Below are 57,671 nucleotides of genomic sequence, written 5' to 3' on the forward strand. Positions count from 1 at the left end.
GGAAATACGGCTGTCGCGCACGTTCTGCTCCATGCCCCACTCGGCGATGAAGCCGTGACCGCCGTAGATCTGTACGCCGTGGTTGGCCGCTTCGAAACCGACTTCGGTCATGAACGCCTTGGCGATCGGGGTCAGGAACGCCAGCAGGGCGTCGGCCTTCTTGCGCTCTTCTTCGTCCTGGCTGTACTTGACGATGTCCACCTGCTTGGCGGTGAAGTACACCATCGCGCGATTACCTTCGGCGAAGGCCTTCATGGTCAGCAGCATGCGACGCACGTCCGGATGGACGATGATCGGGTCAGCGGCCTTGTCCGGTGCTTTCGGGCCAGTCAGGGAGCGCATCTGCAGGCGCTCACGGGCGTACTTCAGGCCACCCTGGAAGGCGACTTCGGCGTGGGCCAAGCCCTGCAGCGCGGTACCCAGGCGAGCGGTGTTCATGAAGGTGAACATGCAGTTCAGGCCCTTGTTGGCCGGGCCGATCAGGTAGCCGGTGGCGCCGTCGAAGTTCATCACGCAGGTGGCGTTGCCGTGGATGCCCATCTTGTGTTCGATGGAGCCGCAGCTCACGCCGTTACGCTCGCCTACGCCGCCTTCGGCGTTGGGCAGGAACTTCGGCACGATGAACAGCGAGATACCCTTGGTGCCAGCCGGTGCATCCGGCAGGCGGGCCAGGACGATATGGACGATGTTGGCGGCCATGTCGTGCTCGCCGGCAGAAATGAAGATCTTGGTGCCCGACACTTTGTAGCTGCCGTCGGCCTGTGGCTCGGCCTTGGTGCGCAGCATGCCCAGATCGGTACCGCAATGCGGTTCGGTCAGGCACATGGTGCCGGTCCATTCGCCGGATACCAGCTTGGTCAGGTAGGTGTGCTGCTGCTCGGGCGTGCCGTGGGCCGAAATGGTGTTCATCGCGCCATGGGACAGGCCTGGGTACATGCCCCACGACCAGTTCGCTTCGCCGACCATTTCGCTCAGGGCCAAGCCCAGCGACTCCGGCAGGCCCTGGCCGCCGTGCTCGACATCATGGGCCAGGCTCGGCCAGCCACCTTCGACGAACTGCTCGTAGGCTTCCTTGAAACCGGTCGGGGTCTTCACGCCCGACTCGCTCCAGGTGCAGCCTTCCTGGTCGCCGACACGGTTCAGCGGGGCCAGTACCTGTTCACAGAACTTCGCGCCTTCCTCGAGGATCGCGTCGACCATGTCAGGCGTGGCGTCCTGGCAACCCGGCAGGCTCTGATAGTGCGCCTCGTAGCCGAGCAGCTCGTCGCGAACGAAGCGAATATCACGCAAGGGGGCTTTGTAATCAGGCATAGCGATGAACCTCTGTGATGAGTCCGGTGGAAAGACCGCGGGCACCGACCAGCTCTTGGCGGCTTTGCGTCAAACAGTTGTTTGAAACTTACGTTTAGCTCAGGCCAATGTCAAGGAGGGACTATGGTGTCATTTTTGCCGCGAAACATGGCATAACCGCCATTGGTGTCGTAGGGGTTGGGATGGGTGGTGCCTGTGAGATCGAGCGCCGCCCGCGCGGCGCATCGCGAGCTGCGCTCGCTACGTTTGTTTACGGCCAGTAACGCCTGTGACAGGCGCGCGCGACCGCCTGGTTCGTACGACACGAAATTGCGTCAGGCGCCAAAGCGTCCGCGCGAAAATCTCGCAGGATGGATTGGCTCGAAACAAACGTAGCGAGCGCAGCTCGCGATGCGCCGCGCGGGCGGCGCGCGATCTCACGAACACCGAAGCTCTTATGAAGGACGCCTTCACCCTACCGCAGAGATTTCAGGCGTAGGTATCGATGAACTGCCCGAGCATGTCGTCCGAAGCTTTGGCGACTTTCACGCCCAGCTCGACCTGATGCTTGCCTAGGGCCATCTCGACATTGCTGGTCGCCAGGTCCATCTGCTGACTGCGGTCGACTGCCCGCAGGCGCTCGGCCTGGTAGTCGCTGGACTGGCTGGTAGCGGCACGCTCGACGGTGCCGTTGGCGATTTGACTGGCGGCCTGGTCGACACGGTGCTGCCCGGCCTGGATGGCGCCAAGACCTGCGTGATAGGCAGTGCTACCGGTGATTTCCATGTCAGGACTCCAAAAAGTCAGGATGAAGAGCAGGCTTCATTAAAGCAGCCACTGCAGCAAAAGGCCCGTTTAAATCGCCAATGGCCTTATGCCACTCAATAGCTTGTGGCCATCGGCGCGTCATACGCCCATCGCAGAATGTAGCCCTAATCCAGCAAATCCAGCTGCAAGTGCTCCGCCACCGCCTCGGCCGTGGCCTGCTTGAGCCGCGGTACCCTACCCAGACAGGGCGCCGGCAGGCGCTCGGCCAGGCTGGCGAGGTTCTCCTCCAGGCGCGAGGTCCGCGGGTCGACGATATTGGCCACCCAACCGGCCAGCTGCAGCCCATCGCGGGCGATCGCCTCGGCGCTGAGCAGGGCATGGTTGATGCAACCCAGGCGTACGCCCACCACCAGAATCACCGGCAGCTTCAAGGCAATGGCCAGGTCCGACAGATTGGCATGGCCGGACAACGGCACCCGCCAGCCACCGGCGCCCTCCACCAAGGTGAAATCGGCGCCTTGGTCCAGCACATGACGCATGGCGCCCAGCAACGTCGAGACCTGCAGGCTCACGCCCGCCTCTCGGGCCGCCACATGGGGGGCGATGGCCGGCTCGAAGGCGAACGGGTTGACCTGCTCGTAGGGCAATTTCACCGAGCTCTGGTCGATCAGCGCCAGGGCATCGGCATTGCGCAGCCCCTTGGCCGTCATCGTGCAACCCGAGGCGACCGGCTTGGCCCCCAGCGTGCTCAGCCCCTGGGACAGCGCCGCGTGTAGCAACCCGGCGGCGATGGTGGTCTTGCCGACGTCGGTGTCGGTACCGGCGATGAAATAAGCCTGGCCCATGTCACACCTCGCCTGCGAGCGGTTTGCGCAAGATGCCATACACCACCTGGTAGGTGGCCGGCAGGCCCTGCGGCTGGCGGAAGCCTTCATAGGCCTGCAACAAGCCTTGCATGCGCGCGCGCCCGGTCAGCCCGGATGGCCGCCCTGGGTTGAGGTTGTGCGCGCCGAGGGCTTTGAGCTCATGGGTCAGGCTGCGCACATCGGGGTAATACAGCACATGGGGGCGCCGCTGCAGGCCAAGCACCTGCAACCTGCTCTCGCCGCACAGCCGCTGGTAGTCTTCGAAGCGCCGGAAGCGGTTGACGTGCACCAGCCCATCCACCGCCTGCCAACTGGCGCGCAACTCTTCGAGCGTGCCGACACACAGGCTGCTGAAAGCCAGCACACCGCCTGGCCGCAGCACGCGCCATGCCTCACCCAGCACGCTGGCGAACTGGCTGCACCATTGCACCGCCAGGCTGGAGAACACCAGGTCGACACTGTCATCGCGCAGCGGCAGCCGCTCGGCATCGCCGGCCACATGGTGGCGCGCGCCACCGTGTTCGCGGGCATGGCGCAGCATGCCTTCGGCGATGTCCACCGCTACGCCGGCGCTCCCCTTGAATCGCTCGGCCAGTGCCCGGCTGAAGTGCCCTGTGCCACTGCCCAGGTCAAGCCAGCGCTCAGCTTGCAGGCCTGTCGGCAACTGCTCGAACAGGGCCATGCCCACCGCACGCTGCAGGGCCGCCACGCTGTCATAGCTGGCCGCGGCGCGGGAAAACGAGGCCGCCACCTGGCGCTTGTCCGGCAACGTGCCGGGCAGGGTCGGACGGGAAAGGTCAGTCATCGCCACTCTCATGCAGGAAACTCTTGATGCCCGCCGCCAGCTCCTGCGGGTATTCCAGCAGGAACGCGTGGGAACTGTCTTCGACCAGGCCGACTTCCACGTCCGGCAGCAGTTCGCTCAGGGCCTTGGCTGCTTGCGCCGGTACCAGCGCGTCGCTGCCGGCGAACAGATGCAGCTGAGGCCCACCGTATTGCTCCAGGGCATTGCGAGTATCGAGCTTGGCCAGGACTTCGAGGCCTGTGGCCAGGTACAACGGGTCGGTGTCGGGCACGCCGACGCCCAGTTGCCGCAACAAGGTACGCGGCATTTGTGCGCCTTCGCTGCACAGGGTGCGAAAGCGCTTGAGGGTCACCTGGGGGTGGCTGCGACAACCGTCGAGAAAGGTGCCGAAGGTGTCCACTGCCATGCCATGGGGCCAATCCGGACGCTGCACGAAACTGGGGTTGCTGGCCAACGTCAGCAGGCCACAGCAATGGTCGCCGCGCTTGTGCGCCAGTGCGCTGGCAAGCATGCCGCCGAACGACCAGCCGCCCAGCCAGCTGTCGGTGGGCAGCGTGCGGTCGAGGCGCTCGAGCCAAGCCTGGACATCGCCGTCGGCGAGCTCCGGCAATGGCCTGAGTTCGACCTGCAGGCGCGGGTCCTGCGCGCGCAGGCTCGCGGCCAGTGGTTCCAGCGAAGCAGTTCCCAGGCCCCAGCCCGGCAGAAGGATCAATCGGTTACGCATCGGCGGACTCCAGCAAGGGGTAACACTCGGCCAATGCATTCAACAATAGCTGGACCTGGGCCTCGCTGTGCGCCGCGCTCAGGGTCACGCGCAAACGCGCGCTGCCGGCAGGCACGGTTGGTGGGCGGATGGCCGTGACCAGCAGGCCCCGCTCGCGCAGCATGCGTGACAGTTGCAGGGCGCGCGCGCTGTTGCCGATCAGGATCGGTTGGATCGCGGTCGGGCTGTCCATCAGTTCCAGGCCGATCTGCGCAGCGCCCCGACGGAACTGGCGGATCAGCGCCTCGAGGTGTTCGCGGCGCCAGCGCTCGCGGCGCAGCAGCTCCAGGCTCTTGAGCGTGGCGCAGGCCAGCGCTGGCGGCTGGCTGGTGGTATAGATGTAGGGCCTGGCGAATTGTACCAACGCCTCGATCAGCTCTTCGCTACCGGCGACGAAGGCACCTGCAGTGCCGCAGGCCTTGCCAAGGGTGCCGATCAATACGGGTACGTCTTCCACGCCCAGGCCGAAGTGCTCGACGATACCGCCGCCATTGGCTCCGAGCGTACCCAGGCCATGGGCGTCATCGACCATCAGCCAGGCATCGCGCGTGCGCGCAGCTTGCGCCAACGCCGGCAGGTCGGCCAGGTCACCATCCATGCTGAACACGCCATCGGTGACCACCAGCGTATTGCCGGTGGCCTTGGCCAGGCGGCTGGCCAGGCTGGCCGGGTCGTTGTGCAGGTAGCGACTGAAGCGCGCACCACTGAGCAAGCCGCCATCGAGCAGCGAGGCATGGTTGAGACGGTCTTGCAACACGGTATCGCCCTGCCCGACCAACGCCGTGATGGCGCCGAGGTTGGCCATATAGCCTGTGGAAAACAACAGCGCGCGCGGACGCCCGGTCAACTCGGCCAGGGCTTCTTCCACGGCATGGTGCGCAGTGCTGTGGCCGATCACCAGGTGCGAAGCGCCGCCGCCAACGCCCCAGCGTTCGGCGCCAGCGCGCCAGGCGGCGACCACCTCGGGGTGGTTGGCCAGGCCCAGGTAGTCGTTGCTGCAGAAGGCCAGCAGCGCCTGGCCGTCGACCACCACCTCCGGGCCCTGTGGGGTTTCCAGTAGCGGCCGCTGCCGGTACAGGTCCGCGGCGCGCCGTTCGGCCAGGCGGGCCGTCAGGTCAAAGGCCATGCTCAGGCCGAGGCAGCATCGTAGAACAGCTCGCTGCTGCGTTGCTCGACCAGCGCCTGCTCGATGGCCGCCTGGTGCACTTCGTCAGCGTGCTCTTCACGGGCCTCCGGCTGGATGCCAAGGCGGGCGAACAGCTGCATGTCCTTGTCAGCCTGGGGGTTGGCCGTGGTCAGCAGTTTCTCGCCGTAGAAGATCGAGTTGGCACCAGCCATGAAGGCCAGGGCCTGCATCTGTTCGTTCATCTGCTCGCGGCCGGCGGAGAGGCGCACGTGGGATTTGGGCATCAGGATACGTGCCACCGCCAGCATGCGGATGAAGTCGAACGGGTCGACATCTTCCTCGTCGGCCAACGGCGTGCCGGCGACCTTGACCAACATGTTGATCGGTACCGACTCTGGGTGCTCCGGCAGGTTGGCCAACTGGATCAACAGGCCTGCACGGTCATCGAGCGACTCGCCCATGCCGAGGATACCGCCGGAGCAGATCTTCATCCCGGCGTCGCGCACGTAGGCCAGGGTCTGCAGGCGCTCGCTATAGGTGCGGGTGGTGATGATGCTGCCGTAGAACTCCGGCGAGGTGTCGAGGTTGTGGTTGTAGTAGTCCAACCCGGCCTCTGCCAGGGCCTTGGTCTGCTCTTGGTCCAGCTTGCCGAGGGTCATGCAGGTTTCCAGGCCCATGGCCTTGACCCCTTTGACCATCTCCAGCACGTAGGGCATGTCCTTGGCCGACGGGTGTTTCCAGGCAGCGCCCATGCAGAAGCGAGTGGAACCGATGGCCTTGGCGCGGGCGGCTTCTTCCAGGACCTTCTGTACTTCCATCAGCTTCTGCTTTTCCAGCCCGGTGTTGTAGTGGCCGGACTGCGGACAATATTTGCAATCTTCCGGGCAGGCGCCGGTCTTGATCGACAGCAAGGTGGAAACCTGCACGCGGTTGGGGTCGAAATGCGCGCGATGCACCGTCTGCGCCTGGAACAGCAGGTCGTTGAAGGGCTGCTGGAACAGGGCCTTGACCTCGGCGAGGGTCCAGTCGTGACGTGTTGTTGCAGTTGTGCTGGCGCTCATCGGCGTTTCCTTGTTTAGGCTTTGACTGGCGCCGGGACAGGAAAGCCCGCTAGCGCATCACGGATACGCCGCATACTCAGGGAAGGGCCATGGACTGTCAACCACCCATAAAACATCTGGTTTACAAGTGTACGAATATTGACCAGCTCTGTCTGCTCTGCGATGAAACCAGCGCACAGCCCTACCCGTTGTGCATGCACTGCGAACAGGCCCTGCCCTGGCTGGACGAGCATTGCACCCGCTGCGCCCTGCCCCTGCCGATGAGCGGCTTGACCTGCGCCCAATGCAGCCGCGTATCGCCGGCCTTCGAGCAGGTCGTGGCGCCGTGGCACTTCGGCTTTCCGGTCGATGCTTTGGTCAGCCGGTTCAAGCATCGCAGCCAGTGGCCGCTGGGCCGGCTGATGGCCTTGCTGCTGGGGCAGGCCCTGCTGCATCGCTATGGGGAGGGCATGGCAAAACCTGACCAGTTGTTGCCCGTGCCCCTGACAGGGCGTCGACTGCGCCAGCGGGGCTTCAACCAGGCGCAGATGCTTGCCCGGTGGCTGTCCAAGCAGCTGACGATCCCGTGCAATGAAACGGTGCTGCAACGCACTCGCGATACACCGGCCCAGCAAACCCTCGGTGCCCGAGCGCGAAAGCGTAACTTGCGAATGGCCTTTGGCCTGGCGCCCGGGGCGCGGCTCGATGGGCTTCACCTGGCGATTGTCGATGACGTGCTGACCACCGGTGCAACCGCCCAGGCCATCGCGATATTGCTGCGCAAGGCCGGGGCACGGCGGGTCGATGTGTATTGCCTGGCGCGAACGCCCAAGCCGGGGCAGGTTTGAGTGTCGCCAACCGCAACTGCATGGCAAGGGCTTCGCCCTTGATCGCGGGACAAGCCCGCTCGTACAGGGGGCAGCACTGCCCAAAGGCCGGGGATCCCCACTGGAGACCTACCATGCTTGGTTGCGTAACCTTGACTTGCCCGCAAGCGAGCGGCACCGTCACTGCCTCTACACCACGACCGACACACCACCATGTCCCTACCCGCCCTGCTCACCCAGCACATCGCCCGTCGCCCGCAGCGCATCGCTTTGCTGCAGCACGTTGCCGAACAGGGCTCGATCACACGCGCCGCGAAGGCTGCCGGCATCAGCTATAAAGCTGCCTGGGATGCCATCGATGAGCTCAACAACCTGGCCAGCCGACCTCTGGTGGAGCGCAGCACCGGGGGGCGGGGTGGCGGTGGGGCGCGGTTGTCCGCGGAGGGCGAACGGGTATTGCGCCTGTACCAACGGTTGCAGGCCTTGCAAGCGCAGGTCTTCGAGGCGGCGGAAGAAAGCAGCGATCTCGACCTGCTCGGCCGCCTGATGCTGCGTACCAGCGCACGCAACCAACTGCATGGCCAGGTCAACGGGCTGCGCCGTGAAGGGCGGCATGATCGGGTCAGCCTCGACCTGGGCGGCGCCCTGGAAATCGAAGCGCTGATCACCCGCGACAGCACCGAGCGGCTGGAGCTGGCGCTGGGTACGCCTGTAGTGGCCTTGCTCAAGGCCGGCTGGGTGCAGGTGCTCGGTGAGACCGACCCGGCCACCGAGGGCAGCAACTGCCTACAGGCCACGGTCGAGGACGTGCTGGCCGACGACAACGGGCCCAGCGAGGTGCGGTTGGTGCTGGGCAATGGGCAGACGCTCTGCGCGTTCGCCGAGGTAGGTTGGCTGGAACAGGCCAAGGTAACCCCAGGCAGCCGGGTGCGGGCGCAGTTCCATCCTTCCTATGTATTGCTAGGAGTGCCGGTGTGATCCGAGCGGCTCGCCAACGGCGATCCCTGGAGCGGGCTCATCCGCAAAGATGCCTACGCCCAGCCCGTTCCAAACCTGCGTTACCATGGCACCCATCGCACCCTCGTGCCTGGAGCCTCCATGTCCCATCCCTTCGATACTCTCACTCCTGACCTGGTCCTGGACGCTGTGGAAAGCCTGGGCTTTCTCAGCGACGCCCGGGTGCTGGCGCTCAACAGCTACGAGAACCGCGTCTACCAGGTGGGCATCGAAGGATCGCAACCGCTGATCGCCAAGTTCTACCGCCCCGGCCGCTGGAGCGACGACGCCATCCTCGAGGAACACCGCTTCAGCGCCGAACTTGCTGAGTGCGAGGTCCCGGTCGTCGCCCCGCTGCAGCACGACGGCCGCAGCCTGTTCGAACACCAAGGCTTTCGTTTCACCCTGTTCCCACGGCGGGGCGGCCATGCGCCGGAACCCGGCAACCTCGACCAACTCTACCGCCTCGGCCAACTGCTCGGCCGCCTGCATGCGGTAGGCGCGGCGCGGCCATTCGAACACCGCGAGGCACTGGCGGTGGATAACTTCGGCCACGCCTCGCTGGAAACCCTGCTTAGCGGCAATTTCGTCCCCCGCGAGTTGCTGCCGGCCTTCGAATCCGTCGCCCGCGACATGCTCCAGCGGGTCGAAGCCCTCTATGCACGCACCCCGCACCAGGTGATCCGCCTACACGGCGATTGTCACCCCGGCAACCTGATGTACCGCGACGAGACGTTCCATGTCGTCGACCTGGACGACTGCCGCATGGGCCCGGCGGTGCAGGACCTATGGATGATGCTTGCCGGCAGCCGCGAAGAACGCATGGGCCAATTGGCCGAGTTGATCGACGGCTACAACGAATTCCATGACTTCGACCCGCGCGAGCTGGCACTGATCGAGCCCCTGCGCGCGCTGCGCCAGCTGCATTACAGCGCGTGGCTGGCCCGGCGCTGGGACGACCCGGCCTTCCCGCCGAGCTTCCCGTGGTTCGGCCAGCCACGTTATTGGGGCGACCAGATCCTCGCATTGCGCGAGCAGATCGCCGCATTGGATGAAGAACCGCTGAAATTGTTTTAGATGGGCCTGGCGCTCTGTCTACAATAGGCGTGCTGTATTTAGTTACCTAAGCAAGGAATTTGCATGCACGCCGCAAACCCGCGTCGCGGGTACATCCTGGGCCTGAGCGCCTACGTCATCTGGGGTTTGTTCCCCTTGTACTTCAAGGCCATCCAGAGCGTTCCGGCGGTGGAGATCATCGTCCACCGCGTGCTCTGGTCGGCGCTGTTCGGCTCACTCCTGCTGCTGGTCTGGAAGCACCCGGGCTGGTGGCGCGAACTGCGCGACAACCCGCGCCGCCTGGCTATCCTGGCCCTGAGCGGCGCGTTGATCGCCGGCAACTGGCTGACCTACGTGTGGTCGGTGAACAACGGACGCATGCTCGAGGCGAGCCTGGGCTACTACATCAACCCACTGGTCAACGTGCTGCTGGGCATGCTGCTGCTCGGCGAGCGCCTGCGCCGCCTGCAGTGGCTGGCAGTGGGGCTGGCGACCGTGGGCGTGGCCCAGCAGGTATGGCAGGTCGGCAGCCTGCCGTGGGTCTCGCTGGTACTGGCGCTGTCGTTCGGCTTCTATGGCCTGATTCGCAAGCAGGCGCCGGTGGCTGCGCTGCCAGGGCTGGTGGTGGAAACCTGGATGCTGGTGCCCCTGGCCCTCGGTTGGCTGTTGCTGAACCCTATGGCGACCAGCGCCCAGGCCGACTTCTACACCACCAGCGAAGCACTCTGGCTGATGGCCGCAGGGCCGGTCACCCTGGTGCCGTTGGTGTGCTTCAACGCTGCCGCCCGCCATCTGCCCTACACCACACTGGGCTTCCTGCAATACCTGGCGCCCACCCTGGTGTTGCTGCAGGCGGTGTTGCTGTTCGGTGAGCAGCTGTCGTCCAGCACCTTGCTGGCGTTCATGTTCATCTGGGCGGGGCTGGCCATCTACAGCGTCGATGCCTGGTTGAGCTTGCGCAAGCGAAGCTGATCAAAAAACGATCAAATCTCTGCAGGCTTTGTATCACGGGGCCTGCAGAGACATCTCCAAAGGTTATCCACACCCTCGTCCCCGTGCTTTGTGCACAAGCCCCTGATATCTGGACATTTTTTGCTCAAAGCTTCGGAGCCTGCGAACTGCCTGGGCTGGAGAGGAGCGCCCCCAGGTTATCCACAGCGCCGTCCCCGAGAATTCGGGATAACCGGAAAGCCTTGGGGCGCTTTGCCTAATGCCGGTCAGTCAAGCCTTATCGGCTGCACTTAGGGCTGCTACACAGCCCATCGCCGGCAAGCCGGCTCCCACTGGGACAATGCCCTCAAGGCTGACGCGTTACTTGTGGGAGCCGGCTTGCCGGCGATGGGCGTGCAGCGCCCCGCTTTCGCGGCACAAGGCCGCTCCTACAGGTACCGTGCAGGCTTCAATCCTCCGGGCGCAGCTTGAGCTCTACCATCAGGTCATCGGCCAGGCTCTCCAACCGCTGCTGCAGGTCATCCAGCGACAAGGTCAGGGGCAGCGCCAGCAACGCATCGGCGTGGAACAGCGGCTCACTGCTCATGGGCGCCGGCCTTACCTCGGTGGTGAAGCGCTCGAGGTTCACGCCTTGCTCGGCCAGCAAGCGGGTGATGTCCCGCACGATACCCGGTCGGTCATTGCCCACCAGCTCCATGGCAATCGGCTTCCAGGTGCAGGACGGCTCGATGCCGCTCTCGGCGATCAATACGCGAATGTCGTGGCTGGACAGCTTGTGCAGGGCCTCGACCAGGTCATCGTAGGATTCCGCCGGCACCGCGACCCGCAGGATACCGGCGAATTGCCCGGCCATCCGCGACATGCGACTCTCCAGCCAGTTACCGTTATGCTCGGCAATGCATTGGGCGATGCGTTCAACCTGCCCGGCCTTGTCGGGGGCGATCACTGTCAGTACGAGATGGTCCACGGGCCGCTCCTCAGCTCTGCTAGTCAGGTGGCCGGCGCCGCTGCGCACGGCGAAATACGGGGGCATCGCAACAGTATAGGCAAGGCGCGGCAACCTGCCGCAGGGCGGTCCGCACAACGAATCGTGTACTGTTTCAAGATTTATCTGGAACAATCCACCTGTTTTTTGCGAACATAACGTCTCCCAGCGTGACCCTATGCGATCTGTTGGTCGCACAACGACGCTTTTAGTCTGATTTCACCCCGCCTACTGCTTCATGTAGTATGCCGCGGCGCGGACTACAAAACGTCGTTTGGATGTCTGCCAAGGCGCCTGTGAAAATACGCAACCCGCCCGCCGGCCCGTCTGGCGAGCCGCACCCAGCCGCGCTCGTACACGAGGGCAAGTACTGGTGCCGTGTTTAGAGAAGCGCTACAGGCTTAATACAGAAGAGCGAAATAGCTGAGCAGAGTGAGGCAAGCAATGACTGGATACGTTCAAGTCGGTGGCCTTCAGGTCGCCAAGGTCCTGTACGACTTCGTCAACGACGAAGCCATTCCAGGGACCGGCATCGTCGCCGAGCAGTTCTGGGCGGGTGCGGAAAAGATCATCAACGACCTCGCTCCAAAGAACAAAGCCCTGCTCGCCAAGCGCGACGAACTGCAAGCCAAGATCGACGCCTGGCACCAGGCGCGCAAAGGCCAGGCCCATGACGCCGTAGCCTACAAGCGCTTCCTCCAGGAAATCGGCTACCTGCTGCCACAAGCCGACGATTTCCAGGCCACCACCCAGAACGTGGACGAAGAGATCGCCCACATGGCCGGCCCGCAGCTGGTGGTGCCGGTGATGAACGCCCGCTTCGCCCTGAACGCCGCCAACGCCCGCTGGGGCTCGCTGTATGACGCGCTGTACGGCACCGATGCCATCAGCGACGAAGGCGGCGCCGAGAAAGGCCAGGGCTTCAACAAGGTCCGTGGCGACAAGGTCATCGCCTTCGGCCGCGCCTTCCTCGACGAAGCCGCGCCGCTGGCGGCCGGCTCCCATGTCGACTCCACCGGCTACCGCATCGAAGGCGGCAAGCTGGTCGTCGCCCTCAAGGGTGGCAGCAACAGCGGCCTGCGCGACGATGCCCAGCTGATCGGCTACCGTGGTGACGCCGCCGCGCCAACCTCGGTCCTGCTCAAGCACAACGGCCTGCACTTCGAGATCCAGGTCGATGCCAGCACCCCGGTCGGCAGCACCGACGCCGCCGGCGTGAAGGACATCCTGATGGAATCGGCGCTGACCACCATCATGGACTGCGAAGATTCCGTCGCCGCCGTCGATGCCGACGACAAGGTCGTGGTCTACCGCAACTGGCTGGGCCTGATGAAAGGCGACCTGTCCGAGAGCGTGACCAAGGGCGGCAAGACCTTCACCCGCACCATGAACCCTGACCGCGAGTACACCGCGGCCGCTGGCGGCACCGTCACCCTGCACGGTCGTTCGCTGCTGTTCGTGCGCAACGTTGGTCACCTGATGACCAACCCGGCGATCCTCGATGCACAAGGCAATGAAATCCCCGAAGGTATCCAGGACGGCCTGTTCACCAACCTGATCGCCCTGCACAACCTCAAGGGCAACACCACCCGCAAGAACACCCGCACCGGCAGCGTCTACATCGTCAAGCCGAAGATGCATGGCCCTGAGGAAGTGGCGTTCGCCGCCGAGATCTTCAGCCGCGTCGAAGACCTGCTGGGCATGGCACGCAACACCGTGAAGGTCGGCATCATGGACGAGGAGCGCCGCACCACGGTCAACCTCAAGTCCTGCATCAAGGCAGCCGCCGAGCGCGTGGTGTTCATCAACACCGGCTTCCTCGACCGTACCGGTGACGAAATCCACACCTCCATGGAAGCCGGCGCCGTGGTGCGCAAGGGCGCCATGAAGAACGAGAAGTGGATCGGCGCCTACGAGAACAACAACGTCGATATCGGCCTGGCCACCGGCCTGCAAGGCCGCGCCCAGATCGGCAAGGGCATGTGGGCCATGCCTGACCTGATGGCCGCGATGCTCGAGCAGAAGATCGCCCACCCGCTGGCCGGCGCCAACACCGCCTGGGTGCCGTCGCCGACCGCCGCCACCCTGCACGCCCTGCACTACCACAAGGTCGACGTGCAGGCGCGCCAGCGCGAGCTGGCCAAGCGCGCACCGGCCTCGGTGGACGACATCCTGACCATCCCGCTGGCGACCGACACCAACTGGTCGGCCGAAGAGATTCGCAACGAGCTGGACAACAACGCCCAGGGCATCCTCGGCTACGTGGTCCGCTGGATCGACCAGGGCGTAGGTTGCTCCAAAGTGCCGGACATCAATGACGTCGGCCTGATGGAAGACCGTGCCACCCTGCGCATCTCCGCCCAGTTGCTGGCCAACTGGCTGCGCCATGGCATCGTCACCCAGGAGCAGGTGCTCGAAAGCCTCAAGCGCATGGCCGCAGTGGTGGACAAGCAGAACGCCGGCGACGCCCAGTACCGCCCGATGGCCCCGAACTTCGATGACAACATCGCGTTCCAGGCCGCCATCGAGCTGGTGATCGAAGGCGCCAAGCAGCCCAACGGCTACACCGAGCCAGTGCTGCACCGCCGTCGTCGCGAGTTCAAGGCGCGTAACGGGCTGTAATCGGCAACGGGCCGCTCCCACAGGGGTCACTCAACCTCTGTAGGAGCGGCCTCGTGCCGCGAAAGGGCTGCACAGCAGCCCCACTCTCACTGGCCTCCCAACTCCTTCCTCACCAGCGCCACCAGCTTCCCCAGGTCCACCGGCTTGAGCAGGAAGTCCACCACGCCCAGGTGCATCACATCCACGGCCTCCTTCACATCCGTGTCGCCCGACACCACGATGATCGACAGAGCCGCCCGCTCCGACTCACGCACCTGCCGAATCAGCTCAAGGCCATCCTCCGGCCCCATGCGCAAATCGGTGATCATCACACCGATACCCGGATTACGCCCGAGCTGCTCCAACGCCGCCTGCGCGCCATCGGCAGTCAGGCACGCGAAACCCTTGGCCTTCAGATAGAGGCACAGGGCCTCACGGGTCGCGGCATCGTCATCCACCACTAACACCACCTGCGCCGGAGCAGGGGGCGCGCTCACCCTGGCCAAGGCCTCGCGCTCGGCGTCACTGAGGATCTCGTCATGCTCGGCCATGGTCTTCTCGTCAAAAAAATCCCGTTACTAAAGTTGAGACCGCAAAACAGCGCTATGCAAACTGCCTTTCGTCGTCTATTTGACACCCAAGCGCCTCCGGGCAGCGCGCAGCGTAGCTTATAGACTTACGTCCAATGGGCACCGCAAGGCCGCCAGCCGACCATGGAGCCTTAGAACAACAGGGTCTGCAACGGCCCCCCAAGCGGTCAGTTCCATGAGCAAGAAGGACGCCTACAGCCAGGCCGGCAGAACGGCGGTTCTGCAGAACATCCAAGGCACCCTGCAGTTCCTGCAGCGCTTTCCGCCGTTCAACCAGATGGAGCACAGCCACCTGGCCTACCTGGTGGAGCAGTGCCAGCTGCGGTTCTTTGCCAGCGGCGAAAGCATCATCAAACCGGCCGACGGCCCGGTGGAGCATTTCTACATCGTCAAGCAGGGCCGGGTGGTCGGCGAGCGCCAGCACGTGACCAAGCCGGGCGTGGAGACCACGTTCGAGATCGCCAGCGGCGAATGCTTCCCGCTCGCCGCACTGCTCGGAGAACGGGCCACCCGCACCGAGCACCTGGCAGGCGAAGACACGTTCTGCCTGCAACTGAACAAGGGCGCGTTCATCCGCGTGTTCTCCCTCTCGGAGCCCTTCCGCGACTTCGCTCTGCGTGGCGTCAGCAGCCTGCTCGACCAGGTCAACCAACAGGTGCGCCAGCGTGCGGTGGAAACCCTTGGCACGCAGTATTCGCTAAACACCCCGCTGGGCGAACTGGCCATGCGCCACCCGGTGGTCTGCACGCCGCAAACGCCTTTGCGTGAAGCCGTGGGGCTGATGCATGAACAACAGGTCGGCAGCATCGTGGTCGTCGACCCGCAGCGCTTCCCCATCGGTATCTTCACCCTGCGCGACCTACGCCAGGTGGTAGCCGATGCCAGCGCCGAGCTGACCGCGCCGATCGAGCGCTACATGACGGCGCAGCCGTTCTACCTCAGCCCTCAGGCCAGCGCCTTCGACGCGGCCATGGCCATGACCGAGCGACATATCGCCCATGTCTGCCTGGTGGACAACCAACGCCTGTGCGGCGTGGTCTCTGAACGTGACCTGTTCTCCCTGCAGCGGGTCGACCTGGTGCACCTGGCCCGCACCATCCGCCACGCCCCGCGCCTGGAGAACCTGGTGTCGCTGCGCGGCGAGATCGGCCAGTTGGTCGAGCGCATGCTCGCCCATGGCGCCTCGTCCACCCAGATCACGCAGATCATCACCCTGCTCAACGACCACACCGTGTGCCGGGTGATCGAGCTGGCCCTGGCCGAACGGGGCGACCCAGGCGTGCCGTTCAGCTGGTTGTGCTTCGGCAGCGAAGGCCGGCGCGAGCAGACCCTGCACACCGACCAGGACAACGGAATTCTCTTCGAGGCCGCCGATGGCGCCGAGGCCGAGGCGATTCGCGCCCGCCTGCTGCCACTGGCGCAGTACATCAACCAGTGCCTGGCCCAGTGCGGCTTCACCCTCTGCAAGGGTAACGTGATGGCCGGCAACCCAGAGTTGTGCCTGTCTCGCAGCGAATGGGCGCGACGCTTCAGCGGCTTCATTCGCGAAGCAAGCCCAGAGAACCTGCTCGGCTCGAGCATCTACTTCGACCTGCGCGTGGTCTGGGGCGATGAAAGCGGGTGCGAACAGGTGCGCCGTACCCTGCTCGAACAAGTGGCCGACAACCGCATCTTCCAACGCATGATGGCTGACAACGCCTTGCGCCAGCGCCCGCCGGTAGGCCGCCTGCGCGAGTTCGTGCTGACCCGCCAGGGCAATGACAAGGCCGCCACCCTGGACCTCAAGGTCCAAGGCCTGACACCCTTCGTCGATGGCGCCCGGCTGTTGGCCCTGGCCCATGGCATCAAGGCCTGCAATACCCTCGAGCGCCTGCGCCACCTGGTGGCCCGCGGCATCATCGACCCGCTGGACGGCGCAGCGTACGAAGAGGCCTATCACTTCATCCAGCAGACCCGCATGCAGCAACACCAGCGCCAGAGCCGCGACAACCTGCCCTACTCCAACCGGCTCGACCCGGACAGCCTCAACCACCTGGACCGACGCATCCTGCGCGAGTCCCTGCGCCAGGCCCAGCGCCTGCAAAGCAGCCTGGCCCTGCGGTACCAGCTATGAACCTGCTCGCCTGGCTGCGCCCGGCCCTGCCGGAACTGGACAACCCCCTGCGCCAGCGCCTCGCGCGCCTGCCCAAGGCGCCGACCTTGGGCGTATCGTCTTTGCGCGAGCAACGCTGGGTGGTGCTGGATCTGGAGACCAGCGGCCTGAACGTCAACCGCGACCAGGTATTGTCGATCGGTGCCGTGGCCATCGAGGACGGCGCCATCGACCTGGGCCAGCAATTCGAACGCACCTTGCACCGGCCGGCCCAGAAGACCAACGCCAGCGTACTGATCCACGGCCTGGGCCCGAGCGCCCTGGCCGCCGGCTGCGACCCGGCCCACGCCCTGGTCGATCTGTTGGAGTTCATCGGGGACAGCCCGGTGCTGGCCTTCCACGCGCCTTTCGACCAACGCATGCTGGCCCGGGCGCTCAAGGACAGCCTCGGCTACCGCCTGCAACACCCGTTCTTCGACATGGCCGAGCTGGCCCCCATGCTCAACCCCGACACCGTGCTGCGCGAGGCCAGCCTGGACGACTGGATCGCGCGCTTCGGCCTGCAGGTGGAAGAGCGTCACCATGCCAGTGCCGATGCCCAGGTCACCGCCGAACTGGCCCTGATCCTGTTCAGCCAAGCCCGGCGCCAGCAGCTGGACAGCCCCCTGCAACTGAACCTACGCCTGCAACAATGGCGTCGGCGCAAGGCGCACCAATACGACCTGTAGAACCTACGCCTCCCCTGTAGGAGCGGGCTTGTCCCGCGATTGGGCCGGGCCGGATATCACCGTCGCCTGGCAAGGGCTTCGTCCTTAATCGCGGGACAAGCCCACACAGGGGGCTGCGCTAGCTGCTGGTTCTCTGCGCGACAGCGCAGCCCGAAGGGCTGGGTAATCTCCTACTGGGAGAGCCGCCAAGCTATCCGATAAGCGTCAATTGCACCCCGCGCCCCGGCCCTGTCACAATCGCGAATAATTATCGTTAGTTAACGCATTCATTCCGGGGGACGCTCCTTGTCGTCTGCGCAGAGCCCACATGCCGAGCTGGTCGGTACCCTGTACCGTGACCACCGCGCCTGGCTGCTGGCCTGGCTGCAACGCAGCACGGCCTGCCGCCAACGCGCCGAAGACCTGAGCCAGGACACCTTCGTGCGCCTGCTCGGCCGCGAGCAGCTGGTCACCCCCCGCGAACCCCGCGCGTTTCTCGTCGCCGTGGCCAAGGGCCTGCTGTTCGACCACTTCCGCCGCGCCGCCCTGGAGCAGGCCTACCTGGCAGAGTTGGCACGCCTGCCGGAGGCAGAACACCCCTCCCCTGAGCTGCAGCACCTGGTCCTCGAGGACCTCAAGGCCATCGACCGCCTGCTCGGCAAGCTGTCGAGCAAGGCCCGCGCGGCCTTCCTGCATAACCGCCTGGACGGCATGGGCCATGGCGAGATCGCCGAACGCCTGGGGGTGTCGGTGTCACGCGTGCGCCAGTACATCGCCCAGGGCATGCGCCAGTGCTACGTGGCCCTCTATGGAGCGCCGCTGTGAACAACGCGCCGGTTTCGGCCAAGGTCCTGGATGCGGCCATCGCCTGGAAGTTGAGCCAGGACGAAGGCAGCGCTACGCCGGACGAGCGCAACGAATTCCTGCGCTGGCTTGCCGCCAGCGAGGAACACGCCCGTGCCTGGCGTCAGCTGGGCATGCTCGACCAGCGTGTGAGCGCTGCCGCCGGCCCCGCCCGCCAAGCACTGCTGCAATCGCGGGCAGGCCTGCGCAGGCGCCTGGGCGGGCTCGGCGGCGGCCTGGCCGGGATACTGCTGGTGGGTGCGCTGCTGCTCGGCATCGGCGCGCCATCACTGTCGCCGAGGTACTGGCTGGCCGACCAGCGCACCGGCACCGGCGAACTGCGAACGCTGCGCCTGGAAGACGGCACTCTGCTGAGCCTGAACACCAATACGGCGGTGGACATCGACTATGCAGGCGGGCAACGCCTGATCGTCCTGCACCAGGGCGAAATTTCCGTGCAAACCGGCCATGAAGACACCCGGCCGTTGCTGGTGCGCACCGACGACGGACGCCTACGCCCCTTGGGTACGCGCTTCCTGGTCAAGCGCGAGAGCCAGGGTACGCGCCTTGAAGTGCTGCAGGCGGCGGTGGCCGCCAAGCCGTCCAACAGCGGTGACGAGCAGGTCCTGCGCGAAGGCCAACAAGTGCTGATGACCGCCGACGGCCTCGGCCGGGTCGACCCGGTGGCCATGGGCGCCGATGCCTGGACCCGCGGCATGCTGGTGGTGGACAACGTGCGCCTGGCCGATCTGGTCGCAGCGCTGGGCCGTTACCGCAACGGCCACCTGGGCGTTGCCGACGAAGTGGCCGACCTGCGTGTGACCGGCAGCTTCCCGCTGACCGATACCGATCTGGCCCTGGCATCGCTGATGCCGGTGCTGCCGGTGAAGATCGAGCGGCATACGCCGTGGTGGGTGAGTATCAGCCCCAAGTAACCCGCTCTGCCCATCGCCGGCAAGCCGGCTCCCACAAGTAACGCGTCAGCCTTGCGGGCAGCACTGTCCCCATGGGAGCCGGCTTGCCGGCGATGGGCTGCCTAGCAGCCCCAAGAGCAACCGACAAGGCTTAACTGACTGGCATTACCCCAACCTTCCACATTTTTCGACAGCCCCCTGTCACTTTTCCAATTTCGCTCGGCAAGGAAGCAACTAGCACTTATCCGTCGAGGAGCCGCTGCATGCCCCGTGCCGTTGATTCTTTCCTGCGCCCCAGCCTGATGGCCCTGGCCATCGCCCTGGCTACCCCGCTTGCAAGCCCTGCCCTGCAGGCCGCCGAGCAGTCGGCCCTGCGTGCCTATGACCTGCCCAGCGCCCCGTTGGCCAGTACCTTGAACCAGATCGCCAGCCAAGCCGGCATCGCTCTGGCCCTGGACCCGGCCTTGGTGGGCGGGCGCAGCTCGGCCCCGGTCAGCGGCCAGTACGATGCCCTCGGCGCCTTGCAGGCCGCCCTGCGCGGTACCGGGTTGCAGTTGCAGCAGAGCAGCGTCGGGAGCTACAGCCTGGTGGCCGCACCCGACGGTACCCTGGCGCTGCCGGAGACGGCGATCAATGCCAGCAGCCACTACGAAACGGCGTGGGGCCCGGTGGATGGCTACGTCGCGACGCGCACCGCCTCAGGTACCAAGACCGATACCGCGCTGGTCGAAGTGCCCCGCTCGATTTCCGTCGCCACCCGCCAGCAAATGGACGACCGCGGCGTGAACAGCCTCGATGACGCCGTGCGCTACATGCCCGGGATCGTCTCTGCCAGTTTCGGCAGCGACAAGCGCTATGACTGGATGCGTGTGCGCGGCTTCGAGCCGACCCAGTTCCTTGATGGCCTGCCGCTGCCCCGCGGTGTGTATGCCAACCCCAAGGCCGAAACCTGGAACCTTGACCGCCTCGCCCTGCTGCGCGGCCCGGCATCATCGATCTATGGCCAGACACCCCCGGGTGGCTTGCTGGATATGGTCAGCCGCCGGCCACAGGCCGAAAGCCGCCAGGAAATCCAGCTCCAATACGGCAGCGACAACCACCGCCAGATCAACTTCGCCAGCACCGGCAAGCTCGACGACCAAGGCCAGTTCCTCTATAGCCTCAGTGGCGTGCTTCGCGACGGTGGCACGCAGATCGACCACGTCGACGACAAGCGCTACAACCTCGCGCCCAGCCTGACCTGGAACATCGACGAAGACACCTCCCTGACCTTCCTGACCCAGTTCACCCGCGACGATACCGGGGTCACCAGCCAGTTCCGCCCGATCCAGGGCACCAAGATCGACATGCCGTTCGGCAAGGTCTCCCACCACAAGAACCTGGGCGACCCGAACTACGAGTTCTACGACCGCACCTATTACGCGCTGGGCTACGCTTTCGAACACCGCATCAATGACGTCTGGCAGTTCCGCCAGAACCTGCGCTACACCAAGTCGGACCTGGCGTTCCAGACGATCACGGTCAACGCCTACAACGCATCCAACCCGCCGGTAGACGACCTGGGCAATGTCAAACGCATGTCGACCAATGTCGACGAAGACATCAGCCAGTTCGCCGTGGACAACAACTTCCAGGGCGACTTCAACACCGGCGACATCAGCCACACCCTGCTGATCGGCCTGGACCACCAGCGCACCAATACCAACTACTTGGCGATCTACGGCTTCGACGTCCCGGACAGCAACGTCAACGACCCAGTGTACGGCGCGTCGATCACTCGCCCGCCACGCTCCTCGGCCTTTTACGACTACAACCAGAAGACCCGCCAGACCGGCGTCTACATTCAGGACCAGATGGCCCTCGGCAACTGGCGCCTGACCCTGGGCGGGCGCGAAGACTGGGTGCATACCGGCACCACGTTCTTCAACAAGGGCGATGCCACCAATACCGAGCGCGACAGCAACTTCAGTGGTAACGCAGCTATCAGCTACGTGTTCGATTCGGGCTTCGTGCCCTATTTGTCCTATGCCGAGTCGTTCCAGCCGACCAGCAATGCCTCGGCCGACCCGGTGGAGTCGTTCAAGCCGACCGAAGGCAAGCAATGGGAGCTGGGCATCAAATACCAGCCTCCAGGCTCCAACACCTTGCTGTCTGCAGCCGTCTACGACCTGACACAGAAAAACGTCTCGGTCACCAATAACGTGGGCAGCGTGACCGTTACCAGCCAGACCGGCGAAGTAAAGGTGCGAGGTCTCGAACTCGAAGCCGTCTCCGATGTGACCGAGAACCTGAAGGTGGTCGCCGCCTACACCTTGGCCAAGTCCGAAGTGCAGGATGGCCTGTACAAAGGCAACCGCCTGCAGTTGATGCCCAACCAACAAGCCTCGCTGTGGGCCGACTACACCTGGCACACCGGCGTGCTGGACGGCTTCGGGATCGGTCTCGGCGCGCGCTACACCGGCAATACCTATGGCGATCAAGGCAATACCTGGCTGGGCAAGGCCAATGCGTACACGGTGTTCGATGCGGCCGTGCACTACGACCTCGGGCGCCTGGACAACAGCCTCAAGGGGGCCTCGGTAGCGCTCAATGCCACCAACCTGCTGGACAAGGACTACATCTCCACCTGTGACGCGTATTACTGCTATTACGGGGATCAGCGCAGCGTCGTGGCCAGCGCTACCTACAAGTTCTGAGTAACGGGGGCCGCTGCGCGGCCCTTTCGCGGCGCAAGGCCGCTCCTACAGAAGTGGGGTGTATGCCGTCTGTGGGAGCGGGCTTGTCCCGCGATTGCGTCGCTAGCACCTTTCGGAAACCACGATGAAAAGCCAAACCATCCGCCGCTGGTCGGTGATCCACACCTGGAGCAGCCTGGTCTGTACCTTGTTCCTGCTGTTGCTGGCGCTGACCGGCCTGCCGCTGATCTTCCACCACGAGCTGGAGCACCTGCTGGGCGACGCCCCCGTGCTGCGTGAAATGCCTGCCGATACCCCGCACCTGGACCTGCAGCAGCTGGTGCTCAAGGCCCAGGCGCATCGCCCCGGTGAAGTGGTGCAGTATTTCGGCTACGACGAGGACGATCGCAACGGCGTGATCGCCATCACTGCTGCCACGGCCGGCACCGAGCCGAATTCGTCGCATACCTTCATGCTCGATGCCCGCACCGGCGAGGCCGTTGCCATGCCCGCAGCCAACGGCGGCTTCATGATGACCATGCTGCGCCTGCACGTGGACATGTTCGCCGGCCTGCCGGGCAAGCTGGTGCTGGCGTTCATGGGGGTATTGTTCGTACTGGCGATCATCTCCGGCACCATCCTCTACGCCCCCTTCATGCGCCGCTTGAAGTTCGCGACGGTGCGCAACGATCGCTCGCGCCGGCTGCGCTGGCTCGACCTGCACAACCTGATCGGCGTCGTCACCCTCACCTGGGCATTGGTGGTTGGGGTCACTGGTGTGATCAGTGCCCTCTCCGACCTGGTCATCGCCGCCTGGCGCAACGACAGCCTGGCCGCGATGGTCGCCCCCTATCACGATGCCCCGCCGCTCACCGAGCGCGCGCCGGCCAGCCGTCTGCTGGACATCGCCACCCAGGCCGCGCCTGGCATGCAGCCGGACTTCATCGCCTTCCCAGGCACACGGTTTTCCAGCGAGCACCACTATGCGGTGTTTATGAAAGGCGCCACGCACCTGACGTCGCACTTGCTGACCCCGGTGTTGATCGACGCCCGCACGCTGGCAGTCACGGCCGTCGGTGAAAGGCCCTGGTACATGGACACCATGCTCCTGTCGCAACCGTTGCACTTTGGCGACTATGGCGGACGGCCGATGCAGATTCTCTGGGCGGTGCTCGACGTGCTGACCATCATCGTGCTCGGCAGCGGGGTGTACCTGTGGTGGGGCAAGCAGCGCAAGGCTCGGGAGGTGACGGCATGAGCCACAGGTCGCAACCGACGCGGCGGATCTTTGCCTGGCCTGTAGTGATTGCCGTGCTTGGTGCTGGCGGGCTGTTCGCCGCCTTGCTGGGGGACGGCGGGTGGGATGTGCTGGCGTGGGTAGGGCTGGGGGTACCGGCGGTGCTGGGGCTTCGGGGGCTGTGGTCGAAGTGAGGGGCTAGGGGCCGCTTTGCGGCCCTTTCGCGGCACAAGGCCGCTCCTACACCAACCAGGCGCACCCGGCCTTGCGCCGCGAAAGGGCTGCCGGGCCGCCCCTTGTTTATTCGCCCAACCGCGGCAACAGCTCATCCAGCCGCCGATGCAACGCACTGCCACTGGGCCAGTTACGCAGCATCCGTGCCCGGTCCCGGGCGTAGGCCGGGGCGAAGCTCAGCTGGGTGGCATGCTGGCACATGGCATCCAGGTCGATCAGCGACCATTGGCCATCCTTCCAGAACAGGTTGTGGCCCTTGAAGTCGCCATGACTGATACGTTCGCGAATCAGCTGCTGCATCAGGTGCACCAAGGCCTGCACCTGCTCCTGCGGCGCATCGCCGCTTTCCACGTAGGGCCCGAAGCACTCGATCAGGTCCGGCCCGTCGACATACTCGGTCACCAGGTAGGCGCGGCTGCGCAGGCCCATCACCCGCTGCTCCAGCACTGCCAGCGGCCGTGGCGTGGGAATGTCGAGGAACTCCAGGCGGTGGCCTTCGATCCATGAATGCCAGGCGCGGCTCGGGCGCCAGAAGCGCTTGAACCAGTGGGCGGTGTTCTTGATGTTGTAGCGCTTGAGCACCAGGGTGCGGCTACCCACCTCGATACGCGCCACGCTGGCCGCGCCACCGGTCTTGTACAGGTGGCCTTCATCGATCAGCGCATCGGCCTGCTCCAGTACCGGCAACAGGGCCTCGCGCTCAGGCCGGCGAACCGCCCGCAACCCGGACAGGCTGCGCTCGACGCTGAACAGTGTGCACTCGCGCCCGGCCTTTTCCAGGTAGTCCTTCAGGCGCCAGTTGCGCACCTTGTCGATCTGCTTCTGCAATGCCTCCAGCGGCAAGGCATGTTCGGCGTTGGCCAGCAGGTAATGCACCAGCAGCTCTTCGATGAACGGCTCCAGGCGCTTGGGCAATTGGGCGAACAGTACGCCCAGATTCTCCAGCACTTTCTGGCGCGACAGCTGCTGCCCCGGGGCTTCGGCCTTGATACCCGCGCCATCGATCAGGTACAGCTGGCCGCCATGGCGCAGCAGGTTGTCCAGGTGCAGGTCTTCCTGCCACAGCCCCTTGGCGTGCATCTGCGCCACAGCCGCCAGCGCTTCGCCCAATACCAGTTGCTGCTCGTCGGCCAGCACCGGCAGGTTTTCGACATCGGCCCAGGCGTCGGCAAGGCTCTGCGCGCCATCGAGGAATTCGAACAGCAGCCAGCCGCCCTCGCCTTCCTTGAGGCCGTCGGCCAGCAGTTGCGGGGTCGTGAGACCCTGGCCGGCCAGCAGCTTCACGCCCTCCAGCTCACGCTGGAAGTGGCGGGCGGCATTGCTGCCCACCAGCAACTTGGCCAGTACGGGTGTGCCGCGCCAGATGCCAGCGCCGACATAGCGCTGGCCCGGCAGCACACGCAGCAGGCTAAGCAGCTGCAGGTCGGCACTGCCGGCAGCGTCGGCCAACGTCACGGTCAGGGGTAGCGATGGGTTGCGCCCAGCGTTCTTCAGTTCGGACAGTTGCATCAGCGCGCCTCCTTTTCACGGCGGCGGCGCACCAGGCGCTGCAGCCAGCTATCGACCAGCGTACTGTCTGCCGGCTGTTCAAGGTAGGCCGCCAACAGGTTGCGCACATCCGCCTCGCTCCAGGCGCCCGCTCGGCGCAGCAAAGGCTCGAGGTCCTTGAGCCGGTCACGCATGCCGAACAGCAGCGGACGGGTCTTTTCCAGGTCGATCAGTTGAGCCTGCCAGCCTTCGCGACGTTCGCGCAGGAAGATGTGCTTGGGATAGAAACAGCCATGCACCTGGCCTGCCGCGTGCAGAGTACGGGCCAGCTGGCCACAGGCCTGGAGGATACCCAGGCGGCTGGCCGCTTCAAGCTGGGGCCACTGGGCCAGCAGGCTGTCCAGGTCACGCCAGTCGTCCAATGCCCGGGTCATGAGGATGGCCCGGTGCTGGCCGTTACCCTTGCGTTCACCATAGAACACCGCCTGCAAGGCGGGGATCTTCAGCTTCTGGTAACGGCTGATGTTACGAAATTCTCGCGCGAAGGTCGGCTCACCGAAGGGGCGGTGCAGGGTGCGGGTGAGGTAGTCGCTCTGGCGCTTGAGGTAGAAACCCTTGCCCTCGAGCTCCAGGCGGAAGACGCTGCTCCAGCCGCCACGGCCGGTGTTGGGCTCGTCCACGGCATCCAGTTGCAGCGCCCACAGCGCCTCGAAGTCGTTCAAGCCATGACGTTGCAGCAGCGCCTGGTCGGCGCTGGCCAGGTAGTCGGTCATTCCCTTCCCTCGAAAAAGCTCACCACCTGGCGGATGCACTGCTTGTCCTTGGCCGTGAGCCGTTTCTGTTCACGGTATTGCAAGTAGAAACGCAGGCGTTGGGTCGATGACAGGTGGTATTTGGCAACCTTGTCCAGGCACGCCAGGTCCTTGATCAGGCGGTGGCGCAGCATGCACGCGCGACAGCCGCGCCAGAAGTCGCCAGTGGGGCAGTCGATGAAGAACACCGTGGCGTTATCGTCCACCAGCAAATTGCGCCACTTCAGGTCGTTGTGGGCGAAACGATGTGCGTGCATCACCCGGGTGTGGCGCGCCAACTGGCGGCTGACATGGTCGACCCAGGCGCGGTCGGCCAGGCGTGGGTCCTTGCGCTCGGCCAAGGCCGAGAGGTCCTCGGTGCGCGGCAGTTCGCGGGTGATCATGGCCCCGCGGCCGAAGGCCAAGCCGTTGCGCTCAAGGCCATAGGCCACCACTTCGGCGGTGGGGATATCCCATTTGGCGAATTGCTTGAGGTTCTGCCACTCGGCCTTGATTCGCGGGCGGCCCACATAGCGGCGCAAGGCCTTACCGGCGCCGGTGTAGCGCTTTACGTAGTAGTTGACCCCGTCGCGCTCGATGCGCACCACTTCGCTGAGCGGGTCGCGGGTCAGGCGTTCGCCCTGAAGGGCGAACACCGCATCCAGACTGCCGAAATCCGCCGCCAGGCCTTCGTAGCCTGGAGCCAGTGTCCAACCCGCCATCAGAGCGCATCCCCATAGCGTTGCTTGCGATCGTAGAGTTTCTGCGCCTTGCGTTCGAGCCAGGCGAGCAGCGCAGCCTCGTCGGCCAGCACCTGGCGCAACGGGCGCTGGAAGTAGCCGCGCAAAAAACGCAGCTTGTCGCGGCGGGTCAGGCCGATGTCCAGGGCCGAGAAATACAGGGCAGCCAGGTCCTTGTCACGCCAGCGGCGGGTGATGCTGGCACGGGTCTGGGCGCGGTGCAGGTCGATCACCGACAGCTTCAAGTCCTCGGGCGTCACCGGCCGGTCGGTGTGCAACAGGAAGTGGCAGATATAGCAGTCGCGGTGGTTGACCCCGGCACGGTGCATACCGCCGGTCATCTTCGCCACCTCGGCGATCAGCGCCCACTTCAGGCGTGGTGGCGGCGGCTGCCTGACCCAGTCGAGGCTGAAGTCTTCCAGGCTGATGGTCGGCGCCAGCTCTTCGGTGACGATGAACGAATGCTGGGTGGCCGGGTTGCTGCCGCGCTCGCCATAGGCCACAGCGGTCATGGTCGGCACGCCGACTTCATGCAGGCGCTGGATCGCCCGCCACTCCTGGCCGGCACCGAGCACCGGCAATTTGGCGCTGAACAGGTTCTTGAAGATCTCGCCCCAACCGATGCCACGGTGGATCTTGACGAAATAGCCCTCGCCGTCCACCTCGGTGCGCAAGGTGCGCCGGCCTTCGAGCTCACGGAACACTTCGCCTTGCAAGGCTTCCACGGCCTCGAAGGGGTCGCGCCCGGCCCATAGGCGTTTGAAGGGTTCGGCCAGTATCAACTTCATGCGGCCTCCTGCCCGAGGATCACGTCGGCAGCATGCTGCGGCATGCTGTACAGGTCAGCGGTGTCAGCGAAGGCCAAGCCGTTGCGCGACCAGTTGGCGCGGGCCTGGCCGTCTTCGAGCATGCGCTGCAGATAGCGATTGAGCTGCTCCTGCTCGAACGGCTCGTCCAACACCAGGCCGCTGTCGGCCTCGGCGATGTAGTGGGCATAGCCGCACACCTGGGACACCAATACCGGCAGGCCGGCCACCAGGGCCTCGAGCAGCACGGTGCCGGTGTTCTCGTTGTACGCCGGGTGGATCAGCAGGTCGGCCCCGAGCAGGAAGCGCGGAATGTCGCTGCGCCCCTTGAGGAACTGCACCTGCTCGCCCAGGCCGAGCGTGGCGCTCTGCAACTGGAACACTTTGGGGTCGTCCTGGCCGATCACCATCAGCCGGGTACGCTTGCGCAGGGTCGAGGGCAGCGCGGCCAGGGCCTTGAGGCTGCGGTCGACGCCCTTGGTCTTGAAGCCGGAGCCGATCTGTACCAGCAACAGGTCATCATCGCCCAGGCCGAATTCCTTGCGAAACGCGGCGCGGATCGCATCGGCGTCGGCCGGGCGCCGGCGGTCCTGGGAAATACCCGGTGGCAGCAGGTGGAAACGCTCCACCGGCGTGCCGTAGTGCTTGATGAACAGCGGCTGCTGCACTTCGGAGATCATCAGCACTTCGGTGCGGGCGTCCTTGGCGAACACCGCGCGCTCGTATTCGGCAAAGTGCCGGTAGCGGCCCCAGCGACGGTACAGGCCGCCGCGCAGGGTCTGGGCCTTGTCTTCGAAGCAGCCGTCGGCGGCGTAGTACACGTCCAGGCCGGGCATCTTGTTGAAGCCGATCAGGCGGTCGACCGGGCGCTTGGCAAGGTCGGCGGCCATCCAGGCGCTGAGCTTCTCGTTGCGCCGATGGTTGAACAGCGCCTTGACCGGCGCCACCAGCACCTCGAAGCCCGGTGGAATGTCACCCTCCCAGATCAACGTGTAGACCCGGATCTGGTGGCCCCGCTTCTGGCACTCCAGGGCGATGCGCATGAAGTCGCGCTGCAGCCCGCCGAAGGGGAAATATTTGTAGAGCACGAAAGCCAGTTGCATCAACGAACATCCTCAGCCAGCAGCAACGCGCTCAAGCGGCTCGCCACATGCTCGGGATTCAGGCGAGTGAAGCACAGCGGCCACTCGCGTTTGAGATCGAACCGGCGCAAGTCTTCGGCGCTCGGTTTGTAGGTGCACTTCTTCTGCAGGCAAGGCGCGCATGGCCAATCGCTGGCCTGGTGGACCTGGCTGCGCCCGTAGGCGCCGGTCAGGCCCGGGTTGGTCGGGCCGAACAGCGAGATGGTCGGCACGTCCAGCGCCGCCGCCAGGTGGCCAAGGCCGGTATCCACCGCCACGCAGGCCTTGGCTGCCGCCAGCACGCGCGCAACCCCCGCCAGGTTCAACTTGGGCAGTACCTCGCAGTTCTTCAAGCCCTGGGCGATGCGCTCGGCGCGGGCCTTCTCCGCCGGGTTGCCCCAGGGCAGGCGCACCTGCAGGTTGCGCCGGCCCAGACGCTCGGCCAGCTCGCGCCAGTAGGCCTCGGGCCAGTGCTTGGTGGCCCAGGTGGTGCCATGCAGGAACACCACATAGGGCGCGGCGGGCGGCAGTTGCAGACGATCGAGGTCCAGGCCATAGCGGCCAAGGCCTTCGGGTAGATCGTAGGCCAGGGCCAGGGCGAACAGCTGGCGCACCCGTTCCACCGCGTGCTGGCCGACCGCGACCGACAGGCGCCGGTCATAGAAGCGGCTGGCCCAGCCTTCACGCGCCGAATAACGGTCCAGCCCGGCCACCGGCGCCTTGACGTAACGGGTCAGCCAGGCCGACTTGACCAAGCCCTGGGCGTCGATCACCAGATCGTACTTGCGCTCGCGCAGGCGCTGCTTGAACGCCTTCCACTCGCCGCTCTTGAGCGTCTGCCAGAGGTTCTTGCGCCAACGGCGTATAGCCACCGGGATGACCTGGTCGACCGCCGGATGCCAGCTGGGGATCTCGGCGAAGCCTTCTTCCACCACCCAGTCGAAGCGGATACCAGGGATGGCATGGGCGGCGTCGGTGATGGCCGGCAAGGTGTGGATCACGTCCCCCAGGGAGGACGTCTTGATGATCAGGACCCGCACTTAGTCGACCTCGGCCATGACATCGATCAGGTTAGGCCCGCCCAGGCGCGTGAGCGCAGCGATCACCTGCGCAGGCTCGAGCAGGCGTAGGCAGTTGTAGTGGCCGAAGCGGCAGGTGCGGTCGAAGCAGGGGCTGCACTCGATGCCCAGGCGCACGATTTCCACGTGCTCGGCCAGCGGCGGGGTGAAGCCCGGCGATGTGGAGCCGTAGACCGCCACCAGCGGGCGGTTCAGGGCGGCAGCCACGTGCATCAGGCCGGAGTCGTTGGACACCACCGCATCGGCGCACGACAGCAGGTCGATGGCCTCGGCCAGGGAGGTTTCCCCGGCAAGGTTATAGGATTCTTCCCGGAAACCCGGGATCAGCCGGTCGCGGATCGACTCACCCACCGGATGGTCGTTCTTCGAACCGAACAGCCAGACTTGCCAGCCCTGGCGGATCATTGCGTCGGCCACTTCGGCGTAGTGCTCGGCCGGCCAGCGCTTGGCCTCGCCGAATTCGGCCCCCGGGCACAGCGCCAGCACCGGGCGGTCCAGTGCCAGGCCGAACTTGGCCAAGGCAGCGTCACGGCTCTGCGCCTCGATCTGCAGGCTCGGCCGCGGGTAGGGCTGTGGCAGCTCGGCGCCCGGCGCGTAGGCCAGGGCCATGAAGCGCTCGATCATCAGCGGGTAGCGGGCCTTGTCCAGCTTGCGCACATCGTTGAGCAAGCCGAAGCGCATCTCGCCGCGCCAACCGGTGCGTTTGGGAATGCCGGCGAAGAACGGCACCAATGCCGACTTCAACGAGTTGGGCAAAAGGATCGCCTGGTCATACTGGCCCGCCAGCGATTTGCCGATGCGCCGACGCGTGGCCAGCTCCAGCGCGCCGTGGCCGAGCGGGAAGCTCAGGGCTTGGCGCACCTCAGGCATGCGCTCGAGGATCGGTCGGCTCCACTCGGGGGCCAACACATCGATCACGCATTCGGGATGCTGCTGCTTCAGGCACTGGAACAAGGTCTGCGCCATCACCATGTCGCCGACCCAGCTGGGGCCAATGATCAGTATTCTCATGCTTGGTCCAGAAACGCTCGGGGAGGCCCGGCTTCGGCCTGGCCTCCCCTCTTTATATTCAGGCTATGTGGCGGACAGTGTACCACCGGTGGTGAGGCATGGATTTTTGGGGCTGCCTTGCAGCCCTTTCGCGGCACAAGGCCGCTCCTACAGGAACCGCACCGCCGCGAAAGGGCCGCAAGGCGGCCCCGGCAATCTCAGGTCAACCCCAGCGCTCCCCAGATCCGCCGCACTTCACGGCGCTCATCGGCAAACTGCGCCGCATCGATCACCCCCGCCTGCTTCTGCAGCGCCTGGCGATGGGAGGCCGAGCGGAACGCCTTGTACACCTCACGCAGCAGCACCGCGTCACTGGCAGGCATCAAACCCGCCTGTTCCAGCTCTTCCAGGATGCGGATGTTGTCGGTCCAGCGCAGCAGGGCCGGGTGGTCGTGGGACCAGGCCAAAGCGGCGTATTGCACCATAAATTCGATATCCACGATACCGCCGGCATCCTGCTTGATATCGAAGGGCACGCCGGCCTCGAAGGCATTGGCGGCCGTGCCTGCGGCGGTGCTCTTGGTGCCGAGGTTGTCGCGCATCTTGGCGCGCATCTCGCTCACTTCCACGCGCAGTTTGTCCAGATCGTGGGGGCGGCCCAACACCCGCGCGCGCACGCTTTCGAAGGCCGCCGCCACCTGCTTGCAGCCCACCAGCACCCGTGCCCGCACCAGGGCCTGGTGCTCCCAGGTCCAGGCTTCGTTCTGCTGGTAGCGCTCGAACGCGCCCAGCGAACTCACCAGCAAGCCTGCAGCTCCCGAGGGGCGCAGGCGCATGTCGACGTCATAGAGCTGGCCGGAGTTGGTCTGGGTGGTCAGCATGTGGATGATGCGCTGGCCCAGGCGGGTGAAGAATTGCGCGCCATCGATGGGCTTGGCGCCATCGGTCTCGGCCTGGGGGTCGCCATCGTGGATGAATACCAGGTCCAGGTCCGAGCCATGGCCCAGCTCGATGCCACCGACCTTGCCATAGCCGACGATGATGAAGCCCGGGTCACACAGGCTGCCGTCGCTGCGCCTGGGCTGACCGTGGCGCGCCACGGTCTGGCGCCAGGCCAGGGCCAGCACTTGGTCGAGGATCGCCTCGGCCAGCCAGGTCAGATAGTCGCTGACCTTCATCAGCGGCAGGTTGCCGGTGATCTCCGAGGCGGCCACCCGCAGGCTGTGGGCCAGCTTGAAGTGGCGCAGCGCCTCCATCTGCTGCTCCAGGTCATCTTCGGGGATGCGCGTAAGGCGCTCGCGCAGCTCGGATGCCAGTTCCGGCGCCAACGGCGGGCTGAACAGGCGGCCTTCGTTGAGCAGTTCGTCAAGCAGCAGCGGGAAGCGGGCGATCTGCTCGGCAATCCATGGGCTGGCCGCACACAGGGTAAGCAGGCGGCGCAAGGCGCCCGGGTTCTCGGTGAGCAGCACCAGGTAGGCCGAACGCCGCGCCACGGCCTCGACCAACGGCAGCACCCGCTCCAGCACCAAGTCCGGGTCCTCGTGCTCCACAGCCTGGGCCAGCAGGCGCGGAATGAAGGCATCCAGGCGCTCGCGGCCGATGCGCTGCATCGAGCGCAACTGCGGGCTCGCACGCAGGGCTGCCAACCGGCGCAAGGCCTCGGCGCTCTGGCGGAACCCGGCTTCTTCCAGCTGGCGGCAAGCCGCCTCCTCATCCTGGGCCTGCTCCCACAACGGCGACCACTCGCCACCGACCACCAGCTCGCCTTCGCCTTCTTCTTCATCCGGGTCGGCGATCACCTGGCGGAAATGCCAGTCGATGCGTTCACGCCAGCGCATCAACTGCGCGTGGAAGCCCTGCCAGTCGGCAAAACCAAGGATATAGGCGACCCGCGCGCGGTCCTTGTCGTCTTCGGGCAGCATCTGCGTCTGGCGGTCGGCAATGGCCTGGATGGCATGCTCGGTGTAGCGCAGGAACTCATACCCTTCGCGCAGCTCGGCGACCACCGCCGGCGGCAGGTAACCCTGGCCTTCCAGGGTGGCCAGCACCTTGAGCAGCGGCCGTTGCTGCAAGCTCAGGTCGCGCCCGCCGTGGATCAGCTGGAACGCCTGTGCGATGAACTCCACCTCACGAATGCCGCCGGCGCCAAGCTTGATGTTTTCGGCCATGCCCTTGCGTCGCACTTCCTGCTGGATCAGCTGCTTCATGGTGCGCAGCGCCTCGATCGCCGAGAAGTCCAGGTAACGGCGGTAGACGAACGGGCGCAGCATGTCCTGCAACTGGGCGCCGGCCACCTGGTCGCCGGCCACGACGCGGGCCTTGATCATGGCGTAGCGTTCCCAGTCGCGGCCCTGGTCCTGGTAATACTGCTCCAGCGCATTGAACGACAGCACCAAGGCACCGGCCGAGCCGTAGGGGCGCAGGCGCATGTCGACGCGGAACACGAAGCCGTCGACGGTCACCGGGTCCAGTGCCTTGATCAGGCGCTGGCCCAGGCGGGTGAAGAACTCCTGATTGTCCAGCGAGCGCTTCACGCCTTCGGTCTCGCCGCCTTCGGGGAAGGCGAAGATCAGGTCGATGTCCGAGGACAGGTTCAGCTCCACCGCCCCCAGCTTGCCCATGCCCAGCACCACCATATGTTGCGGCTGGCCGCTGCGGTTGCCGATGGGCGTGCCGAACTGCTGGCAATGGCGCGGGTACAACCATTGGTAGGCCTGGTCGATGGACGCGTCGGCCAGGTCGGAAAGGTCGCGGCAGGTCTCGCCCAGCAATGCCTGGCGGGTGATGTCGCGCCAGATGATGCGCACCTGCTGGCGGTTGCGCTCACGGCGCAGGTTGCGCGCCAGCTCGTCCTCGCTCTGCGCGGCCTGGGCGGCGGCAGCGACGCGAGCGCACAGCTCGCCGGGGGCGAAAGGCCGCTCCAGCTCACCGCTGGCTTGCAGGTCGAACAGCATGGCCGGCTCGCGCAGGGCCACTTCCAGGACGAAATCGCTGGCGGCGGCAACCTGATCGAACGCTTTCAGCTGTGTCGGGCTCCAACGGTCCAGGTCCAGCCCATCGAGACCGGCGATCGCCTCGCGCAGGGACTGTTGGTTACGTGTGACCAGCGGTTGCAGGGCAGCGGGCAGATCGAGCGGCAAAGGCAGGCGCATGGTCTATCCTTGATCGGCGTGAAAGAGAGGGGTAGGTGCGGCCAAGGGGGCGCCGGACCACGGTTGGACTGTCATACAAAAGTTGGAAATAGCTGAAATAAACGAATCATTGGTAAAAAACATCAAGATTCACCCGATCAAAGCCCAGTCCCAACCTACGGGAACGATTTTCCCCACAAGCCAGAGTGCGACAAAATGCCGCTTTTCTGTAGTTTTACTACTACCCCTGCGCTTCAAAAGCATGAAATGCCGAATCATTTGTAGTAAAACTACACGGCGCCGGATGACTGTCCGGCTAATCCAAGAATTCACGACGTCTGCCCAAAAGGCCAGTCGCAAACTCAGGCCCCCGATTCTGGTGGCCTTTCCGCCCTGGAGCAAGCCATGCAAGACCTCGATCCCGTCGAAACCCAGGAATGGCTGGATGCCTTGGAGTCGGTCCTCGACAAAGAAGGCGAAGACCGCGCTCACTACCTGATGACCCGTATGGGCGAGCTGGCCACCCGTAGTGGCTCCCAGCTGCCGTACGCAATCACCACGCCATACCGCAACACCATCCCCGTTACCCACGAAGCACGCATGCCTGGCGACCTGTTCATGGAACGCCGCATCCGCTCGATGGTACGTTGGAACGCCCTGGCCATGGTCATGCGTACCAACCTGCGGGACTCGGACCTGGGTGGCCACATTTCGAGCTTCGCCTCCAGCGCCACCTTGTACGACATCGGCTTCAACTACTTCTTCCAGGCTCCGACCGAGGAGCATGGCGGCGACCTGATCTTCTTCCAGGGCCACGCCTCCCCAGGCATCTACGCCCGCGCCTTCCTCGAAGGCCGCATCAGCGAAGACCAGATGAACAACTTCCGTCAGGAAGTGGACGGCAAGGGCCTGTCTTCGTACCCGCACCCATGGCTGATGCCTGACTTCTGGCAGTTCCCGACCGTTTCCATGGGTCTGGGCCCGATCCAGGCAATCTACCAGGCACGCTTCATGAAGTACCTGGAAGCCCGTGGCTTCATCCCGGCCGGCAAGCAGAAGGTCTGGTGCTTCATGGGCGACGGCGAGTGCGACGAGCCGGAATCCCTGGGCGCCATCGCCCTGGCCGGCCGCGAGAAGCTGGACAACCTGATCTTCGTCATCAACTGCAACCTGCAGCGCCTCGACGGCCCGGTTCGCGGCAACGGCAAGATCATCCAGGAACTCGAAGGCGTGTTCCGTGGCGGCGGCTGGAACGTCAACAAGGTCGTCTGGGGCCGCTTCTGGGATCCACTGTTCGCCAAGGACACCAACGGCGCCCTGCAGCGTCGCATGGACGAAGTCATCGACGGCGAATACCAGAACTACAAGGCCAAGGACGGTGCGTACGTCCGTGAGCACTTCTTCAACACCCCGGAACTCAAGGCCATGGTTGAAGACCTGTCCGACGATGAGATCTGGAAGCTCAACCGTGGCGGCCACGACCCGTACAAGGTCTATGCGGCCTACCACCAGGCGGTCAACCACAAGGGCCAACCGACCGTCGTCCTGGCCAAGACCATCAAGGGTTACGGTACCGGTGCCGGCGAAGCCAAGAACACCGCGCACAACACCAAGAAGGTCGACGTCGACAGCCTGCGTCACTTCCGTGACCGCTTCGACATCCCGGTCAAGGATGCCGACCTGGAAAACCTGCCGTTCTTCCGTCCCGAAGAAGGCAGCGCCGAAGCCAAGTACCTGGCCGAGCGCCGCGCAGCCCTGGGTGGCTTCGTACCGCAGCGCCGTGCGAAGAGCTTCAGCATCCCGACTCCGCCGCTGGAAACCCTGAAGGCGATCCTGGACGGCTCGGGCGACCGTGAAATCTCCACCACCATGGCTTTCGTGCGCATCCTGGCGCAACTGGTCAAGGACAAGGAAATCGGTCAGCGCATCGTCCCGATCATCCCGGACGAAGCCCGTACCTTCGGTATGGAAGGCATGTTCCGCCAGCTCGGCATCTACTCCTCCGTGGGCCAGCTCTACGAGCCGGTCGACAAGGACCAGGTGATGTTCTACCGCGAGGACAAGAAGGGCCAGATCCTCGAGGAAGGCATCAACGAAGCCGGCGCCATGTCGTCGTTCATCGCCGCCGGTACCTCGTACAGCAACCACAACCAGCCGATGCTGCCGTTCTACATCTTCTACTCGATGTTCGGCTTCCAGCGTATCGGTGACCTGGCATGGGCCGCTGGCGACAGCCGTACCCGTGGCTTCCTGATCGGCGGTACCGCCGGCCGTACCACCCTCAACGGTGAAGGCCTGCAGCACGAAGACGGTCACAGCCACCTGATGGCTGCCACCATCCCGAACTGCCGCACCTATGATCCGACCTACGGCTACGAGCTGGCGGTGATCATCCAGGACGGCATGAAGAAGATGACCGAAGAGCAACAGGACGTCTTCTACTACATCACCGTGATGAACGAAGCCTACACCCAGCCAGCCATCCCGGCCGGCGCCGAGGAAGGCATCATCAAGGGCATGTACCTGCTGGAAGAAGACACCCGCGAAGCCGCGCACCATGTGCAGCTGTTGGGTTCGGGCACCATCCTGCGCGAAGTCCGCGAAGCGGCGAAGATCCTGCGCGAGGAATACAACGTCGGCGCCGACGTGTGGAGCGTCACCAGCTTCAACGAACTGCGTCGCGACGGCCTGGCCGTGGAACGCGCCAACCGCCTCAAGCCTGGTCAGAAGCCACAGCAGACCTACGTCGAGCAGTGCCTGGCCGGTCGCAAGGGCCCGGTTGTAGCGTCCACCGACTACATGAAGCTCTTCGCCGAACAGATCCGCCAGTGGGTCCCGAGCAAGGAGTACAAGGTCCTGGGTACCGATGGTTTCGGTCGCAGCGACAGCCGCAAGAAGCTGCGTCACTTCTTCGAAGTCGACCGTCACTTCGTCGTGCTGGCTGCCCTGGAAGCCTTGGCTGACCGTGGCGAGATCGAACCGAAGGTGGTGGCAGACGCCATCGTCAAGTTCGGCATCGATCCGGACAAGCGCAACCCACTGGACTGCTGAGGAGTATTTTTAAGTGAGCGAACTCATTCGCGTACCTGACATCGGCAGCGGTGAAGGTGAAATCATCGAGCTGTTCGTCAAGGTCGGTGATCGTATCGAGGCCGACCAGAGCCTGCTGACCCTGGAGTCCGACAAGGCCTCCATGGAGATCCCGGCCCCGAAGGCCGGCGTGATCAAGGAGCTGAAGGTCAAGCTGGGTGATCGCCTGAAAGAAGGCGACGAGCTGATGGTCCTGGAAGTCGAGGGCGCCGCTGCGGCGCCCGAGGCTCCGGCCGCGGCTGCCCCCGCAGCGGCACCTGCCGCCGAAGAAAAACCGGCAGCCGCTGCAGCCCCTGCCCCGGCCGCCGCTCCGGCAGCCGCCAGCGTGCAGGACATCCACGTGCCGGACATCGGCTCGTCGGGCAAGGCCAAGATCATCGAAGTCCTGGTCAAGGCCGGCGACACCGTCGAAGCCGATCAGTCGCTGATCACCCTGGAGTCCGACAAGGCCTCCATGGAGATCCCGTCGCCCGCCGCTGGCGTGGTGAAGGAAGTGATCGCCAAGCTGGACGACGAAGTCGGCACCGGTGACCTGATTCTCAAGCTGGAAGTCGCGGGCGCCGCCCCGGCAGCCGCACCCGCCGCGGCTGCCCCGGCGCCGGCCAAGGCCGAGGCTGCTCCAGCCGCCGCGCCTGCCGCAGCTCCGGCTGCCGCCCCGGCTCCGGTCGCCACCGCACCGGCTGCCGGCAGCAACGCCAAGGTTCACGCAGGCCCCGCCGTGCGTCTGCTGGCCCGTGAATTCGGTGTCGACCTGGGCGCGGTCGCCGCGACCGGCCCGCACGGCCGCATCCTGAAGGAAGACGTGCAGGTCTACGTCAAGGCCATGATGCAGAAGGCCAAGGAGGCTCCTGCCGCCGGTGCGACCGGTGGTGCCGGCATCCCGCCGATCCCGGCCGTGGACTTCAGCAAGTTCGGTGAAGTGGAAGAAGTCGCCCTGACCCGCCTGATGCAGGTCGGTGCCACCAACCTGCACCGCAGCTGGCTGAACGTGCCGCATGTCACCCAGTTCGACTCGGCCGACATCACCGAGCTGGAAGCCTTCCGCGTCGCGCAGAAGGCCGTGGCCGAGAAGGCTGGCGTCAAGCTGACCGTGCTGCCACTGCTGCTCAAGGCCTGCGCCTTCCTGCTCAAGGAACTGCCGGACTTCAACAGCTCGCTGGCGCCAAGCGGCAAGGCCATCATCCGCAAGAAGTACGTGCACATCGGCTTCGCCGTGGACACGCCGGACGGCCTGCTGGTCCCTGTGATCAAGAACGTCGACCAGAAGAGCCTGCTGCAACTGGCTGCCGAAGCTGCGGCGCTGGCCGAAAAGGCCCGCACCAAGAAGCTCGCCGCCGACGACATGCAGGGCGCCTGCTTCACCATCTCCAGCCTCGGCCACATTGGCGGCACCGGCTTCACGCCGATCGTCAACGCGCCGGAAGTGGCGATCCTCGGTGTATCCAAGGCGACCATGCAGCCGGTCTGGGATGGCAAGGCCTTCCAGCCCAAGCTGATGCTGCCGCTGTCGCTGTCCTACGATCACCGCGTGATCAACGGCGCTGCCGCCGCGCGCTTCACCAAGCGCCTGGGCGACGTGCTGGCGGATATCCGCACCATGCTGCTGTAAGGCAGCCTCCCTGCCTCACCTCGCAAGGGGTGGGGCAGGCCTGTTTCGAGCTGCCACGCTCGTACCTCAACCCCGTCGTTTGGCGGGGCTTTTTTTTGCCTGGAGAATGCCGTGAGGGCTATGCCCGCCTGTGCCACAAAGCGCCCCCATCTACAGATTCCCCCAAGCCCGCCGACAACCTCTCATAGAGTGCATCCCCCGGGCCGCTTGCCAGCCCTCGGGACATCATGCAACCTTGCCCGATACGCCGCGCCCGAGCCGCGCCTCCAGTTCAAGCGAGTCTTCGATGAAAAGCCAACCCGATGCCGCCAGCCGTTCGGCGGCCGAGGTCGTCACGCAGCTTCCCGTGCCTTCGCGGCTCGGCATGCTGCGTTTCGAAAGGCTCAACGAAGCCAGCTGGGCCATGCTGTACCTGGATCCCGCCTGCGAACGCCAGTTCGGCCTGCCCGCCGCCGAGCTCTGCGCCCTGATCGGCGCGCCCTACGCCAGCCTCATGGAACCGGAAGCGCGCTACACCCTGCATGACGAGATCCAACTGCAACTGGCCCGACGCAACCATTACCGGGTCCGCTACACCCTGCATACCAACGGGGCGGCCCTGCGCATGCTGGAGGTCGGTGAAGGCTACCGCCAGCACAATCGCCAGTTGCTGCGCGGCTACCTCACGGTGCTGGACGATCAGCAGGACGACAGCCCTACCTCAGTCGCCGACGACCTCGAATCACGCAACAGCCGCTTGCAGCTGGCCCTGCAACTGAACCAGCGTGCCCAGCAGGAGCAGCTCGAGCACCTGGAGCGCGTGCGCGCCCAGCAGGACCTGATCCTGCGCCTGGCCCGGCAGCGCTACAGCGCCGACAATTCGCTGCAGGAGGCCGCTGAGCTGATTACCCGCAGCGCCTGCGAGATCTACAAGGTCGACTGCGCCAGCCTCTGGTACCTCGACGAACAGCGGCTGGAGCCGATCAGTGCCTGGCGCAGCCAAGACCAGCGCCACCACCTGCCGGACGCCATTGACGCAAGCCGCTTCCCCGATTACCTCGATGCCCTGCACGCCAGCCGCGCCATCGACGCCCATAACGCCAGCCAAGACCCGCGCACCCGGGAAATGGCCGAAAGCCTATACCCCTCCGCCAACAATGCCATGCTCGATGCCAGCATCCGTGTCGACGGGCAGGTGGTCGGCGTGCTCTGCCTAGAGCAGACAGGCACGGCCCGCGTCTGGCAGTCCGATGAGATCGCCTTTGCCGGCGAGCTAGCCGACCAGGTGGCCCAGGTCATCACCAACCACAACCGACGCACCGCCACCAGCGCCCTGCACCTGTTCCAGCGGGCCGTGGAACAAAGTGCCAGCGCCTTCCTGCTGGTCAACCGCGACGGCGTGGTGGAATACGTCAACCCAAGCTTCACCGCCATCACCCAATACAGCACCGATGAAGTGCAAGGGCGTCACCTGGGCGAGCTGCCAGCGCTGGAAAACCTCAGCGAGCTGCTGTTCGACTCCTCTTCCAGCCTGGCCATGGGCAACAGCTGGCAGGGTGAATTCAGAAGCCGGCGCAAGAGCCTGGAGCCCTACTGGGGGCAACTGTCGATCTCCAAAGTGTTCGGCGACAACCGCGAGCTGACCCACTACATCGGCATCTACGAAGACATCACCCAGACCAAGCTGGCGCAGCAGCGTATCGAGCGCCTGGCCTATACCGACAACCTGACCAACCTGGGCAATCGCCCGTCGTTCATCCGCAGCCTCGACGAGCGTTTCGCCCGCGAGGGGGCGATTCCCATCTGCCTGCTGCTGGTGGACATCGACAATTTCAAGCGGATCAATGACAGCCTGGGCCACCAGACCGGCGACAAGCTGCTGGTCAGCCTGGCCCGGCGCCTGCGCAACAGCCTGGGCGGCGGTGACGTGCTGGCGCGCTTTGCCAGCAACGAGTTCGCCGTGCTGCTCGACGACACCACGCTGGAAGCCGGCCAGCAGGTCGCCCTGCAATTGCTGCGCACCCTCGACAAGCCCATGTTCGTCGACAACCAGCTGATCAACGTCACCGCCTCTGTCGGCCTGGCCTGCGCGCCGCTGCACGGCAGCGACCCGCAGAGCCTGATGAAGAACGCAGGCCTTGCCCTGCACAAGGCCAAGGCCAACGGCAAGCACCAGGTGCAGGTGTTCACCGAAGTGCTCAACGCCGAGGCCAGCTACAAGCTGTTCGTCGAGAACAACCTGCGCCGGGCGCTGGCCCAGAACGAGCTGGAGGTTTTCTACCAGCCCAAGCTGTGTCTGCGCAGTGGGCGCCTGCTAGGCCTGGAGGCGCTGCTGCGCTGGAATCACCCCGAGCGCGGCATGATCCGCCCGGACCAGTTCATCAGCGTGGCCGAGGAAACCGGCCTGATCATCCCCATCGGCAAATGGGTGGTACGCCAGGCCTGCCGCATGAGCCAGCAGCTGCGCAGCGCTGGCGTGGGCAACCTGCACGTGGCGATCAACCTCTCGCCCAAGCAGTTCTCCGACCCCGATCTGGTGAGCTCGATCGGCACCATCCTGCGCGAAGAAGCGCTGCCGCCGCATTTGCTGGAGCTGGAACTGACCGAGGGCCTGCTGCTGGAGGCCACCGAGGATACCCACCGCCAGCTCGACGAACTCAAGGCCCTGGGCCTGATGCTGGCGATGGACGATTTCGGCACCGGCTATTCGTCGCTGAGCTACCTGAAGAAGTTTCCGATCGACATCATCAAGATCGACCGCAGCTTCATCAACGAGATCCCCGACAACCAGGACGACATGGAGATCACGTCGGCGGTGGTGGCCATGGCCCACAACCTCAAGCTCAAGGTGGTCGCCGAGGGCATCGAAACCGCCGAACAGCTGGCCTTCCTGCGCCGGCACCGCTGCGATGTCGGCCAGGGCTACCTGTTCGACCGGCCGATCCCGGGGCGCGAGCTGGTCGCCAGGTTGCGGCGCTATCCGCGTGGCCCGGTGGCCTGACAGCGGCGCCAAGCTCGGGCACTATAGAACCCATTGCGGCCCCATCGCCGGCAAGCCGGCTCCCACGGAGCCAGTGTGTGTGCCCGCTTGCCGGCGATGGGGCCATACCCTGTCCAACTGAAAAACACAGAGGAACGGCCATGGTCCTGCGTTCGGAAATCCTGGTGAACAAAAACGTCATGCCCACTGCGGAACAGGCCTTGCCTGGCCGCGAAACGCCAATGGCCTTGCCCGAGTTCCACTACGTCTTCAAGGAGACCCCGCTGCTGGGCCCCTTCTTCGAAGGCGACATCGATTTCGCCATCTTCGGCCTGGGCTGCTTCTGGGGTGCCGAGCGCCGCTTCTGGCAGCGCGAAGGGGTGGTCAGCACCGTGGTCGGCTACGCGGGCGGTTTCACCCCCAACCCCACCTATGAAGAAGTCTGCTCGGGCCTGACCGGCCACACCGAAGTGGTGCTGGTGGTGTTCGACAAGAACAAAGTGAGTTACCGCGAGCTGCTGGCGATGTTCTGGGAACTGCACAACCCGACCCAGGGCATGCGCCAGGGCAACGACATCGGCACCCAGTACCGCTCGGCGATCTACTGCACCAGCCCCGAGCAACTGGAGCAGGCCAAGGCCAGCCGTGACGCCTTCCAACAAGAGCTGAGCAAGGCCGGCTTCGGTGAGATCACCACTGAGATCGACCAAGCCCCGACTGTGTATTTCGCCGAGGCCTACCACCAGCAGTACCTGGCCAAGAACCCCGACGGCTACTGCGGCATCGCCGGTACCGGCGTATGCCTGCCACCCAGCCTGCAAGGCAACTGAGGACCGGCCATGGCGACAATGACCCTGTTTCACTCGCCCCTCTCGCCGTTCGTGCGCAAGGTGATGGTCGTGCTGCACGAGACCGGGCAGCTCGAGCGCGTTGCTCTGCAGGCGGTCAATGTGAGCCCGGTGAGCGGCGACGAGCAGCTCAACCAAGGCAACCCGATCGGCAAGATCCCGGCCTTGCGCCTGGAAGACGGCACCGTGCTGCACGATAGCCGGGTGATCTGCGAGTACCTCGACCTGCAGCACGTCGGCAATCCCATGATCCCTCGCGAGGGCTCGGCGCGCTGGCGTCGCCTGACCCTGGCCTCCCAGGCCGATGCGATCATGGATGCGGCGGTCTCGACCCGCTACGAGACCTTCCTGCGCCCCGAAGACAAGCGCTGGGAAGGCTGGGTGCAGGCCCAGAGCGAGAAGATCCGTCGTAGCCTGGCCAACCTGGAGCAGGAGCATCTGGCCGAACTCGCCTCCACCTTCGACATCGCGGCCATCGGCGTGGCCTGCGCGCTGGGCTACCTGGACCTGCGCCAACCGCAGTTCGGCTGGCGCGAGCAACAGCCTGGCCTGGCGGCCTGGTATGCCGAGGTGGCCAAGCGGCCATCGATGGCCGCTACGCAACCGGTGGCTTGACCCATCCTGATCGCCGGCAAGCCGGCTCCCACAAGAGCTCGGCCTGCACCCTCCCAGTGGGAGCCGGCTTGCCGGCGATCGAGATCACACATTCGTCTGCAGCGAACAAACAGCGAGGCGATCATGGACGCCAGCCATCGTCCCTTTTCCCGATCCTCCCTCATGCCTCCCTCCCCACCCGCGCCCAATCCAGCCGGCGGGTCAGCACCATGAACAGCCCAAGCAGGCCAAAGCACAGCAGCGAGCCCATCAGCAGCGCATAGTCTTCGGCGCCGAGCAGGCCATAGAGCAATGCGTACAGCACCGCCAACCCCGCCGCGAACCCGACGCCCCGCCATAGGCTGCCCAGCACATGGCTCAGGTAGAAGCCGATCAGCAGCACACAGGCCGAGGCCGATACCCCATAGGCCAGGCCAAAGCCCAGGTGCTCGGACAACGACAGCAGCAACAGATAGAAGAACGCCAACGCCACGCCCACCAAGGCGTACTGCACAGGATGGACGCTAAAGCCCTTGAGTACTTCGAAGAGGAAGAACCCGGCAAAAGTCAGGGCGATGAACAGCAGTGCGTATTTAATCGCCCGCTCGCTCTTGAGGTACTGGTCCACCGGGTCGACGAAGCTCACACCAAAGGCACGCTCGTCGAAGCCTGCGCATTGCACTTGGCTAGCGCATTGGCGCACGGCGTCTTCGAGGTTGGTGGCGAAAAAGCTGGTCTGCCAATGGGCCTTGAAACCTTGCCCATCGATCTCCCGGCGGCTGGGCAGGTAATTGCCGATGAAGCTTGGGTGTGGCCAGTTGGCGCGGATGTCCACGCTGCTGCTGCGGCCCACCGGCACCACATGCAGCTGGCCGGTGCCCTGCAAGGCGAGGTCGAAGGCGTAACTGAATTCACCCGCCTTGCCTGCAGCGAGCATCGGCAACCGCGCGTGTACCCCGCCGCCCAGCCAGTCCAGGCCAGTACCCGGCTCGAACGGCAAATGCCGGTCGCCCAGGTTCAGCTGCGGGGCATTTTCGATGCCGCGGATATCGCTGATGCCCACCACCAGGTAAGGCGTGTCGAAACGGTAGTCGTCGAAGTCTTTCTCGATGCCCCAGCGCTCGGGGAGCTTGAAGCGCCCAGCGACCCGGCTGCGGGCGTGGAACAGGCGGGCCTGGTAGATGCCTCGGGCACGCAGCTCGGTGTCGGCCTCTATCGTGGCGTCGAAGGTGTCCGGCAGGAAATACAGCTGGCCGGTGACCGTGCTGGTTTCCTGAAGGCGTTGGCCGTCCTTTTCGATCCAACGACGCTCGTACTTGCGGTACGGCACCACCAGCAGGGGGCCACTGAGCCGTTGGGCGAAGCTCGAGCTTGCGGCAATGTCCTGGATCACGCTGTCGCGCAGGGCCTGACGCTCGGCAATCAGGCCACTGATCATCAGCAGGGGGATCAACAGCAGCACGGTCAGCAAGGTGATCGTGGCGAGCTTGAAACTCAGGGTTTTGGTCATGGGTGGGCGCTCCGTTTGCGGTGGGCGCAGTGTGGAGCGGGGATGTGGAGGGCTTGTGGAGACAAGATGGAGATTGGGTGTAGTTGGGGCTGCTAGGCAGCCCTTTCGCGGCACAAGGCCGCTCCTACAGGGGTGGATGGTTGGGGCTGCTCTGCAGCCCTTTCGCGGCGCAAGGCCGCTCCTACAGGTACAGGCAGGTTGTGGGTGTTGGTGTGGGAGCGGGCTTGTCCCGCGATTGGGCCCTCGAGGTCAGTCGATTCTGCGTGCCGGCAACCACAATCGCACGCGCACGCCACCCTCGACGTTGTCCACCTCCAACGCGCCGCCATGCAGTTGCATCACCTCGGCGACGAAGTTCAGCCCCAACCCCGTGCTCTTGCGCCCGCTGCCCGGTCTTGGCAACGAGTAGAACCGTTCGCTGACGCGCCCGATGGCGTAATCGGGAATCGCCTCCCCCTGGTTGAACACGCTCAAGGCTACCCGTTCCCCCTCGTGCGCCAGCTCGAACAACAACGCCCCGCCTTGCGGGGTGAAGTCCAGCGCGTTGTCCAGCAGGTTGGCCAGGGCCTGGCGCATCAAGAACGGATCGCACAACAAGCGTAGGCCCGCCGGCACCCGCTGGCGCACTTGCAGGCCAGCAGCCTCGATACGTGCGGTGTGGGCCAGCAGCAGTTCATCGACCAACGCAGCCAAGGCCACCTGTTGCTCATCCTCCAGCGCCTGCATCTGCTCGACGCGGGCCAGGTTAAGCAGGCGCTCGATCATCTGCTGCAAGCGCCCGCTCTCACGCTCGATATTGCCGGCGAATCGCGCTCTTTGTTCAGCCGGCATGTCGCCCTGCAGCAGCTCGGATGCGCCGCGGATCGCCGCCAAGGGGCTCTTGAGTTCATGGGTCAGGGTATGCACATAGCGCTCGACATAGGCCTTGCCTTCGAGCTGGGTGCGCATGCGTTCCACCGCCGTAGCCAACTGCCCGAGCTCGCCGCCCTTGTAATGCGGCAACGCGGCGCGCTGGCCCTCGCTGACCGCCTGGGCGTAGCGGGTCAGGCGACGTAGCGAGCGGGCCAGCCACCAGGACAGCGCAGCGCCTACCAGCAAGCCCAGGCCTATCAGCCCCAGGCCGAGGTTCAGCAGGCGCCGCTCGGCACGGTCGATGTAGGGCTGCAACGAGCTGTTGGGCTTGGCCACCGTCACCACGCCGATGATCCTGCCCTCATCGAGGATCGGCGCGGCGACGTGCATCACCGAGGTGCTTTCGTCATCCGGGTCGCTGCGGGTGGAGCGGGCGCCATATTGGCCGCGCAGGGTCAGGTAGACGTCGTTCCAGCGCGAATAGTCTTTGCCCAGGCCCTGGCCGCTCGAATCGAGCAACACGGTACCCTTGGCATCGGTAACGTAGATGCGGTGGCTGACCTGGTTCTTCGCCAGCCCCCAAATCTGGGCCCCCGGCCTGCGCTCGCCATAGGACGCCAATACCTGGGGCAGGCGCCCCTGGTTCAAGGTACCGGCCTTCACATCGTCGCGCAGGATCTCCGCCAGCAGGTTGGCGGTGTCCACCAGGGTTTCTTCGGAAGACTGGCGCACCACCGGACGGATCTGTTCGCGCACGGTGTTGAGCAGGAAATAGCCAGACAACCCGACGAACAGGAAATACACCAGGAAGATGCGGATGCCCAGGCGCATCAGGCGTGGTCCGGGCTGTAGCTGTAGCCAAGCCCTCGGTGGGTCTGGATCGGCTCGGCGTCGGCGGCGACCTGACGCAGCTTGGCACGCAGGCTCTTGATGTGGCTGTCGATGGTGCGCTCGTAACCCGCGTCGGAGGGCACGCCCACGGCATCGAGCAATTGCTCGCGGCTGAACACCCGGCGAGGCTGTTCCAGCAGGCACTGCAGCAGGCGAAACTCGTGTCGGGTCAGGGCCAGCGGCTGCGCACGGTAGCTGATTTGCATGCTCAGGGTGTCGACCTGGAATGGCGCCGCCAGGGGCTCCACACGCGGGGCCATGCGCTTGAGGATCGCCCGCACCCGCGCTGCCACTTCACGGGGGCTGAATGGTTTGACCACATAATCGTCCGCGCCGATCTCCAGGCCCACCACCCGGTCGATCTCGGCGTCACGGGCGCTGAGGAACATCACCGGAACCTCGGTGAAACGGCGCAGTTGGCGGCACGTCTCGAAGCCACTGATGTCCGGCAAGCCGATATCGAGGATCACCAGGTCCGCCGGGCGCGCGCGCTGCTGCTCGATAGCCGCGCTGCCGAGGGTCACCCATTCGGTGCTATGGCCGTCGGCCTGCAGGGCGTAGACCAGCGTGTCGGCGATGGCGGATTCGTCTTCGACGATGAGGATGTGCGGCATGGCGTCCGGCCTTGCAGATAGCGAAGCTGGACATATAGGCAACTTTCAAGCAGGGCGCAATCCCTGTAGGAGCGGCCTTGTGCCGCGAAAGGGCTGCAAGGCAGCCCCAGCGATATCGACGCGACGCCGAAATTTTGGGGCTGCTATGCAGCCCTTTCGCGGCGCAAGGCCGCTCCTACAGGGGGGGCTGCGTCGCGTTCGGATCAGCAGTCTGGCTTGCCCGCGGTGAACTTGCGCGCCGGGTTCACGGCGGCCTTGAATTCACGCAGGGCCTTGGAGCCGATCAGCAACGGGTAGTTGAAGCTGCTGCGGTCGGTCAGGTTGACCTCCACGGTGCGCTTCACATCGCCCAGGCACAGTTCCAGGTCGACCACCGGGCGCTTGGTGATTTCCGGTTCCTCACCCTCGTCTTCTTCGTCGGCGCGGTTCTTGATCTTGCTGATGCGCGCCACCTTGTGTTCATAGACCTTGTCACCGGCATCCTTGGTGGCCAGGCGGAAACGCACCCAGTCCTCACCGTCGCGGGTGAAGCGTTCGGTGTCCTTGGCCGACAGCGACGCGGTCAGGGCGCCGGTGTCCATCTTGGCCTTGAAGGTTTCGCCGATTTCCGGCACGCCAATGTATTCGTAGCGGCCATAGAGAGTCGGTTCGGCAGCCATCACGGGAAGGCTGAGCAGTGACAACAGGGCAAGCATCGATTTCACAGGTTACGCTTCCTTGAGGTGGGGCAGTACTTAGACCGCGCGAGCACGATAGGTTCGTTGTCACAGCTTATCCAACATAATGTGAAACATTTGTCCCCAGGATCGGACATTGGACATTTGGCGTAGGGCCATGCCCCACTTATCATTGCCAACCGCTTTTATCTGACAACAAGAGTCCTTTTATGCGTCGCCTGCTGACCGGCATTCTCACCACCGTCCTGCTGCTGCTCAACACCCTCGTGCTGATCGGCCCGCTGATGGTGTTCGCCCTGCTCAAACTGGTTCTGCCGGGCCGTGGCCGCGACTACGCTTCCTGGGCGGTGATGTGGATCGCCGAGACCTGGTCTGAAATCGACAAGGCGATCTTCGCCTTGTGCATCCCGACCCAATGGGACATTCGCGGTATCGAGAAGCTGCGCCAGGACACCTCCTACCTGTGCGTGAGCAACCACCAGAGCTGGGTCGACATTCCAGCGCTGATCGAAAGCCTCAACCGCCGGGTGCCGTTCTTCAAATTCTTCCTGAAGAAAGAGCTGATCTGGGTGCCCCTGCTGGGCCTGGCCTGGTGGGCCCTGGATTACCCCTTCATGAAGCGCTACAGCAAGGCGTTCCTGGACAAGCACCCCGAGCTCAAGGGCAAAGACCTGGAAATCACCAAGGCGGCCTGCGAACTGTTCAAACGCCAGCCGGTCACCGTGGTCAACTACCTCGAAGGCACGCGCTTCAGCGAAGCCAAGCGCCAGGCCCAACAATCGCCCTACCAGCACCTGCTCAAGCCCAAGGCCGGCGGTGTCGCCTTCGTGCTTGCAGCGCTCGGCGAGCAACTCGATGCCTTGCTGGACGTCACCATCGTCTACCCGGGCGACAAGGCGCCGGGGTTCTGGGACCTGCTCAATGGCAGCATCAGCCGGGTGATCATCGACATCCGTGTGCGTGAGCTCGACCCGGCGCTGTGTGCGGGCGACTACGAGAATGATCCTGAGTTTCGCCAGAGGGTGCAGGCCTGGGTGAACCAGCTATGGTTGGATAAAGACCAGCGGATTGCGCAACTGCGCACAGAGCTGCGCTGAGTTCATCCGTTTACATCGCCTGAGCGGCCCAATCGCGGGACAAGCCCGCTCCCATAGGCTCGGCGGAGCATCTGTGGGAGCGGGCTTGTCCCGCGATTGAGCCCTTAAAAGCCCCACCAATTGTCGATTAAAATCCAGATTTATAATCGACATTAGCAACTCTTTGTTTGTCATCACCCGCCCTGGTGGATAAAAATCGATCAACGCACAACTACAAAAATGCCTGGATCGATCGATGGCCAAACAACCTTGCAACGCTGCCGAGGCAGCTCCCCAACTTCGCCGCGTCCTGGGGCTTCCCGCCCTGGTGTTCTTCGGCCTGGTGTACATGGTCCCGCTGACCATCTTCACCACCTACGGCATCGTCACCGAGATCACCGGTGGCCGTACCGCCGGCGCCTATCTCGTGACCCTGCTGGCGATGCTGTTCACCGCCACGTCCTATAGCTTCATGGTCAAGCGCTTCCCGGTCGCAGGCTCGGCATACTCCTACACCAACATGGCCTTCGGGCCGAATGTCGGCTTCCTCGCCGGCTGGTCGCTGCTGCTCGACTACCTGTTCATCCCGATGATCAACTACCTGCTCATCGGCCTGTTCCTGAACATCGCCTTCCCTGCCATACCGGCCTGGGTCATCATCCTGGCTTCGATCGCCCTGGTGACCGTGCTCAACGTGGTCGGCATCCATTCGGTGGCCAAGGCCAGCAACCTGATCGTCGGCGCGCAGATCGTCTTCATCGGCGTGTTCGTGGCGCTGTCCTGCCAATCCCTGGCCGGCCAGCCGGTGGACCTGCTCTCGCCGCTGCTGGGCGATGGCAGCCAGCCGGGCTTCGGCCACCTGATGGCCGGTGCGGCGGTACTGTGCCTGTCGTTCCTGGGCTTCGACGCGGTGTCCACCCTGGCGGAAGAAACCCGGGATGCGCGCCGCGACGTGCCGCGGGCGATCATCCTCACCACACTGGGTGCAGGCCTGCTGTTCACCCTGTTGGCCTACATCAGCCAACTGGTGCTGCCGGGCAGCACGTTCGCCAACGCCGATGCCGCGGCGAACGAAGTGATGTTCAAGGCCGGCGGCCAGTTCCTGGCCAATTTCTTCACCGCCGCCTTCGTCGCCGGCAGCCTGGGCTCGGCCCTGGCTTCCCAGGCCGCCGTGTCGCGCATCCTCTACACCATGGGCCGCGACAAGGTGCTGCCGCAGCGTACCTTCGGCAAGCTGTCGCCACGCTTCGGAACCCCGGTGTTCGCCATCGTGCTGGTGTCGGCCTTCTCGTTGCTGGCCTTGGTCATCGACCTCGCCACCCTCGCTTCGCTGATCAGCTTCGGCGCGCTGGTGGCCTTCTCTGCGGTGAACCTGGCGGTGGTGCGCACGCACCTGGTCGATGAACGCACCCATCGCAACCTCAAGGGCCTGTTGTGCTATGGGGCGGTGCCGCTGGTGGGCCTGGGCCTGACCCTGTGGCTGTGGACCAGCCTGTCGGCGCTCACCCTGGTGATCGGCCTGTGCTGGTTCGCCGTGGGCCTGGCCTACCTGGCGGTGCTCACCGCCGGCTTCCGCCGGCCCGTGCGCCTGGTGGACTTCTCCGAAACCGCCTGACGCCGGACACCCTCCTGTAGGAGCGGCCTTGCGCCGCGAAGGGGTCGCGTAGCGGCCCCAGGGTTTCAGCGTGGGGAATACCGTTTGGGGCCGCTTAGCGGCCCTTTCGCGGCGCAAGGCCGCTCCTACAGGTAATCGTGTCAGACCGAAGGCACGGCCGCCGGTGCCGGGGTCGCCCACAGGCTGCCCAGGTTCTGCAACAGCGAGCCGGCGATGCCTTGCTGGCCCAGGTATTGGAGGATCAGCGGGGCGAACTGACCGATCATGCCGGTGTCCATCCCCAGCAGCTTGAAGGCGTTGTCCAGGTCGCTGCGGTTCTCGACGTTGCCCAGGGCGTTCCCCAGGGGCGAGGCGTTCTGGCTGTTCTGGCCGAGCAGCGCGCCCAGGCCACTCAAACCGCCCAGAGCGTTGGCGCCGGAGAGCAGGTCCAGGCCGGGCACTGCCTGGGTCAGCTGGCCGTAGTCGGTCTCACTCAGGTTGTTGCGCGCCAGCCCCAGCATCGCACCTGCGCCACCGATGGCCTGTTCAGGGGTGATGTTCAGCTCGCTGCCCAAGGTATTGAGCAGGTTGGCCTGGGCGGCCGGGGCCTGCACCTGGCCCTGCTGGCTGGAATTCTGGTTCTGCATCGCCGACACGGCATTGGCCGCATCGCTCAGGTTGTAGGCGAACACCGGGCTTGCAGCCAGGGTCATCAGGGTTGCCAGGGTAAGCGCTTTCATCGGGGAAGGACCTCGTCGGCCGGGATGGCCTGGGAAACGAGGCATTTGACTGGGCAAACGGGGGAATGTTCCGGCCAGCCATCGGGGCCAATCGCGGACAAGCCTGCTCCCATAGGGGGGGCGCGCACTCCTGGCGCCTGGGAAGAAAAAAGCCCCTCGATTCGAGGGGCCCTTTCAGTTGCGAGTTACGCCGCGCCCCACATCTTGTGCGGGTCGATCACGAACTTCTTCGGCACACCTGCATCGAACTCGCCGTAGCCTTGCGGCGCCTGGTCCAGGTTGATCACCTGCACGCCAACCACCTCGGCGATGTTGATACGGTCCCACATGATCGCCTGCATCAGCTGGCGGTTGTACTTCATGGTCGGGGTCTGGCCGGTGTGGAAGCTGTGCGATTTCGCCCAGCCCAGGCCGAAGCGGATGCTCAGCGCGCCGATCTTGGCTGCGGCATCCACCGCGCCTGGGTCTTCGGTCACGTACAGGCCCGGGATACCGATGTTGCCGGCAACGCGGGTGACTTGCATCAGCGAGTTCAGCACGGTAGCCGGCGCTTCATGCTTGGCACCTTCATGGCCGTGGCCACGGGCTTCGAAGCCGACGGCGTCGATGGCGCAGTCCACTTCCGGCTCGCCGAGGATGTCGACGATCTGCTCGTGCAGCGGGGTGTCCTTGGACAGGTCGACCACTTCGAAGCCCTGGGCCTTGGCATGGGCCAGGCGGGCCGGGTTGAGGTCGCCAACGATGACGCAGGCTGCGCCCAGCAGGCGGGCCGAGGCAGCGGCTGCCAGGCCGACCGGGCCGGCACCGGCCACGTAGACAGTGCTGCCTGGGCCTACACCGGCAGTCACGGCACCGTGGTAACCGGTCGGCAGGATGTCGGACAGGCAGGTCAGGTCACGGATTTTCTCCATGGCCTTGTCGCGCTCTGGCAGTTTCAGCAGGTTGAAGTCAGCGTATGGCACCAGCACGTATTCGGCCTGGCCGCCGGTCCAGTCGCCCATATCGACGTAGCCGTAGGCACCGCCGGCGCGAGCCGGGTTGACGGTGAGGCAGACACCGGTGTGCATTTCTTTACAGGAGCGGCAGCGACCGCAGGCGACGTTGAACGGTACCGACACCAGATCGCCGATCTGCATGCGCTCGACGTCGCGGCCCTTCTCGACGATTTCACCGGTGATTTCGTGGCCAAGAACCAGGCCGACCTGGGCAGTAGTACGGCCACGGACCATGTGCTGGTCGGAGCCGCAGATGTTGGTGGAGACCACCTTGAGGATCACGCCGTGCTCGATCTTCTTGCCGCGTGGGTCCTGCATTTTGGGGTAGTCGATCTTCTGGACCTCGACCTTGCCAGCGCCGAGATACACCACTCCACGATTACCAGACATGCTCTTACCTCGCTCGTTTTCTACTTATTGCAGCGGTGGTGGAAGCGCCACCCTTCGTGGGTGGCATGTGTTACTGGAATGGCGGGAATTGTGGGCCTGTCTGGTGATATCGCGGTGACTGGAAGCGACAGGGGGTTGCCTGTTAACGGCAGGACAAAAGTGATGGGCCCACTCGCGGGACAAGCCCGCTTCCACAGGGTGGCGGTGAACCCTGTGGAAGCGGGCTTGCCCCCCGATTGCGTCAGTCAGAGCACGACCGTGCGATTGGCGTTGAGGAACACGCGCCGCTCGATGTGGTACCCCACCGCACGCGCCAGGGTCAGGCACTCGATGTCACGGCCCTTGGCGATCAGGTCTTCGGGGTAGTGGCTGTGGTCCACCACCTCGACGCCCTGGGCGATGATCGGCCCTTCATCGAGGTCGTTGTTGATGTAGTGCGCCGTGGCGCCGACCATTTTCACGCCCTTGTTGTAGGCCTGGTGGTAGGGCTTGGCGCCCTTGAAGCCCGGCAGCAGGGAGTGGTGGATGTTGATCGCCCAGCCATCCAGGCGACGGCACAGCTCGGGCGACAGCACCTGCATGTAGCGGGCGAGGATCACCAGCTCGGCGCCGGTCTCCTCGATCACCTGCAGCACTTTGCGCTCCTGGGCTGGCTTGTCTTTCGGATCCAGGGGGAAGTGGTAGTACGGAATCTTGTGCCATTGGGCCAGGGGTTCGAGGTCCGGGTGGTTGGACACCACTGCCACCACGTCCATGCCCAGCTGGCCGATGCGCTGGCGATACAGCAGGTCGTTCAGGCAATGGTCGGCCTTGGACACCATGATCACCACCTTGGGGCGGTGATTCGGCGCAGTCAGCTCGAAGGCCATGCCGAACGCATCGCTGCGTTCGGCGAGGCCGGCGCGGAAGCCGGCTTCGTCGAAATCGTCCGGCTGGCGGAACTCGACGCGGATGAAGAACCGCCCCGACAGCCGGTCATCGAAGGAGTGATGCTCCGTCACGTAGCAGCGCTGCTCGTAGAGGTAACGCGTGACCACATCGACGGTGCCGAGCATGCTCGGGCAGTCGGCGGTGAGAATCCAAGTGTCCGGTGCCCGACTCATGCGTGTTCTCCTTATGCTTCGATGGACAGACCGTATTCAGCCGACGCGTCCTGCAGCCACAGCCACCAGTAGTCAGCGAAGCTGCGGCGAATCACCAGCTCCCAGGTGTCCTCGGCGGTGCGACGGATCACCAGTTGCGACTTGGCGAACACGGTGCCGACGGCCTTGCCGACCGGGAAGTTGTTCGGGTGTACATCATAGCTGGTGGATTTCATCAGCACGTCGCGCACGTTCGGGCCGCGCAGTTCGAGCAGGGTCTGCCCGCCGCTGATGTTGACCACCTGGATGTGCTGGCCTTCGAGGGCTGCACGCAGCTTCTGCTCGACAGCCAGCTCCTGGCCGCCAGGAACGATCAGCAGCCACTCGTCGGGGCCGACCCACTGCAGCGACATCTCGGCGTTGGCGACGACGGTCAGGGCGACCGGCAGCTCCAGGCCCAGCGCCTTTTTCACGCCAGCGGCGAATGCCGCATCGTGGCCATCGCCACGGAGGGTCAGGTGACCCAGGAACTTGTGCTCACGCAGGGTGACGCCTGCGTTCTTGCGGCCCTTGCCGACCAGGCTGGCCAGGTCGGCATGGTGCAGCGGCGACTCGGCCCGGGCGTTGGAGCCGGGGTTTTGCTGGAAGACGTTGATTACGCTCATTTCTTACCTGCCTTGAATTCTGTTGGTCAGAGCGACACAGCCTCTGGGGAACCTACTGCCTGTGGTGGCCTTGCCGGCCTCATCGCTGGCAATCCAGCTCCCACAGGGACAGCGTCAGCCTTTAGACCTGCATCGTTCCTGTGGGAGCCGGCTTGCCGGCTCGCCACAGGACGGAGTCAGACGTTCTGCCGCTCACCCTTCGGATCGAAGAACACCGAAGACACGATTTCGGCCTCGATCACGCTGCCGTCAGCCTGCGGCGAGTAGACACGCTCGCCCATGCGCTTGAGGCCGCCCTTGACCACACCCATGGCGAACGAATAGCCCAGGGAGTTGGAGGCATAGCTCGAGGTCACGTGACCGACCATGTCCATCGGGATCGGCTGGTTCGGGTCGAACACCAGCTGGGCGCCCTCGGGCAGCCACTTGGTCGGGTCGACAGGCTTGAGGCCGACCAGTTGCTTGCGATCTTCACGCAGGCAGTCCGAACGGGTCATGCCGCGTGCGCCGATCCAGGAGAACGGCTTGTTGCGACCGACACACCAGCCCATGTTGAGGTCGTCCGGGTTCATCGAGCCGTCGGTGTCCTGACCGACGATGATGAAGCCCTTCTCGGCGCGCAGCACGTGCATGGTCTCGGTGCCGTACGGGGTCAGGTTGTACTTCTTGCCCGCCTCGACGATCTGCTCCAGCACGCCCATGGCGTAGTTGGCCTGGACGTTGATCTCGTACGACAGCTCACCGGTGAACGAGATACGGAACACCCGCGCCGGCACGCCGCCGACCAGGCCTTCCTTCCAGCTCATGAACGGGAAGGCTTCCTTGTCCAGATCGATGTCGGTCAGCTCGGCCAGCAGCTTGCGGCTGTTGGGGCCCGACAGGGTCATGGTGGCCCAGTGGTCGGTCACGGAGGTGAAGTACACCTTCAGGTCCGGCCATTCGGTCTGGTGGTACAGCTCCAGCCACTGCAATACGCGGGCAGCGCCGCCGGTGGTGGTGGTCATGATGAAGTGGTTGTCGCCGACGCAGGCGGTCACGCCGTCGTCGAAGACCATGCCGTCTTCCTTGCACATCAGGCCGTAGCGGGCCTTGCCCACATCGAGCTTGGTCCAGGCGTTGGTGTACACGCGGTTGAGGAACTCGCGGGCATCCGGGCCCTGAATGTCGATCTTGCCCAGGGTCGAGGCGTCGAGCAGACCAACGCTGTCGCGCACTGCCTTGCACTCACGCTCTACCGCGGCATGGATATCTTCGCCGGCTTTCGGGAAGTACCAAGGACGCTTCCATTGGCCGACGTCTTCGAACTCGGCGCCGTTCTTCAGGTGCCAGGCGTGCAGCGCGGTGAAGCGCACGGGCTCGAACAGGTGGCCACAGTGACGACCCGCTACGGCACCGAAGGTGACCGGCGTGTAGTTGGGGCGGAACATGGTGGTACCCATCTGCGGGATGGTGATACCCATCGAACGGGCGGCGATGGCCAGGCCGTTGATGTTGCCCAGTTTGCCCTGGTCGGTACCGAAGCCCAGCGCGGTGTAGCGCTTGACGTGCTCGACCGACTCGAAGCCTTCGCGGGTAGCCAGCTCGATGGCCGCTGCGGTGACGTCGTTCTGCTGGTCGACGAACTGCTTCGGCGCACGGGCGGTGCCCTTGTCGTGCGGCACCTGGAACAGGGCCAGGGTCGCTTCTTCCTTGCGTGCAACGACCTTCGGCAGAGTGCCGGTGGTGGCCTTGAAGCCCGCTTCGGTCGCGGCCTGGACGCCGCCTTCGAAACCGTCGGCAATCGCGTCACCCAGTGGGTACACGCCATTCACGCCGCCGACGCAGACGCGTTTTTGCGGAGCATCGCCCGGCACGAAGCCGAGGATGTCGTCACGCCAGATCGGACGGCCGCCCAGGTGGGACGCCAGGTGAACCACCGGGCTGTAGCCGCCGGAGGAGCCGATCAGGTCGCACTCGAGCCATTCGCCCGGGCTGGTGACCTTGTGGGCAACGGCGTCGATCGCAGCGACGCGGGCGCCGGTCACATGCTTGGTGCCCTTGGCCTCGATCACGGCGCTGGAGGTCAGGATGCGGATGCCCTTGGCACGCGCTTCCTCGACCAGCGAGCCGCGTGGGTTGTGGCGCGCATCGGCGATGGCGACCACTTGCAGGCCAGCGTCGTGCCAGTCCAGCGCGGTGCGGTAGGCGTGGTCGTTGTTGGTGGACAGCACCAGCTTGCGGCCCGGGGCCACGCCGTAGCGGCGTACGTACACCGAGATGGCGCCGGCGAGCATGTTGCCCGGCACGTCGTTGTTGCCGTACACCAGCGGACGCTCGTGGGTACCGGTAGCCAGTACCACACGCTTGGCACGCACACGGTGAACGCGGTGACGAACCTGGCCGATTGGAGCGCGGTCGCCGAGGTGGTCAGTCAGGCGCTCGTGGATGGTCAGGAAGTTGTGGTCGTGGTAGCCGTTGACCGTGGCGCGTGGCAGCAGGGTCACTTCCGGCAGCGACTGCAGCTCGGCGACGACTGCGGCGACCCAGTCGGCGGCGGGTTTGCCGTCGAGGGTTTCGCGGGTGTCGAGCAGGCTGCCACCGAACTCTTCCTGTTCGTCGGCAACGATCACGCGGGCACCGCTACGGCCGGCAGCCAGGGCGGCGGCCAGGCCGGCAGGGCCTGCACCGACGATCAGCACGTCGCAGTGCTGGTTCATGTAGTCGTAGCTGTCTGGGTCGTTCTGCAGCGGTGCACGGCCAAGGCCTGCCGCCTTACGGATGTACTTCTCGTAGGTCATCCAGAACGACTTGGGATACATGAAGGTCTTGTAGTAGAACCCGGGCGGCATCATGCTGCCGCCGACCTTGCCGAGGATGCCCATGACGTCGTTGTTGACGTTCGGCCAGCCGTTGGTGCTGGTGGCTACCAGGCCGGAGTACAGGGCCTGTTGAGTGGCGCGCACGTTCGGCACCTGGGTGGCTTCGCTCGAACCCAGCTGCAGGATGGCGTTCGGCTCTTCCGGGCCGGCCGCGATGATGCCGCGTGGACGCGAGTACTTGAAGCTGCGGCCGACGATGTCGACGCCGTTGGCCAGCAGGGCAGCGGCCAGGCTGTCACCGGCATAACCCTGGTAGGTCTTGCCGTTGAAAGTGAAGTTCAGGACCTTGCTGCGGTCGATGCGACCACCGCTGGCGAGGCGATAGACCTGGCTCATACTTTTTCTCCCTGGCCTTTGACGGCCGACTGCGCGGGGTTCAGCTTGCTGGCGGTGACCTGCGGCTTCTCGCCGATCTTGTAGGTTTCCAGAATTTCGTAGGTCTCGGTGTTACGCGTGACGTTGAAGTACTGGCGGCAGCCGGCGACGTGGTCCCACAGTTCGTGATGGATACCGCGCAGGTTGTCGCGGAAGAACATGTAGGTACCCCATTCCTCGTCGGTGCAGGCGCTAGGGTCCAGCGGGCGGGCGATGTGAGCCTGGCCGGAGGAGTGGAACTCTTCTTCGGAGCGCAGCTCGCCGCAGTGGGGACAGAAAATATGCAACATGACGAATTGTCTCCGATTAGTGGGCGACGGCCGCAGCGCCGTGTTCGTCGATCAGCGCGCCGCTGTAGAAGCGGTCGATCGAGAACGGCTTGGCCAATGGGTGCATCTCGCCTTTGGCAAGGCTCGCGGCGAAGACGTTGCCCGAACCCGGCGTCGCCTTGAAGCCGCCGGTACCCCAGCCGCAGTTGAAGAACAGGTTTTTCACAGGGGTCTTGGAGATGATCGGGCACGCGTCCGGGCAGGTGTCGACGATGCCGCCCCACTGACGGTTCATGCGCACGCGCGAGAGGATCGGGAACATCTCGACGATCGCCTGCATGGTGTGCTCGATGATCGGGTACGAGCCGCGCTGGCCGTAACCGACCCAACCGTCGATACCGGCACCGATGACCAGGTCGCCTTTGTCGGACTGGCTGATGTAGCCGTGCACGGCGTTGGACATGATCACGC

At 64.9% G+C, this 57,671-nt stretch carries 47 protein-coding genes (2 of these 47 cut by a window edge); 19 read left to right on the forward strand and 28 right to left on the reverse strand.

Features of this window, described 5'->3' with window-relative positions; all coding sequences use genetic code 11:
• The 7 genes from ACNFG0_RS03500 to bioB form a co-directional block, all read right to left on the reverse strand.
• Window positions 1–1,311, reverse strand: partial view of a phenylacyl-CoA dehydrogenase gene (locus tag ACNFG0_RS03500; protein ID WP_196143998.1) — the 5' portion only. The gene continues 495 nt to the left of window position 1, outside the view; only the first 1,311 of its 1,806 coding nucleotides appear in the window; the start codon lies at window positions 1,309–1,311; the stop codon falls past the left edge of the window.
• Between the two features lie 468 nt (window positions 1,312–1,779).
• Window positions 1,780–2,076, reverse strand: coding sequence for a pyrroloquinoline quinone biosynthesis protein PqqE (locus tag ACNFG0_RS03505; RefSeq protein WP_416764022.1), 297 nt, complete (start codon window positions 2,074–2,076; stop codon window positions 1,780–1,782).
• Window positions 2,077–2,222: 146 nt separating this feature from the next.
• The gene (gene bioD / locus ACNFG0_RS03510; protein WP_196143996.1) at window positions 2,223–2,903 is read right to left on the reverse strand and encodes a dethiobiotin synthase; all 681 of its coding nucleotides are present in this window, start codon (window positions 2,901–2,903) and stop codon (window positions 2,223–2,225) included.
• A 1-nt stretch (window position 2,904) separates the two neighbouring features.
• A complete protein-coding gene (gene bioC / locus ACNFG0_RS03515) occupies window positions 2,905–3,729 on the reverse strand; it encodes a malonyl-ACP O-methyltransferase BioC (RefSeq protein WP_196143995.1) in 825 nt (274 codons plus the stop codon).
• The gene (locus tag ACNFG0_RS03520) at window positions 3,722–4,453 is read right to left on the reverse strand and encodes an alpha/beta fold hydrolase (RefSeq protein WP_196143994.1); all 732 of its coding nucleotides are present in this window, start codon (window positions 4,451–4,453) and stop codon (window positions 3,722–3,724) included. Before ACNFG0_RS03520 ends, bioC begins: the two co-directional genes overlap by 8 nt.
• On the reverse strand, window positions 4,446–5,618 hold the full coding sequence (gene bioF, locus ACNFG0_RS03525) for an 8-amino-7-oxononanoate synthase (RefSeq protein WP_196165803.1): 1,173 nt from the start codon (window positions 5,616–5,618) through the stop codon (window positions 4,446–4,448). The genes ACNFG0_RS03520 and bioF overlap by 8 nt, the downstream gene beginning before the upstream one ends.
• A 2-nt stretch (window positions 5,619–5,620) precedes the next feature.
• Window positions 5,621–6,679, reverse strand: a complete 1,059-nt coding sequence (gene bioB / locus ACNFG0_RS03530; RefSeq protein WP_196143992.1) for a biotin synthase BioB — start codon at window positions 6,677–6,679, stop codon at window positions 5,621–5,623.
• 89 nt (window positions 6,680–6,768) lie between these two features.
• On the opposite strand from bioB, the gene ACNFG0_RS03535 reads away from it, so the two are divergent.
• From ACNFG0_RS03535 to rarD, 4 genes are all read left to right on the forward strand, one after another.
• The gene (locus ACNFG0_RS03535; RefSeq protein ID WP_416764023.1) at window positions 6,769–7,506 is read left to right on the forward strand and encodes a ComF family protein; all 738 of its coding nucleotides are present in this window, start codon (window positions 6,769–6,771) and stop codon (window positions 7,504–7,506) included.
• Window positions 7,507–7,698: 192 nt separating this feature from the next.
• Window positions 7,699–8,463, forward strand: coding sequence for a TOBE domain-containing protein (locus tag ACNFG0_RS03540; RefSeq protein WP_196143990.1), 765 nt, complete (start codon window positions 7,699–7,701; stop codon window positions 8,461–8,463).
• Window positions 8,464–8,583: 120 nt separating this feature from the next.
• On the forward strand, window positions 8,584–9,558 hold the full coding sequence (locus ACNFG0_RS03545) for a serine/threonine protein kinase (protein ID WP_196143989.1): 975 nt from the start codon (window positions 8,584–8,586) through the stop codon (window positions 9,556–9,558).
• A 63-nt stretch (window positions 9,559–9,621) separates the two neighbouring features.
• Window positions 9,622–10,509 (forward strand): EamA family transporter RarD, encoded by an 888-nt coding sequence (gene rarD, locus ACNFG0_RS03550; protein WP_196143988.1) that lies wholly within the window; start codon window positions 9,622–9,624, stop codon window positions 10,507–10,509.
• A 427-nt stretch (window positions 10,510–10,936) separates the two neighbouring features.
• Here rarD and ACNFG0_RS03555 read toward each other — a convergent pair whose 3' ends face one another.
• On the reverse strand, window positions 10,937–11,455 hold the full coding sequence (locus tag ACNFG0_RS03555; RefSeq protein WP_196143987.1) for a glycine cleavage system protein R: 519 nt from the start codon (window positions 11,453–11,455) through the stop codon (window positions 10,937–10,939).
• 462 nt (window positions 11,456–11,917) lie between these two features.
• Between ACNFG0_RS03555 and ACNFG0_RS03560 the strand changes: the two genes are divergently transcribed.
• Window positions 11,918–14,095 (forward strand): malate synthase G, encoded by a 2,178-nt coding sequence (locus tag ACNFG0_RS03560; protein WP_196154448.1) that lies wholly within the window; start codon window positions 11,918–11,920, stop codon window positions 14,093–14,095.
• Between the two features lie 86 nt (window positions 14,096–14,181).
• Here ACNFG0_RS03560 and ACNFG0_RS03565 read toward each other — a convergent pair whose 3' ends face one another.
• On the reverse strand, window positions 14,182–14,625 hold the full coding sequence (locus ACNFG0_RS03565) for a response regulator (protein ID WP_196154449.1): 444 nt from the start codon (window positions 14,623–14,625) through the stop codon (window positions 14,182–14,184).
• Between the two features lie 214 nt (window positions 14,626–14,839).
• On the opposite strand from ACNFG0_RS03565, the gene ACNFG0_RS03570 reads away from it, so the two are divergent.
• The 7 genes from ACNFG0_RS03570 to ACNFG0_RS03600 all read left to right on the forward strand — a co-directional run bounded on the left by ACNFG0_RS03570 (window position 14,840) and on the right by ACNFG0_RS03600 (window position 23,326).
• On the forward strand, window positions 14,840–16,777 hold the full coding sequence (locus tag ACNFG0_RS03570; RefSeq protein ID WP_416764024.1) for a DUF294 nucleotidyltransferase-like domain-containing protein: 1,938 nt from the start codon (window positions 14,840–14,842) through the stop codon (window positions 16,775–16,777).
• Window positions 16,774–17,484, forward strand: a complete 711-nt coding sequence (locus ACNFG0_RS03575) for a PolC-type DNA polymerase III (RefSeq protein ID WP_416764025.1) — start codon at window positions 16,774–16,776, stop codon at window positions 17,482–17,484. The genes ACNFG0_RS03570 and ACNFG0_RS03575 overlap by 4 nt, the downstream gene beginning before the upstream one ends.
• Window positions 17,485–17,769: 285 nt before the next feature.
• A complete protein-coding gene (locus ACNFG0_RS03580) occupies window positions 17,770–18,288 on the forward strand; it encodes an RNA polymerase sigma factor (RefSeq protein ID WP_196143982.1) in 519 nt (172 codons plus the stop codon).
• Window positions 18,285–19,241, forward strand: a complete 957-nt coding sequence (locus ACNFG0_RS03585; protein ID WP_416764026.1) for a FecR domain-containing protein — start codon at window positions 18,285–18,287, stop codon at window positions 19,239–19,241. Before ACNFG0_RS03580 ends, ACNFG0_RS03585 begins: the two co-directional genes overlap by 4 nt.
• A 242-nt stretch (window positions 19,242–19,483) precedes the next feature.
• The gene (locus ACNFG0_RS03590; protein WP_416764027.1) at window positions 19,484–21,916 is read left to right on the forward strand and encodes a TonB-dependent siderophore receptor; all 2,433 of its coding nucleotides are present in this window, start codon (window positions 19,484–19,486) and stop codon (window positions 21,914–21,916) included.
• A 124-nt stretch (window positions 21,917–22,040) separates the two neighbouring features.
• Window positions 22,041–23,153, forward strand: a complete 1,113-nt coding sequence (locus ACNFG0_RS03595; protein WP_196165796.1) for a PepSY-associated TM helix domain-containing protein — start codon at window positions 22,041–22,043, stop codon at window positions 23,151–23,153.
• On the forward strand, window positions 23,150–23,326 hold the full coding sequence (locus ACNFG0_RS03600) for a hypothetical protein (protein ID WP_196143978.1): 177 nt from the start codon (window positions 23,150–23,152) through the stop codon (window positions 23,324–23,326). The genes ACNFG0_RS03595 and ACNFG0_RS03600 overlap by 4 nt, the downstream gene beginning before the upstream one ends.
• 106 nt (window positions 23,327–23,432) lie before the next feature.
• On the opposite strand, the gene ACNFG0_RS03605 is transcribed toward ACNFG0_RS03600, so the two are convergent.
• From ACNFG0_RS03605 to glnE, 8 genes are all read right to left on the reverse strand, one after another.
• Window positions 23,433–24,875 carry a lipopolysaccharide kinase InaA family protein gene (locus tag ACNFG0_RS03605; protein WP_196165795.1) on the reverse strand — a complete coding sequence of 481 codons (1,443 nt, stop codon included), beginning with the start codon at window positions 24,873–24,875 and terminating at the stop codon, window positions 23,433–23,435.
• The gene (locus ACNFG0_RS03610; RefSeq protein WP_416764028.1) at window positions 24,875–25,627 is read right to left on the reverse strand and encodes a lipopolysaccharide kinase InaA family protein; all 753 of its coding nucleotides are present in this window, start codon (window positions 25,625–25,627) and stop codon (window positions 24,875–24,877) included. The genes ACNFG0_RS03605 and ACNFG0_RS03610 overlap by 1 nt, the downstream gene beginning before the upstream one ends.
• Window positions 25,624–26,367, reverse strand: coding sequence for a lipopolysaccharide kinase InaA family protein (locus tag ACNFG0_RS03615; RefSeq protein ID WP_196143975.1), 744 nt, complete (start codon window positions 26,365–26,367; stop codon window positions 25,624–25,626). Before ACNFG0_RS03615 ends, ACNFG0_RS03610 begins: the two co-directional genes overlap by 4 nt.
• Window positions 26,367–27,173 carry a lipopolysaccharide core heptose(I) kinase RfaP gene (gene rfaP, locus ACNFG0_RS03620; RefSeq protein ID WP_196154457.1) on the reverse strand — a complete coding sequence of 269 codons (807 nt, stop codon included), beginning with the start codon at window positions 27,171–27,173 and terminating at the stop codon, window positions 26,367–26,369. The genes ACNFG0_RS03615 and rfaP overlap by 1 nt, the downstream gene beginning before the upstream one ends.
• Entirely contained in the window at window positions 27,170–28,294 is a 1,125-nt protein-coding gene (locus ACNFG0_RS03625; RefSeq protein WP_416764029.1) for a glycosyltransferase family 4 protein, read from the reverse strand. Before ACNFG0_RS03625 ends, rfaP begins: the two co-directional genes overlap by 4 nt.
• Window positions 28,294–29,352 carry a lipopolysaccharide heptosyltransferase I gene (gene waaC / locus ACNFG0_RS03630; protein WP_196154458.1) on the reverse strand — a complete coding sequence of 353 codons (1,059 nt, stop codon included), beginning with the start codon at window positions 29,350–29,352 and terminating at the stop codon, window positions 28,294–28,296. Before waaC ends, ACNFG0_RS03625 begins: the two co-directional genes overlap by 1 nt.
• Window positions 29,353–30,402, reverse strand: coding sequence for a lipopolysaccharide heptosyltransferase II (gene waaF / locus ACNFG0_RS03635; protein WP_416764030.1), 1,050 nt, complete (start codon window positions 30,400–30,402; stop codon window positions 29,353–29,355).
• Between the two features lie 197 nt (window positions 30,403–30,599).
• Window positions 30,600–33,533, reverse strand: coding sequence for a bifunctional [glutamate--ammonia ligase]-adenylyl-L-tyrosine phosphorylase/[glutamate--ammonia-ligase] adenylyltransferase (glnE, locus tag ACNFG0_RS03640; RefSeq protein WP_416764031.1), 2,934 nt, complete (start codon window positions 33,531–33,533; stop codon window positions 30,600–30,602).
• A gap of 384 nt (window positions 33,534–33,917) precedes the next feature.
• Here glnE and aceE point away from each other — a divergent pair, with 384 nt between their 5' ends.
• The 5 genes from aceE (at window position 33,918) to ACNFG0_RS03665 (ending at window position 42,633) form a co-directional block, all read left to right on the forward strand.
• A complete protein-coding gene (gene aceE, locus ACNFG0_RS03645) occupies window positions 33,918–36,563 on the forward strand; it encodes a pyruvate dehydrogenase (acetyl-transferring), homodimeric type (protein WP_196143969.1) in 2,646 nt (881 codons plus the stop codon).
• Window positions 36,564–36,576: 13 nt separating this feature from the next.
• Window positions 36,577–38,211 carry a dihydrolipoyllysine-residue acetyltransferase gene (gene aceF / locus ACNFG0_RS03650; RefSeq protein WP_416764032.1) on the forward strand — a complete coding sequence of 545 codons (1,635 nt, stop codon included), beginning with the start codon at window positions 36,577–36,579 and terminating at the stop codon, window positions 38,209–38,211.
• 286 nt (window positions 38,212–38,497) lie between these two features.
• On the forward strand, window positions 38,498–41,191 hold the full coding sequence (locus ACNFG0_RS03655) for a putative bifunctional diguanylate cyclase/phosphodiesterase (RefSeq protein ID WP_416764033.1): 2,694 nt from the start codon (window positions 38,498–38,500) through the stop codon (window positions 41,189–41,191).
• 140 nt (window positions 41,192–41,331) lie between these two features.
• On the forward strand, window positions 41,332–42,000 hold the full coding sequence (msrA, locus tag ACNFG0_RS03660; protein WP_196143966.1) for a peptide-methionine (S)-S-oxide reductase MsrA: 669 nt from the start codon (window positions 41,332–41,334) through the stop codon (window positions 41,998–42,000).
• Window positions 42,001–42,009: 9 nt separating this feature from the next.
• Window positions 42,010–42,633 carry a glutathione S-transferase gene (locus ACNFG0_RS03665; RefSeq protein ID WP_196143965.1) on the forward strand — a complete coding sequence of 208 codons (624 nt, stop codon included), beginning with the start codon at window positions 42,010–42,012 and terminating at the stop codon, window positions 42,631–42,633.
• Between the two features lie 160 nt (window positions 42,634–42,793).
• On the opposite strand, the gene creD is transcribed toward ACNFG0_RS03665, so the two are convergent.
• The 4 genes from creD to ACNFG0_RS03685 form a co-directional block, all read right to left on the reverse strand.
• Window positions 42,794–44,122, reverse strand: a complete 1,329-nt coding sequence (gene creD / locus ACNFG0_RS03670; RefSeq protein ID WP_196154464.1) for a cell envelope integrity protein CreD — start codon at window positions 44,120–44,122, stop codon at window positions 42,794–42,796.
• A 249-nt stretch (window positions 44,123–44,371) separates the two neighbouring features.
• On the reverse strand, window positions 44,372–45,805 hold the full coding sequence (creC, locus tag ACNFG0_RS03675) for a two-component system sensor histidine kinase CreC (protein WP_196143963.1): 1,434 nt from the start codon (window positions 45,803–45,805) through the stop codon (window positions 44,372–44,374).
• Window positions 45,805–46,479: a two-component system response regulator CreB gene (gene creB, locus ACNFG0_RS03680; RefSeq protein ID WP_416764034.1), complete on the reverse strand. Its 675-nt coding sequence runs from the start codon at window positions 46,477–46,479 to the stop codon at window positions 45,805–45,807. The genes creC and creB overlap by 1 nt, the downstream gene beginning before the upstream one ends.
• A gap of 203 nt (window positions 46,480–46,682) precedes the next feature.
• Entirely contained in the window at window positions 46,683–47,183 is a 501-nt protein-coding gene (locus tag ACNFG0_RS03685; RefSeq protein WP_416764035.1) for an ATP-dependent zinc protease, read from the reverse strand.
• Between the two features lie 182 nt (window positions 47,184–47,365).
• On the opposite strand from ACNFG0_RS03685, the gene ACNFG0_RS03690 reads away from it, so the two are divergent.
• On the forward strand, window positions 47,366–48,253 hold the full coding sequence (locus tag ACNFG0_RS03690; protein ID WP_196154467.1) for an acyltransferase: 888 nt from the start codon (window positions 47,366–47,368) through the stop codon (window positions 48,251–48,253).
• A gap of 235 nt (window positions 48,254–48,488) precedes the next feature.
• Window positions 48,489–49,847 (forward strand): APC family permease, encoded by a 1,359-nt coding sequence (locus ACNFG0_RS03695; protein WP_196143959.1) that lies wholly within the window; start codon window positions 48,489–48,491, stop codon window positions 49,845–49,847.
• 140 nt (window positions 49,848–49,987) lie between these two features.
• Here the strand turns inward: ACNFG0_RS03695 and ACNFG0_RS03700 are convergent, their stop codons facing one another.
• From ACNFG0_RS03700 to ACNFG0_RS03730, 7 genes are all read right to left on the reverse strand, one after another.
• Window positions 49,988–50,566, reverse strand: coding sequence for a DUF2780 domain-containing protein (locus ACNFG0_RS03700; protein WP_196154468.1), 579 nt, complete (start codon window positions 50,564–50,566; stop codon window positions 49,988–49,990).
• A 185-nt stretch (window positions 50,567–50,751) separates the two neighbouring features.
• Window positions 50,752–51,951 carry a formaldehyde dehydrogenase, glutathione-independent gene (fdhA, locus tag ACNFG0_RS03705; protein ID WP_196143957.1) on the reverse strand — a complete coding sequence of 400 codons (1,200 nt, stop codon included), beginning with the start codon at window positions 51,949–51,951 and terminating at the stop codon, window positions 50,752–50,754.
• A gap of 245 nt (window positions 51,952–52,196) precedes the next feature.
• On the reverse strand, window positions 52,197–53,054 hold the full coding sequence (purU, locus tag ACNFG0_RS03710; protein ID WP_196143956.1) for a formyltetrahydrofolate deformylase: 858 nt from the start codon (window positions 53,052–53,054) through the stop codon (window positions 52,197–52,199).
• Between the two features lie 11 nt (window positions 53,055–53,065).
• The gene (locus ACNFG0_RS03715) at window positions 53,066–53,698 is read right to left on the reverse strand and encodes a sarcosine oxidase subunit gamma (protein WP_196143955.1); all 633 of its coding nucleotides are present in this window, start codon (window positions 53,696–53,698) and stop codon (window positions 53,066–53,068) included.
• Between the two features lie 176 nt (window positions 53,699–53,874).
• Complete coding sequence (locus ACNFG0_RS03720; protein ID WP_196143954.1) at window positions 53,875–56,892, reverse strand: sarcosine oxidase subunit alpha; 3,018 nt, start codon at window positions 56,890–56,892, stop codon at window positions 53,875–53,877.
• Window positions 56,889–57,221, reverse strand: a complete 333-nt coding sequence (locus ACNFG0_RS03725) for a sarcosine oxidase subunit delta (RefSeq protein ID WP_196143953.1) — start codon at window positions 57,219–57,221, stop codon at window positions 56,889–56,891. Before ACNFG0_RS03725 ends, ACNFG0_RS03720 begins: the two co-directional genes overlap by 4 nt.
• A 16-nt stretch (window positions 57,222–57,237) precedes the next feature.
• Window positions 57,238–57,671 carry the 3' end of a sarcosine oxidase subunit beta family protein gene (locus ACNFG0_RS03730; RefSeq protein WP_070090735.1) on the reverse strand. It continues 817 nt past the right edge of the window, so only the last 434 of its 1,251 coding nucleotides appear in the window; its start codon lies off the right edge, out of view; the stop codon is at window positions 57,238–57,240.

Source organism: Pseudomonas sp. NY15372 (assembly GCF_048068215.1).
In the GTDB taxonomy this organism is placed as follows: Bacteria; Pseudomonadota; Gammaproteobacteria; order Pseudomonadales; family Pseudomonadaceae; genus Aquipseudomonas; species Aquipseudomonas guariconensis_A.

Excerpts from the sequence above, each read along its gene's own strand:
- ACNFG0_RS03570 (WP_416764024.1), top strand. The coding sequence starts at position 14,840 with ATGAGCAAGAAGGACGCCTACAGCCAGGCCGGCAGAACGGCGGTTCTG.
- bioB (WP_196143992.1), bottom strand. The coding sequence starts at position 6,679 with ATGAGCGCCAGCACAACTGCAACAACACGTCACGACTGGACCCTCGCC.
- purU (WP_196143956.1), bottom strand. The coding sequence starts at position 53,054 with ATGAGTCGGGCACCGGACACTTGGATTCTCACCGCCGACTGCCCGAGC.
- ACNFG0_RS03545 (WP_196143989.1), top strand. The coding sequence starts at position 8,584 with ATGTCCCATCCCTTCGATACTCTCACTCCTGACCTGGTCCTGGACGCT.
- bioF (WP_196165803.1), bottom strand. The coding sequence starts at position 5,618 with ATGGCCTTTGACCTGACGGCCCGCCTGGCCGAACGGCGCGCCGCGGAC.
- aceE (WP_196143969.1), top strand. The coding sequence starts at position 33,918 with ATGCAAGACCTCGATCCCGTCGAAACCCAGGAATGGCTGGATGCCTTG.
- msrA (WP_196143966.1), top strand. The coding sequence starts at position 41,332 with ATGGTCCTGCGTTCGGAAATCCTGGTGAACAAAAACGTCATGCCCACT.
- ACNFG0_RS03590 (WP_416764027.1), top strand. The coding sequence starts at position 19,484 with ATGCCCCGTGCCGTTGATTCTTTCCTGCGCCCCAGCCTGATGGCCCTG.
- ACNFG0_RS03625 (WP_416764029.1), bottom strand. The coding sequence starts at position 28,294 with ATGCAACTGGCTTTCGTGCTCTACAAATATTTCCCCTTCGGCGGGCTG.
- fdhA (WP_196143957.1), bottom strand. The coding sequence starts at position 51,951 with ATGTCTGGTAATCGTGGAGTGGTGTATCTCGGCGCTGGCAAGGTCGAG.
- ACNFG0_RS03540 (WP_196143990.1), top strand. The coding sequence starts at position 7,699 with ATGTCCCTACCCGCCCTGCTCACCCAGCACATCGCCCGTCGCCCGCAG.
- ACNFG0_RS03605 (WP_196165795.1), bottom strand. The coding sequence starts at position 24,875 with ATGCAACTGTCCGAACTGAAGAACGCTGGGCGCAACCCATCGCTACCC.
- rarD (WP_196143988.1), top strand. The coding sequence starts at position 9,622 with ATGCACGCCGCAAACCCGCGTCGCGGGTACATCCTGGGCCTGAGCGCC.
- ACNFG0_RS03655 (WP_416764033.1), top strand. The coding sequence starts at position 38,498 with ATGAAAAGCCAACCCGATGCCGCCAGCCGTTCGGCGGCCGAGGTCGTC.
- ACNFG0_RS03520 (WP_196143994.1), bottom strand. The coding sequence starts at position 4,453 with ATGCGTAACCGATTGATCCTTCTGCCGGGCTGGGGCCTGGGAACTGCT.
- ACNFG0_RS03690 (WP_196154467.1), top strand. The coding sequence starts at position 47,366 with ATGCGTCGCCTGCTGACCGGCATTCTCACCACCGTCCTGCTGCTGCTC.
- ACNFG0_RS03695 (WP_196143959.1), top strand. The coding sequence starts at position 48,489 with ATGGCCAAACAACCTTGCAACGCTGCCGAGGCAGCTCCCCAACTTCGC.
- creB (WP_416764034.1), bottom strand. The coding sequence starts at position 46,479 with ATGCCGCACATCCTCATCGTCGAAGACGAATCCGCCATCGCCGACACG.
- ACNFG0_RS03700 (WP_196154468.1), bottom strand. The coding sequence starts at position 50,566 with ATGAAAGCGCTTACCCTGGCAACCCTGATGACCCTGGCTGCAAGCCCG.
- waaF (WP_416764030.1), bottom strand. The coding sequence starts at position 30,402 with ATGAGAATACTGATCATTGGCCCCAGCTGGGTCGGCGACATGGTGATG.
- ACNFG0_RS03505 (WP_416764022.1), bottom strand. The coding sequence starts at position 2,076 with ATGGAAATCACCGGTAGCACTGCCTATCACGCAGGTCTTGGCGCCATC.
- ACNFG0_RS03535 (WP_416764023.1), top strand. The coding sequence starts at position 6,769 with ATGGACTGTCAACCACCCATAAAACATCTGGTTTACAAGTGTACGAAT.
- rfaP (WP_196154457.1), bottom strand. The coding sequence starts at position 27,173 with ATGAAGTTGATACTGGCCGAACCCTTCAAACGCCTATGGGCCGGGCGC.
- ACNFG0_RS03715 (WP_196143955.1), bottom strand. The coding sequence starts at position 53,698 with ATGAGCGTAATCAACGTCTTCCAGCAAAACCCCGGCTCCAACGCCCGG.
- creD (WP_196154464.1), bottom strand. The coding sequence starts at position 44,122 with ATGACCAAAACCCTGAGTTTCAAGCTCGCCACGATCACCTTGCTGACC.
- creC (WP_196143963.1), bottom strand. The coding sequence starts at position 45,805 with ATGCGCCTGGGCATCCGCATCTTCCTGGTGTATTTCCTGTTCGTCGGG.
- bioC (WP_196143995.1), bottom strand. The coding sequence starts at position 3,729 with ATGACTGACCTTTCCCGTCCGACCCTGCCCGGCACGTTGCCGGACAAG.
- ACNFG0_RS03560 (WP_196154448.1), top strand. The coding sequence starts at position 11,918 with ATGACTGGATACGTTCAAGTCGGTGGCCTTCAGGTCGCCAAGGTCCTG.
- bioD (WP_196143996.1), bottom strand. The coding sequence starts at position 2,903 with ATGGGCCAGGCTTATTTCATCGCCGGTACCGACACCGACGTCGGCAAG.
- ACNFG0_RS03615 (WP_196143975.1), bottom strand. The coding sequence starts at position 26,367 with ATGGCGGGTTGGACACTGGCTCCAGGCTACGAAGGCCTGGCGGCGGAT.
- ACNFG0_RS03575 (WP_416764025.1), top strand. The coding sequence starts at position 16,774 with ATGAACCTGCTCGCCTGGCTGCGCCCGGCCCTGCCGGAACTGGACAAC.
- ACNFG0_RS03725 (WP_196143953.1), bottom strand. The coding sequence starts at position 57,221 with ATGTTGCATATTTTCTGTCCCCACTGCGGCGAGCTGCGCTCCGAAGAA.
- ACNFG0_RS03610 (WP_416764028.1), bottom strand. The coding sequence starts at position 25,627 with ATGACCGACTACCTGGCCAGCGCCGACCAGGCGCTGCTGCAACGTCAT.
- ACNFG0_RS03600 (WP_196143978.1), top strand. The coding sequence starts at position 23,150 with ATGAGCCACAGGTCGCAACCGACGCGGCGGATCTTTGCCTGGCCTGTA.
- glnE (WP_416764031.1), bottom strand. The coding sequence starts at position 33,533 with ATGCGCCTGCCTTTGCCGCTCGATCTGCCCGCTGCCCTGCAACCGCTG.
- ACNFG0_RS03565 (WP_196154449.1), bottom strand. The coding sequence starts at position 14,625 with ATGGCCGAGCATGACGAGATCCTCAGTGACGCCGAGCGCGAGGCCTTG.
- ACNFG0_RS03665 (WP_196143965.1), top strand. The coding sequence starts at position 42,010 with ATGGCGACAATGACCCTGTTTCACTCGCCCCTCTCGCCGTTCGTGCGC.
- ACNFG0_RS03720 (WP_196143954.1), bottom strand. The coding sequence starts at position 56,892 with ATGAGCCAGGTCTATCGCCTCGCCAGCGGTGGTCGCATCGACCGCAGC.
- ACNFG0_RS03595 (WP_196165796.1), top strand. The coding sequence starts at position 22,041 with ATGAAAAGCCAAACCATCCGCCGCTGGTCGGTGATCCACACCTGGAGC.